The organism is Crystallibacter permensis, assembly GCF_025960875.1.
GTDB lineage: Bacteria > Actinomycetota > Actinomycetes > Actinomycetales > Micrococcaceae > Crystallibacter > Crystallibacter permensis.
The window spans coordinates 57,672-110,992 of sequence record NZ_JAODLR010000017.1 but is presented as its reverse complement, the minus strand read 5'-3'; the positions used below and the strand labels follow the sequence as shown (position 1 = coordinate 110,992).

The window sequence follows — 53,321 nt, the reverse complement described above, 5'->3', positions numbered from 1 at the left end:
TTACCGGTCAATCGGGCAAGCGCGAACACCCCCACGATCACAGCCACCAACGGCAACGCGCTGGAGAGGATTCGCTTTCTCAGGTAGACCAGCATGGTTTCGTTCCTCGTTTCCCTGCTGTCGTTTTCAGCTCGCCGGTGTCATCTCGGTCAGGCGCAACTCGTCGCCCGAGGATGAGTTCGGCGTGTAGTTGATGGCTACGGACTTGCCCAGGATGCCTGTCTGATGTGCGATGGTCGCGAACTGCACCACGTTCTCATTCTGGTAAGTGAAGATATCTTCGTAGGCCTGCTGCCGGTCAGCGCCGGAAGTCTTACCTGCTTCAAGCAGCCGCTGGTCGAACTCATCCGTTCCGAACGAGCTTTGGGCGCCGTCGCTAAGCATGTACTGCTCAACGGTGAAGGCGGCGTCACCGGCTTGGTTGCCGTGCTGGATCAGCAGCGCGATCGGACCCTGATCCTCAACGAATGGCCGGATCTGGTACTGCAGGTGCTGCGACGTTTCGGTCATCTTCAGCTCAACGTTCAGGCCTGCCTGGGCCAGCTGTTCCTGCAACACCTGCGACAGCTCGGTGACCTTGGGGAACTGCGCGTTGCGGGCTACCAAGGTGATCTTAGTATCGACCGGCACTCCGTCAGCCTTGGCTTCTGCGACAAGCGCCTTAGCCTTCTCAAGATCGAAAGGCCAGGCCTCCAACGATGCGTTATGTCCCACGACCCCTTCAGGGATAAGTTGCGCTGCAACCTTGTCCTTGTTCTGGTACAGGCTGGCGACGATGCCTTCCTTGTCGATGGCGTAGTTGATGGCCTGGCGGACACGGATATCATCGAGCGGTGCCGTATCGCCACTGAGCCGCAGACCGATCGTCTCGTTATTCGGGTAATTCACGCCGAGATCTCCGGCGCCGTCATCCGGTCCCAAGCCCATGGCAATGTCGGCTTCGCCGCTCGTTACCATGGCCGCGCGGACAGTGCCCTCGCCACGCCACTGGTACTCCGCCTTGGGGAAGGCGGGCGCCTCGCCCCAGTAACCGTCCCAGGCGCTCAGCGTGATCTTTTGGCCGGCATCCCACTGCTCGATCTTGTAGGGACCGGTGCCGACCGGTTCCCGGACTTTCTCAGTGTCGCTGGTGGAAGTCGGCACTACTTCGAGGAAGGACAACCGCAGCGGAAGAATGGGGTCCGGCTCCGGCGTCGTGACGGTCAGTGTTGTAGCGTCTACTGCCTCGACCTCGAGATCGGTGTCCCCGAAGACGTACCCTTCGACGTTGCAGCCGAGGTCGGAGTTAACAGCGCGGTCAATCGTGTACGCGGCCGCTTCCGCATTGAAGTCGGTCCCGTCCTGGAACTTCACATCATCGCGAAGCTTCAGGGTCCATTCGGTGTCCGAAGTCGCTTCCCACTCGGTTGCCAGCAGCGGCTCGAGTTCGCCGGTAGTCGGATTGCGCTCGATAAGGGGCTGGGTGACGTTGGACCGTACAACTACGCCGGTCGAGGTCAGGTTTGCTTCGCAAGCCTCCAAAGTGGGCGGCTCCTGCTGCAGGACCACGCGGAGGGTGTCCGACGCGGCGCCGGCGGTAGCACCGGCGGCGTCCTCTGAGTTGGCTACGGAGCAGCCGCTCAGAAGCAAAGCGGACCCGGCAACGACGACGGGTATCTGCAGCCTGAGCTGCCGTTTGGCGGATGGTGAAGAAGACATCATTGGATTCCTTCGGGTCTAAGCACTGCACTCGGTTCGTTGTCTACGTATGAAGCTCACGTCTGTGCTGGTGATCATCAGCTTGTGGCTCCAAGCGCCACCCGTCAAGAAGCAATTTTTCTGTGAACGGTCGTCAAAACGGCACCCAGCCTTGACACTGCCTGTGATCCAGCCCACTGTCCCGCACGATTCCGGGGATTTTTGCGTCAGTGCCCCCATCAATGCGCCCAGCGTATTGATCCATGCAATTTCCGAGTTGGACGCGCATCGATCCGCATCGTTACTGTCCAACTCATGACGACAACCAAAGCAGTGCTGCAGGTAGGTCCCTTGATGCCCGCCGTTCAGGATTCGATCACCACCGAGTACGGGGCCGTACGCCTGCCGGACAACGCAGATGAACGTGCAACGTTCCTTGCAGCAAGAGGCGCTGAATTCGGCGTCGCCGTGACATCGGGACGATTCGGTGTAGGCACTGAACTCATGCAACAACTGCCGAACCTGCGCGCCGTGGTGAACTTCGGCGTCGGCTATGACACCACCGATGTGGCCCAGGCCGCCGAGCGCGGGATCGCCGTCAGCAACACCCCGGACGTTCTCAATGACTGCGTCGCCGATACCGCCCTCGCACTTTATCTGGATGTCCTCCGCAGGATCAGCACCGCGGACCGCTATGTCCGGCGAGGCGATTGGCTAAGCAAGGGCAACTTCCCACTGGCAACCAAAGCCAGCGGGAAGCGCGTCGGCATTGTCGGCCTCGGCCGCATCGGCAAAGTCATCGCGCGCCGGCTGGAAGGCTTCGATTGCCTCGTCTCGTACCACAACCGCCGTCCCGTCGACGGCGTCCCGTACGAATACCGGGACTCGCTCATTGATCTCGCCCGGAACTCCGATGTCCTCATCGTGGCGGCCGCGGGCGGGCCCGACTCCGCCGGACTGATCAACGCAGACGTTATCGAAGCCCTGGGCCGCGATGGATACCTGATCAACATCGCCCGCGGTAGCGTGGTCGACGAGACCGCCCTCGTCGCCGCATTGGTCAAGGGAAAACTGGCCGGCGCCGGACTCGATGTCTTCGCCGAAGAGCCCAAGGTCCCCGTGGAGCTACTGGGGCTGGACAACGTTGTCGTCCTCCCGCATTTGGGCAGCGGCACCCATGAAACCCGCGCCGACATGGCACAACTGACGCTGGCTAACCTCAAGCGCTTCCTGGACGACGGCACCTTGGAAACTCCCGTCCAATAACCTCCCGCATCCACCAGCAAACAGGAGTAGACATGAGTGTTGCCGTTGGCTTCGTTCCCACCGACGAAGGACGCATTGCCCTGCAGAGTGCAATTGATGAGGCTGCCCTCCGCGGCACCAATCTGAGGATCCTCGGCCCCGCTCAAGCCGAGAATACGCCGGCCGCCCAGGCAGAACTGGCGGTAGCCCTGAAGCGAGCCGCGGACCTTGGCGTACAGGCAGCGGTCCGGGACATGGAGGGCGACGACGATCCGGGCGACCTCATCGTTGACGTCTCCTTTGAAGACGACGTCGATCTGGTCGTTATCGGTGTCCGCCGCCGTTCCCGGGTGGGCAAGCTGATCCTTGGCAGCACAGCCCAGCGAGTCATTCTCGAAGCCGGGTGCCCCGTCCACGCGGTCAAACCTCCAGTCGGCCCGCGCGGCTGACGAAGGCTCTTCCGGACCCGCCCGACAGCTTCCGTCCCTCCTGGTCCGTCCGCATATGAAGACGGATGCGCCAGACCAACCCTTTCCGCTAAAGTGTCGTCAACGGTTCATCTTCACGGGAAGGAGCCCGCATGAGCGCACCTTCGGCAGCACCAGTCCAGGCGGGCACGGCGCCCCTCAGCGGCATTCGTGAAGTGAAGTCTGCGGCACGAACCGTGGAAGTTCTTGAGTTCCTCGCTGCACGGCGCAACCAGCCAGTGACCATCCGGGAACTGTGCGAGCAGCTGTCCGCCCCGCGCAGCAGCATCTACGCGCTCCTGCGCACTCTCACTGACCTGGGTTGGGTCCGTACGGATCCGACCCGATCGATGTACAGCATCGGTATTAGGGCGCTCCTCGCCGGCACCACCTATCTGGATACGGATCCGCTGTTGCGAATCGTGCAGCCGCACCTCGAAGAGCTCGGCAAACGCCTCGGCGAGACCGTGCACTACGGCAGGCTGGACAGCTCCGACATGGTCTATCTCGCCACTCAGGAATCCCCCGCTTACGAACGGAAATCCAACCGCGTCGGCCGTCGGCTTCCCGCCTATGCGACATCGCTCGGCAAAGCCGTGCTGGCAAACATCGGCCCCGAGCTGGAAGCACACTTGCCGGAGAAGTTGCTGCCCTTGACCCCGCACACCATCACGTCGCGTCGAAGGCTCAAGGCAGATCTGGAGGCCAGCAGGAAGCGGGGCTACGCCGTCGACAACGAAGAGAACACCCTGGGCCTGCGGTGCTTCGGGGTAGCCCTCAACCTGGATGACGGTGGCGGTGACGCTTTGAGCTGTTCCGTACCGCTGGAGCGCCTGAGCCCTCGCCGGGAGCAGGAACTCGTGAATGAGCTCATTGCGACTGCGACAATCATGCGAAAAATCGTCCGCAGTCTAGACGGCCTGCTCGGCTAACTCGTCAGCTTGCCCGGCCCGACAGGACGCAGCACCGTGACCGGTTTCACAAAACCGGCCTTTCGCGACATGATTACAGCATGGCCGGAAATAATGTGGTTTCCGGCGTGCCGTTGATCAGATAGGAGCCCTGGCCGTGACAGCTACGACCAACACCGCCTCATCCACGAAGACCGCTTACCGGGTGCTGAATCCGGCCACCGGTGAGGTGGTTGAAGAATTCCCCACTGCCACCGACGCGGATATCCAGGACGCACTCGCGGCAGCCCAGGAAGCCTTCCAGTCCTGGAAGGACGTGCCGATCACCGAGCGTGCCAAGGTGGTATCCCGCATCGCGGAGCTGTTCACTGAACGCGCCGACGAGCTGGCCGCCATCATTACCGAAGAAATGGGCAAGCCCATCGGCGAGTCCAAGGACGAGGCCGAGTTCTGTACGGACATCTTCAGCTACTTCGCCACCGAGGGCCCGAGCCTCGCGGCGGACCAGGAGATCAAGGCCATCGGCGGTGGCCGCGCCATGATCCAGAAGCTCCCGGTCGGGCCGCTGCTGGGCATCATGCCGTGGAACTACCCGTACTACCAGGTGGCCCGCTTTGCCGCGCCGAACCTGATGCTCGGCAACACCATCGTCCTCAAGCACGCGGAGAACTGCCCGAAGTCCGCACTGGCCATCCAGAAGATCATGGACGACGCCGGTCTGCCCAAGGGCGCCTACGTCAACGTCTTCGCCACGCATGACCAGGTTGCGGAAATCATTGCCGACCCGCGCATCCAGGGCGTCTCCCTGACCGGTTCAGAGCGAGCGGGTTCGGCCATCGGCGAGATCGCCGGCCGCAACCTCAAGAAAGCCGTCCTCGAACTCGGCGGCTCGGACCCGTACGTGGTCCTGGACTCGGCCGACATCAAGGCGGCCGCGGCTCAGGCGTGGGATACCCGGATGGAAAACACCGGCCAGGCCTGCAACTCGAACAAGCGCATGATTGTCATGGAGGACATCTATGACGACTTCGTCGCCGAACTGACCGAGCGCGCCAAGAACATGAAGCCCGGCAACCCGGCCGAGGGCGCCGAGAACACCTTCGGCCCGCTTTCGTCCCGCGCCGCAGCGGAAGGCCTCGCTGAGCAGTTGAAGGATGCGGTGAACAAGGGCGCTACGGTCCACGCCGGCGGCAAGCTGGTGGACGGCCCGGGGTCCTACCTTGCTCCCACGGTGCTGACCGGTGTGACCAAGGAAATGCGCGCCTACAAGGAAGAGCTCTTCGGCCCGGTCGCCGTGGTCTACAAGGTCTCCAGCGACGAGGAGGCCATCGCCCTGGCCAACGACACCGACTACGGCCTCGGCGGTGCGGTCTTCTCCACCGATGAGGAACGCGCCCGCAGGATAGCCCAGCGCCTGGAGGTCGGCATGGCCAACGTCAACGGCGTCGGCGAGGGTGCGGACATTCCGTTCGGCGGCGTCAAGCGCTCCGGCTTCGGCCGCGAACTCGGCCCGCTCGGCATGGATGAATTCGTCAACAAGCGGCTCTTCTACATCGCCGACTGACACCGTCAACAGGCAAATAGTGTACGACGCCGGCACAAGGGTGGGCCGAAAAACTCACCCAAGTGCCGGCGTCGTACGTTGCTGCTTCCGGCGTTTTCTGCGTCCGATAAACTGAGTGATCATCATGAGCATCCCGACAAGCAGTCCGAAGTCAGTACGCATCGACGCCTGGCTGTGGGCCATCCGCGCCTACAAAACCCGCTCCGCCGCCACGGCTGCTTGCCGGGCCGGGCATGTGCGGCTGAACGGGAATCCGGCCAAGGCCTCGCAGGCAGTGGTGCCCGGCGATACCCTCCGCGTGCGCCAGCCGGGCTACGAGCGCATTCTCGAAGTCCGGCAGCTGATCGCCAAGCGTGTCGGGGCCGAAGCCGCTTCGCACTGCTATACCGACCACACGCCGGAGCGGCCGCCCACGCCGTCGCTCGGCATCCCGCAGCGCGACCGCGGCACCGGCCGGCCGACTAAGAAGGATCGCCGCGAGCTGGAGCGGCTCCGCGGCCCCCGCGGCTGAGCGCCGCGACACACGATCCACCTCAGAGCGTCTTGCGCCGCAGGAAATCCACACTCCGGGACAGGACGAGCTGTGCGGCCCTGCTGTCCAGCTTGAACTGGTATTCGTGGCCGAGTGCCGGCTCGTACCCGGCGGGGAAAAACAACGTCTCGATGTCGGCTCCTTGGTCGCTGAGCGCTTCGGCAAGAGCGAGGGAATGCGGCAGCAGTGGGTCCGCGTTGCCGGCGGTTACAAACGCGGGCGGGAAGTCCGCTCCCACCCGTCCGGTGATGGACGCGAGGTCCACCTGCGGCATGGCCAGGTAGTTCCTGGAACCGGTGTAGGCCCACATCACCGTCCGCAGGAAGCCGTTGCCCATGCCGCCCTTGGCGCTCTTGATGGACAGATCGAACCCGCCGCAATGCAGCAGCACCGCACGAAGTTCCGCCAGCCGGATGGGGGCGGGGATGCCCAGTTTCGCCGCGTAGTCGGCATCGGTAATCAGCAGCGCTAGCTGCGCGGCAATCTGGGCTCCGGCGGAGTCGCCGGCGAGCACCAGCCGTTCCGCGTCCACCCGCAGCCGTTCTGCATGTTGCTGCAGATAGGTCAGGGCGGCAGCTGCTTGGCGGACGGGTTCGGGGTATTTCTGCGCCTGCGCCAGAGAATAGCCGACACCCACGGTGGTGAAACCGTAGGAAGCGAGAATCCGCAGGTAGTTGGCCACGTCCTCTTTGCTCCCGGAAACCCATGCCCCGCCGTGAAGCCAGACAATGGTCGGCAGGCCCCGGGCTGTGTCGGCACGATCCGGATAGTAAACGTCCAGGTAGGCGCTGTCGCTACTGTCCAGGTACTGCTCGTGAAGGACTTCCGAAATGCTCTCCGGCACGTGCTTGGCCATCTCGCGCGAGACCCGGTGCCAGTTCCGGTCGAACATGGCCCGGATCAGCAGCACCGCGGGTTTGGGACTGACCAGGCTCCAGGAAAACAGCGATACCACCAGTGCGCCCAGGACACCGGCCACGACGGCGAGAACCCGTAAACCTGGCGGTATCCGCTGGGCTACGGCCGCCTCGAGGGAGAGTTCGTCGGCGCTCATGCTTCATTATGAACGAGGCCCGGCCCGCCGGATAGCTCTTGTAACGGGCGGATAATGCCCCGGCTACTCCAGCACAAAAAGATGCAGGCGGACGGCTTCCGGATGCCGCTCCCCCGTGCCGACGATGATCTTCGACCCAAGCCACGCCCAGCGTTCCCCGGCCGAGCTCAGCCGCGGGCTGCAGCGGAAATAGATCCGCTCCGGCGGCACCGAATCGCCCCTAACCAGAGCGGCAATGTCTTCCGCCGAGCCCGAGCGCAAGCCGAAGTTCGAGACGTAGATGCGGTCGCCGTCGTTAGTCTCGATGGCGTATTGCGCCTGCAGTTCGGTGACCGTCTCGGACTTCAGGATCTGGAAGTCGGCGCCGGCCGGAAGCACCTTGCCGTTCAGCGCCGGGCCCTGGACCGTGCCGCCGATGATGGGGATGATCCGCCGGTGCCCCTCGGCAGTTTCGCCGACTTCGATCGGATGGCCGACGGCGACGTCGATAGTGGCAAGGAAGGTCAGGCCGGGTTTCTGGGGAGTGGTCATGGAAAGAGACGATACCAAGGCCGCAAAGGGATACTCAGGCAATACACAGGTTGCTCCCGGTCAATGAACAACTTCGAGCTTTAGTGTGAAAACACCTCATAAAGGTGCGAGTGATGCGGCGTCGGCCGGTCGGAGTTTTCCCCCAACCTCCAGACCGGCCGGCGCCTTTCTCTTTAATCGCGTGCAGTGGCGGCGCCGAAGTAATGTCTGTTTGCACGTGGCCGGCACGACGTGTGCGAACTCGTAGCAGAGGACATTGTTTTGGCGGAGGGGGCTGCAGCTGCTTCTTAGCCCGGCCTGCTTAGCGAGTCGGAAGTCATTGCTTTCAGTTGCCGCGGTTGAGGGACCCTAGTTCGTCAAGCGCGTAGCCTCCCGGATACATGCGGCTACCTGCTTTGCCGGGGTTGAACCGGGACCGGGTCCGCGGCCGACGCCGACGAAGCTGAGCGGCTCGAAGCCGCAAGCCAAGGTGCACGCCTGCCCTGATCACTTGGTTCGGGATTGGAAGCCCGAGTGACTGGCTCAGGTGACGGTCATTGAACAACACCGACAAAACGGGTGCTGCCAGGGGTGCCGCTGGGCGTGGAAGGCGCTCCCGAAACAGACTCATCGTCGAGGCCATCAAATCCTTACCCGCTGACGTCGGGGCAGAAAATCGCCTTTCATAATCATCCAGAAAATCGGCAGCAGCGTCATAGGAAGTGAAAGCATGGCTGATGCGCATTCTTTCGGCCAGCTCCGTATAGAACACCGTTGCCGCTTCACGCTCGTCAGAGGTGGTACTTCGTCGGCCATACACATCGCAGTAACGCGCAAACATCGCAGAGAACTTGGGCGCCTCCTCGCTCATGACCGGAAACCTCCAGATTGTATTGAAATCTGCCAGGCCGCGGTGCTTGGCCCACCGCTTCAGCAGCCGTATGGCAATGACGACGGTGGCGGCTTGTCATACGCATGATGCTTCCCCAAGCAGGAAGATTCTTCGCGTGCTTTCTACCCGCGGTGTGTGCACGGTCACAAACTGTCATAGGCGGTTCGTAGGGTGGGTGTATGGAAGATTTCCAGTTTGATTTCATACCGGCGCCGGCGCCGGACCGGGACCGTGGCCTGCGGGCGCTCGGTTTGGCGGGGAGTTCGCTGCTGGAAATCATGCTGCATAAGGTCCTGCTGGATGCCTGGGCCGAGGAGAATCTTGCCTTCGGCGGCCGCCTCTCCGAGCCGTTCGACGAAGCGGCCGAGGAAGCAGCAGAGGAGGCCGGCCAGGTGCTGGCGAGGGCCGCGGTGCTGCCGGAGGTACCGGGCCTGCCGGAAGGCTGGGAGGACCTCGCGCCGGCGGCGCTGGCCGGGGTACTGGAACGGATTGATCCGGACGGCCTCGATGATGCCGGGACCATTGACTACCTGCAGGCGTCCGCGAAAACCACCGCGTGGCTGCAGTCCGGCCGGGTGGAAGGCGTTGAACCGGTTCACCGAACTGCGCCCGGCCGAAGGCGCCGAGACCGGCAACGCGCACGGGTTCTCCTCCTGCGCCGCGACGGAGATCGCCGCGGCCCTGGCCCAGCCCCGCGGCAGCGCGGTGAAGGACCTCACCGAGGCCGCGCAACTGTGCCAGCACTTGCCGGCCACGGTGGAGGCGATGACCGCCGGGAACCTGGACCTGCCGCGGGCCACCGCCATCGCCCGCGGCTCTGCCGACCTGCCCGAGAACCTGCTGCCCGCCTTCGAGGCCGAGATCCTGCCCAAAGCCGGCAAGATCACGGTGGAGAGTGTGCAGGCCCGTGCGCGTAAGGCCCGTGAACGGCTGCACCCGGAAACCCTCACCGTCCGCCACGAACGCGCGAACCAGACCCGCAACGTGGGCCTGGTGCCGCAGGATGACGGGATGGCCGAAGTCTGGTTCCGCTGCAGCGCGGACAAAGCGGTCATGGTGTTCAACCTGGTCCAGGCCCTCGCCAAAAAGCTGCAAGGCCCCGACGAGGCCCGGACCCTGCCCCAGCTGCGCGCCGATGTCATCACAGACCTGCTCGTCAACAACTCAGGCGTGTGTAACGGCACCGGCAACACCACCGGCACCTGCAACGGCAGTTGCAAGGGCACGGGGACGGGCACCGGTGCCGGTGCCGGCGTGACGGCCAGCGTCGCGGTCACGTTGTCGCTGGAGACCGCGGCAAGGTTGAGCGAGGAGCCCGGCGAACTCGCCGGCTACGGGCCGATCCCGCCGGAAATGGCCCGCGACCTCGCCGGACTCACGGAATCGTGGCTGCCGGTCCTCACCGATGAATACCGCAACGCGATCGCCGCCGCGAAAGACCTGCGGCACCCGCCCGAATGGCTGAAACGTCTCGTCCGGTTACGGGACGGGCACTGCAGCGGCCCCGGCTGCCGCGTGGAAGCCCGATTCTGTGAGGTGGATCATACGATCGCTTGGGAAGACGGCGGTAAAACCGTACTCGAAAATCTCAAGGCCCTCTGTAAACCCGAGCACAGTGCGAAGCACGCCGGCGGTTGGAAGGTCACCCAGTATGCCGACGGCAGCACCATTTGGAAATCGCGTACCGGCCACGAATGGACCAGCACACCCGAAAACAGCTGGTCCATCCGCCCACCAACCGAACCACCACCGCCAGATCTCTACACCCCACCGCCATTCTGACGCCCTACGTCCAACGGTGCCACGCATTAAGGCCCGGAATCTCAATGTAGCGGCGGCGCCTCAACGCGAAGGTCAGACGCCGCCGTCGTTGTTGTCAGCTGGGAGCTCAGGCCTCCTTCGCGTACTCGGCCGCGCTCAGGAATTCGTAGCCGATAAACGGCTCATTGCCCTCAACCCAGGCGTCATGGCCCGGAGGTATGGCATAGGAGTCACCGGCCTTCACTGTGGCACGCGTTCCATCGGTCAGCTCAACGGTTAGGGACCCGCCGGTACACAAGCCAACGTGGCTGATCTGGCAGGAATCGGTTTTCACCACGGGTTTGATGCACTCGGACCAGCGCCACCCTGATTCGAACCGGAACCGTGCCATGGTGTAGTCGCTGACCGTGACCACGTCTACCTGCGTCTTATCGGGACGGCGTTTCTCATCCGGATCATCAAAGGACCGTGAGGCAAGCTGGGATACAACATTTGCAGCCATTTTCTGCTCCTGCGGAATATACGAGCCGTACGACGTTCCCTCCGGGCAACCCGGCTCAAGCCACTCCGGAAGCGGTCTGCCCTAACGCCTTTGATGGATGTCTCGGCGGAAGGGGATCTTGGCACAAATTCGCACCTCCCACCTTCCTCCGATCGGCTCAGCTTGTCGAGAGTCCCGGGCGCGCCCCGGGCTAGGGAAGCGCGCGTCCCCGGGCAGCCACCCACAACGAATACCACTCATCCCGCGTCATGGATGCGGCTATCCGTTCGGCTTCCGCGCAAGCCTGAATCCGCTTCGGGTTGCTGGTACCAACCACCGGACGGATGCGGGCCGGATGCCGCATCAGCCAGCCCAGCACCACAGCCTCCGGTGAACACTCCTTTTCCTCCGCGATTTCGGTGACCAAGGCTGCGGTTGCCGCGTCCGGGCCGGTTTCCGCCGTCCCCGCCGCCCCGCTGTAGCGCCCTTGGGCCAGCGCGCCCCAGGCTTGCAGTTCGACGTCGTTCGCTTGGCAGTACTCAAGGGTGCCGTGCGGAAATCCGATCTCGGCGGCCTCGGTGTGGTTGACCAGCACGCCGGATTCGAGCCACCCGCTGCGGTGCAGGCTCATCTCCAGCTGGTTCGCCGCAAGCGGGTCCGGCAGGGCCGATTGGAGCCAGCGCATCTGGTCCGCGGACATATTGGAAACGCCCAGCCGCAGCACCTTGCCGTCGTCCTTGAGCTGCTGGAAGGCGGAGGCGATTTCCTCGGGGTGTGCGAGCGGGTCCGGACGGTGGATCAGTAGCACCTCGATCCGGTCCGTACCCAGCCGCTTCAGGCTCTCCTCAACCCGGACGATGATCGTTTCAGGGGAGGAGTCGTACTGCCCGATGCGGCCGGCGGCCGGGAGCCGGATACCGCATTTGGTCTGCAGCTGGATCCTGTCGCGCAGCTCCGGTCTGGCAGTGAGGACGCGGCCGAACACTTCCTCAGCCTTGCCATGAGCGTAAATGTCGGCATGGTCAAAAACAGTGATGCCTGCTTCCAACGCCGCATCAACGGCCGTGTTGGCGGCCGCTACATCGCCGGCTTCAAGCGGTCCGGAACCCCAGCCGCCACCCAAACCCATGCAGCCGAAAATCAGGCGGGAACCGGCGTCGTTCATTGGAAATCCTTCCCTCGTGGAGGCGATTCAGCGTACAAAGGCATGGCGCCCCGGTCCTCATGGCATCCAGTAAGGCCCGCGAACCGGCACCACCCCTAGCGGGGTGCGCGGTAAACCGGCAATAGTAGAAGCGGGACCGCTGCTGCGCAGTCTTCCACCAACAGAGGAGCGAACAATGGAAATTGCCAAAGACGACGCCGGCGATATGGTTATCGGCGACGTGAGCAGACTAGGCGGCCGGGCGCTTACCGTGGGGATCACGGGCATCTCCGGCGACGAAGTGCTCAGCATCGGCTGGGTAGAGTCCGGTGACAGTCTCAAGCTCAATCTGGAAGATGCTGTCACCCTGCGCGATGAGATCGACCGGATCATCAAGGACCGGCACACCGGCGAAGACATCTAGCCCTGGACTGCGGGCGGCGCCACGATCACCCGGTGCTGCCCCTCACACAAGTAGACGGCCAGAGTCCCGTCGGGGACCGGCCCCTCAGCCGGCCACTGGCTCTCGTCGAGCCCGCGCAGTCCCGCGCCGCAGAAGGGACAGCTCTGCCGCCCGTTGCCCGGAACACTTTCCCGCTGTTCGTCTGCCACAGTTACGTCCCTCCGAGTGCCGCCGAACCGTTTCTTCAACCTACGTCGATTTCCCTCCCAGCGGAACCTCTGCCCCGATCCTGAGCTCAGACCTGGGTTTCGGGAAGGCGGACGGTGATGTCCTCCGAAACCTGCAGCTGGCAGGAAAGCCGGCTGTTGGCGCAGCGCTCGGAGGCGGTGCAGTCCAGCATCTCGTCTTCCACGTCGCTGACGGCAGGCAGTCCTTCCGTATCCTCGGTTTCGACGTACACATGGCAGGTGGCGCACATGGCACTGCCGCCGCATTCGGCGACGATGCCCGGCACCCCGTTGGAAACCGCGGTGCGCATCACGCTGGTGCCCGGTTCGGCATCCAGCACTGTTTCCAGTCCGTCGGGCAGGATGTAGGTAATCTTCGGCATGGCGTTCCTCCTCGTTCTAGTTTTTCAGGCCGCCGTCAGGCGCAGCGGCAGACTGTCCAGCCCGCGCAGGGTGTTGTTCAGCTGCTGGACGGGTTCGCCGGCGGGCTCGAGCTTTTCAACGTGGCGTGCGAGGGCCGTCAGGAAGCACTCGCCTTCCAAACGGGCCAGCATCTGGCCAAGACAGGCGTGGACGCCGAATCCGAAGCCCACGTGCCCGGCTGCCTTGCGCCGGATGTCGAAGCGTGCAGGATTCTCCCACTGGCGCGGATCACGGTTTGCCGCGGCGAGGAACATCAGGACCTTGGATCCCTCCGGAATCCTCATGCCGGAGAGCTCGGCATCCTTGTTGGTGGTGCGGAAGAAGGTCTGGACCGGCGACGAGTAGCGCACCGTTTCCTCAAAGGCCGCACGGGCGAGGGACGGGTCCTCGCGCAGGTAGCCGAACTGCTCCGGGTTTTCGGCCAGGCACTGCAGGGCGTTGCCGATCCCGTGCACCGTGGTGTCAACGCCGGCGGAGAGGAAGGAGCGCAGCAACTTGGCTTGGTCCACTTCGTCGTAGCCCGCTTCGGCAGCCGCCGCATGGATTTTCGCTCCGAGCCCGTCCGGCGCGGGGGCACCCGGCTGGCACTGTTCCATAATCCAAGCCTGGGCCGTGGCGCCGCGTTCCATGGCTCGCTCGAAGTGGCTGTTCCGGGGACCGAACGTATTGAAGACCATCGAGCCGTAGGGCAGCAGGTTCTCGCGGCCGTCCTTCGGCAACCCGATGAAGTCCGGAAAAATCTCAAGCGGGTAGGCCTCGGCAAGGTCAGCGACGCCATCAACAGTGCCTTTGCCCGCGGCCACTCGCGCCACCAGTTCGTCGGCGCGCTCCTGGAACCCCTCCTTGAGCCCCCGCAGCACCTTCGGTGTCATGATGTGGGAGACCACATGTCGGGCCTTGGTGTGGTGGGGCGGATCGGCCTCGAGCAGCAGGCTCGGCGGACGCCACGGCTTCTCCTTGGCGAAGTCCGAGATGCCTACGCCCCGGGACGACACGTACGTTTCATGGTCGGCCAGGACCTGGGAGACTTCCGCGTGCCGCGCGACGCCATACAGCTGATAGCGCTCCAGCCAGAACACCGGTCCGGCCTCGCGCATCTGCTCGTGGGCCTCGTATGGATCGTTCAGGAACTCATCGCTAAATGGGTCCAGCTCCAGGACCGGTACTTCCTGCGCTGTGGATTGGATAGTCAAGGTTCTCCCCTACTCCGCGACGAGGGACGCGATGTCCAGTTCGCTGTCGATGATCTTGTACTCAAACATCAGGTCTGCCGTTTTCTGCAGTTGCTGGGTATCCAATTCGCCCTGGAACCGGGGCATCTCGATGGCTTCGACGACGTCGGCCGTTACCTTGGTGAATGTCGGCACCAGCTCGACCAGCCGCTCGCGGTTGCCCTGCAGCTCCTCGGCAGAGGCGGAAATGGACTCCTGGAATGCAGCGATTGCTTCGGGATTCTCCTGCGCAAACTTTTCGGTGGTGATCCAGCCGCCCACCGGCATGTCCGCCACGGGACCGGTGAACAGATCGCCGATCTTCACCAAGCCTGCTGCCGTAGCGCTGGCCTGGAACGGTTCCACCTGCCAGATGGCGTCCACGGCGCCACGCTCGAGGGCCGCCTGCATGTCCGGATAGGGCATCTCCACGAGCTTCACATCGGAGATCTGCATACCGGCATCCTCGAGCAGCGAGTTGATGGCGACGGTGCCGATGTTCTGCAGGTTATTAACCGCGAAGGTCTTCCCCTTCAGATCCGCCACCGTTTCAATACCTGAATCCTTCGCGACGAAGATGCCGTGGTCGGCTTTGCCCACGTCGTTACCGGCGACAAGCCGGATAGGCAGGCCCTGTTCGACCGCCAGCAGCGCCGAGGTGTAATTCGTATACATCAGATCCACGCTGCCGGAGACGAGTGCCGGAATGGCAGCCGCCCCACCCTGCGTGGGAACGAGTTCCACATCGAGGCCGTTGTCGGCGAAGATTCCGGATTCATCCGCGTTGACGGCAGTGGACGTATGCACAAGCGGGAAATAACCCAGCTGAAGTTCCTCCGCGGCCTCATCCCCCGAGCCGGCGGAAGCACCGCCGCCGCACGCACTCAAGGCGAGCGCCGCCGTCGTCAGTACGGCGCCTACCGTTGCCATTTTGATGCTTCTCCGTTGAACCATGGCACTCCCTCTCGTCACTGGGCAATGTCAGCCCGCGTTCCCCAAACCCGGTTCGCTACGTTGCGACCGGCAGTACTGGAACTATGACCCGTGACACAATTGCCCGAACAGTCCAGTTTCATTTGAAAGGAAAAAACTTGTGGCCAAATCATCCGGCGGCCGCTCGGCGTTGAGCCGCATAATGCAGGTCTTTACAGCGTTCGACGTCGATGCGGTCTTCCTGAACATCTCGCAGCTGTCGGTGCGCAGCGGCTTGCCGCTGGCCACAACACACCGGATCGTGGCCGAGATGGAGGACTTCGGCCTGCTGGAGCGGCAGCCCGACAGGACATACCGGCTGGGGGTGCGGCTCTGGGAAATCGCTTGCCGGACCCCGGGCGCGCTCGGCCTGCGCGAAATTGCGATGCCGCACCTTCAGTCGGTCCAAGCCAGGGTTCGGCAGCACACCCAGCTGGGCATATTGGAGGGTCAGGAGGTGCTGTTCCTCGAGCGCCTCTCCGCGCGAGATGCGGTAGTCAACGTGACGCTGGTGGGCGGGCGGCTCCCGCTTCACGCCTCCAGCAGCGGCCTCGTCCTGCTGGCGCATGCCGATGGCGAGTTCCAACATGAGGTGTTCTCCGGCGAGCTATTCCGCTACACCGAGCAGACAGTTCAGTCGCCGGACGCCCTGCGCCGGCTCCTGCAGAAAATCCGCCACGACGGCTTTGCCATTGGCAATGGCTTCATCCATCCGGATGCCCGTGGCATTGCGGTACCGGTGCGCGGAGTTAACGACACAATTGTGGCAGGCCTCAGCGTGGTTGTTCCTAACGACGACGCGCCGACGGTACCCCTGGTGCGTCTGCTCCAGGGGGCTTCAGCCGCCATCACCCAAGATCTGCTGGCCGCCTACACTCCCCCGAATGATCCGCAGTCAGCGCCGGGAGGGCGCTTCCGCCAACTTGTGAGTTCTTCGGCAGATTCCATGGAGTACCTGCCGACGGCGCCGCGACCAACGCGCGCGGGCAGGTAAATCCGTTCGGATCAGCCCGGTCTCCGACGGCAGGCCAGATGCCTGGCTCATTTCACAGTACGACGTCGGCGCTTTCGTAAGTGCCGACATCGTCCTCTATTTGTTGGTTGGCTATCCGTGATTTCGTTCAGGCAAGAACTGCCACTTTCGATTCCTTCCGGCCGAAGATGTAGCGGTCAACGGAGTACGGGCCGGGGCCGATCAGCGCAATGGCGAGGGCCGCGGTTCCCAGAATCAGTACCTGTGAATAGCCTCCCTGCTCCACGTAGAAACCTGAGGGCAGGTGGGCGAAAATGAGCGCTCCGGCCATGTCGGCCACGAACAAGAGGGCGATCGGCCGTGTCAAAACGCCCAGGATCAGGGCCATGCCGCCGAGGAGTTCCAGATAGGAGATAAACGGACCGAACAGTTCGGGCAGCGGCACGCCCAACTGGGTGAAGTAGCCCGTGACGCCGGCTACGGTATTCTGGCTGACTTTCTGCCACCCGTAGGCGACAAATATCAGCCCGGCGATGACGCGTAAGGCAGTAATTCCAATATGCTGCAGCTGTATGCGGGTGGAATCGGACATCGGGTTCTCCTTCGGACGGGACGGTCCTTGGACTGCGATTAGTTGACATGTCCAGCATCTATCCGTGCTCTTGAAAAATCCTTGGGTCCCGCAAAACAGGCTTGCGGCGGCTACATGGTCAGCCGAGAAGCCAACCGGCCCGCTAGGCTGGAAAGTGTCCCGAAACCCTGTCCTCATCCACCGGATCGCCCGCGTCATCACCGAGATTTTCGCGCCCGCCGTCCTGGTGACACTGGTGCTGGTGACCTCCCCGTTCACCCTGCCGGAGGTGACCGCAGCGCAGGCTGCCGTGGCCGCGTTCTTTGTCACGCTCTTGCCCTTCAGTGTTGTGGTCCTGATGGCCCGGCGGGGCAAGCTCAGCGACATCCACATCGGGACGCGGACGCAACGCGCGCCCATCCTGGCGGGCACCGCCGTCTCGATCGGAGTTGGCCTCTGGCTGCTCACGCTGATGCAGGCACCGCGGGCGCTGCACTCGCTGGTCTACGCAGTGCTGCTGGGTTTGGTGGCTTCCCTGCTCATAAATCTGGTCTGGAAAGTGTCCGTACATGCCGCGGTGGCCGGGATCCTCGGAGCGATGCTGGCCTCGGCTACCCTGCCGCTGGGACTCCTTTGGGCAGCCATTCCCCTGGCGGTCGGGTGGTCCCGGGTCCAGTTGCTGGCCCACACCTGGCCGCAGGTGGTTGTGGGCTGGCTGCTTGGTCTGGCCATCTTCGCCGTGTACATCGTTTTCCTGCGGTGACGGTGACGGTACCGTACGGTGGAACGGTGATTCACGATGAGTTTCCGGCCGGGAGCAGGGCAGCCTGATGGTGAGGCCAACGGACAATGGCAGCACCGGTGAACAGGCACAGTTCCGCTCCGGCGTTGCTTCGATAGCGCTGGGACTTTTTGTCAGCCAGGGTTATGAGGCAACCAGCGTCGATGAGATTGCGCAGGCTGCGGGTATCTCGCGGAGCAAGTTCTTCCGGCAATTCCGTTCAAAGGAAGATGTCATCTTCGCCGACCACGAGACCTTGCTGGAGCAGGCGGAGGTGCTGCTGGCACGGAAACATGACGACCCCTGGGAAGCGGTCTGCCGGGCCGCCGCGATGGTTTTCGAGCATTTCGCGAAACAGGTCGAAACGTCCCGGCAGCGCTATCAGGTGGTCAACGCCGTCCCAGCGCTGCGGGACCGCGAGCTCGTCACGGTCTTCCGCTATGAACGCCTGTTCGGCCAATACCTTCGCGACGCCGTCCCGGGACTTCCCCCACTGGATGCCGTGCGGTTTGCCGCAACAGTGATCAGCACGCACAACTTCCTGCTCCGTGAACTGATGCGCAATGAACGGGAACTCAACGTCGGGGAACTGCAGTCAGCGCTCGATGATGTACGGCGCCTTCACGGCGTGCTCGCACCCACAGACGCAGGCCCGCCGGCCGAAGAGGAAATGGTCGTGGCCGTGTTCCCCAAGTCCCTCCCGCCAGCTGAACTCGCGCGCCGGCTCCAGCAGAAACTGCAGCGGAACCAGTTCTGAAACTCAGTTTCCCTTGACCTGATACTGAGTTTCACTGCATACTTCTACGGTGACTACCCCCGAGACAGTTTCCGACGTCGTTACCTCCTACCTTGAGCGCAACGGTTTCCGGTTTGCCCTGCTCACCTTGTCCGGCCCCGGTGGCCGGCCGGCCACGCTCGGTCCGGCCTCGTTGGAGCAGCTGGATGGAGCCCTCGACGCGGTGGAGACCTCTGACGTCGACGCAGTGGCCGTGACGGGGACAGGCACCGTATTCTGTGCCGGCGCCGACTTGGACAACATGTTGGAGGCCGAAACCCCTGAGGAGTCGGAAGGCATCGCCCGGCAGGGCCTGAACGTTTTCGGCAAGCTGGCAGCGATGCCGGTACCGGCCTTCGCCTTCCTCAACGGTGCGGCCCTGGGCGGTGGCCTCGAGCTGGCCCTCCACACGGATCACCGCATCGCAGCAGCCTCGGTACGCGCCATCGGTTTCCCTGAAGTCCGGCTCGGGTTAATTCCCGGCTGGGCAGGGATTCCGTTGTCCGTAGCGCTGGTGGGACCCGAGGCTACGGCCCAGCTGGTAGTGCGCGATTCACTGGCCGGACGCAATCTCGCTGCACGGGAGGCGCAGGCCGCTGGCCTGGTCGACGCAGTAGTACCGGGGCCCGAGTTCCTGACGGCCGCGCTGGAGGTGGCCTCCGCCATCCTCGCGGACGGGAGGACCGCCCACCGGCCACGGCCGAGCCAAGCCGGTTGGGCGGACGCGCTGAAAGCTGCCCGGCGCGAGCTGGACATCCGGCTCCACGGCGCGGCGCCTGCGCCCTATCGTGCGCTGGAGCTCATCGACCGGACAGTTCAAGACGCAGCGTCCCCCGAGGCCGAGGTCCGCGCATTCGGCGAGCTCGTCCTCTCCCCCGAGGCCCGCGCCAGCATCTACGCCTTCCGCCTCACCCAGTCACTGGCCAGGAACCCAGCGGGGCGACCGGCCGTCGATGCCCGCCCAGTAACATGCGTCGGAGTCATCGGCGCCGGCCTGATGGCCAGCCAGCTGGCGCTGGTCTTTGCCCGGCAACTTCGCGCCCCGGTGCTGATGACGGACCTTTCAGCCGAGAAGCTGGACAAAGCACTGGACTGGATCGACGCCCAGCTAACCAAGCAGGTGCACCGCGGCACACTGGCCGAAGACGCGGCCACCCAGATCCGCGGGCTGATCAGCGTCACCACAGACAAACAGGATTTCGCGACGTGCGACGCGGTGATCGAGGCAGTCTTTGAAGATCTCGCGGTGAAGCAGCACGTCTTTGCCGAGCTGGAGCCCATCCTGCGGCCCGACGCCCTGCTGCTGACCAACACCTCATCGCTGTCCATCGAAGCCATGGGCACCGATCTGGCGCATCCGGAGCGCCTGCTCGGTTTCCACTTCTTCAACCCGGTGGCGGTCCTGCCGCTGCTGGAGCTGGTGCGGACGCCGCAGACGGACCCGACGAGCCTTGCCACGGCCTTCGAGCTCGCCGCCCGGCTGCGCAAGACTGCTGTCCTGGTCGCCGATGCTCCAGGCTTTGTGGTCAACCGCCTGCTAACAAGACTTTTCAGCGAGGTGCTGGCGCTGATTGACGACGGCGGTGACCCCGCCGCCGTCGACCGGGTCCTGGATCCGCTGGGGCTGCCGATGCGGCCGCTGGCGCTGCTGCGCTTTATCGGTCCTGTGGTGCAGCAGCACATCTGCGAAACCATGCACAGCGCGTTTCCGGACCGGTTCCGGCTCAGCGCCACCCTGCACAAGATTGTCGACGCCGGCTTGCCCGGCTACCACGACGACGACGGCGAAGTCCCGCCCGAGGTCCGTGCCCTCCTGCCCGTAGCACACAGGGTGGACCCAGCCAAGGCGCGGAGCCGGATCATTACGGCGCTGGCCGACGAGGTGGAACACATGCTCGCCGAGGGCGTGGTGGCCGGGCCGGAGCAAATCGACCTGTGCATGATCCTCGGCGCCAACTACCCCTTCCACACCGGCGGACTGACTCCGCTGCTGGACCGGCTTGCCGGCACCAGCCATCACCCGAGGCCCGCCAGCGCGGGCAGCCCGAGAACAAAGGACAGCATCAGTGCCTGACTACGACGTTTCCGCTCCGCTCGACACCGACTATTACGGCGTCTTCCGCGACATACCCGCGGCGGACAGGGCGGTCTGGGTGCGCGCCCGGGCATTCACTGACGAAGCCGTGCCGCAGATGAACGATTACTGGGACCGCGCGGAATACCCCCTCCACCTGGTCAAGCGCATGGGCGATCTGGACCTGCTCTCCGACGGCCTGGCCATCCCGGGGCAGGAGCCGATGTCGCCCTTGGCCGCCGGCCTGGTCAACATGGAGGTCTCCCGCGGCGACGGCTCGCTGGGCACCGTGATTGCGGTGCAGGGCGGGCTGGCCATGCGTTCAATCGCGTACTTCGGCTCGCAGGAACAGAAGGAGCGCTGGCTCGGGCCGCTCGCCCGGGGTGAAGAGTTCGGCGCGTTTGCCCTGACGGAACCGGACCATGGCTCGGACTCCGTCTCGCTGGAGACCACCGCCGTGCGCGACGGCGATGCGTTTGTGCTGAACGGCGAGAAGAAATGGATCGGCAACGGTTCGGTCGGCGGTATCACCGTCGTCTGGGCGCGGGACGAGGAGGGCCATGTCCGCGGTTTCCTGGTCAGGCAGGACACTCCGGGTTATGAGGCCGAGACGATTACCGGCAAAGCGTCCCTGCGGGCCATTTACCAGGCCCGGATCCGGCTGGAAAATGTCCGTATTCCGGTAGGCGACGTACTGCCCGGCACCCGTACCTTCAAGGATGCTTCAGCGGTCCTGGTCGCTACGCGGCTGGGCGTGGCATGGTCCGCGCTCGGCCACGCCACCGCCGTCTACGAGGCCGCGCTGAACTACGCCAAGCAGCGGACTCAGTTCGGCAAACCGCTAGCCAAATTCCAGCTGGTCCAGGAACGGCTCAGCCACATGCTCGCCGAGCTGACCAGCATGCAGCTGCACTGCGTCCACATGGCCTCCTTGGACGCGGCCGGTGCCCTGCGGCCCACGCAGGCCTCGATGGCGAAATACCACAACACCCGCAAGGCACGCGAGCTGGCTTCCATCGCCCGCGACATGCTTGGAGGCAACGGCATCTTGCTGGAGAATCATGTAGTCCGCCATCTGCTCGACATCGAATCCATCCATACCTACGAGGGCACCGAAAGCGTGCAGGCTCTGCTGATCGGCCGCGAGGTCACCGGACACAGCGCCTTCGCCTAAACCCCGCCAAACCAGGAGCATGACAGTGACGTCAGTAATTCCCGCCGACATTCAGGCTGCCAACGACACTCCCCTGAGCCCGCTGCGTTTCCTGCAGCGATCCGCCGAAGTGTTCGGCCGCAAGACCGCCATCATCCACGGCGACCGCAGCTACAGCTACCAGGATTTCGCCAACGAAGCCCAGCGGCTGGCCAAGGCGATCAGGAACCGGATCGAGCCGGGCGACCGTGTGGCGTTCCTTTGCCCGAATGTCCCTGAACTGCTGATCGCGCACTTCGCTGTGCCGCTGGCCGGCGGCGTGCTGGTGGCGCTCAACACCCGTCTTTCGCCGCGGGAAATCCATTACATTCTGGAACATTCGGAGTCCAAACTCGTGTTCGTGGACTCCGAATTCCTGGGGTCGCTGGCAGGGCTGCAGGCGCAGCTGCCCGAACTCGCCGAAATCGTGGAAGTCTCCGACAGCACCGTCGCACCGGCCCAACCCGTGGCTGCGACCAGCGATGCCAGAACCGCCGCGACAACCGGCTACGAACAGTTCCTGGCCTCGGCACCGGAGGCGCCGGATCTGCCGTGGGGCGTGGTTGATGAGCGCACCCCGATCACGCTGAACTACACCTCGGGAACCACTGGACGGCCCAAAGGCGTGCTCTACTCGCACCGCGGCGCCTACCTGAATGCCCTCGGCGAGACCTTCCACAACGGTTTCACCGGCGACACCCGCTACCTATGGACGCTGCCGATGTTCCATTGCAACGGCTGGTGCACCCCGTGGGCCGTCACCGCCGCTGCCGGCACGCATGTGTGCCTGCGCGGCGTCCGCGCCGATGCCGTCTGGGACGCCGTCGACAACCAGGGCATCACCAACCTGTGCGGAGCGCCGACTGTCTGCAACATCATCGCCGAAGCCGAACAGGCGCACCCGTTGGAGTCGCCGCTGCGGCTCACGACGGCGGGAGCACCGCCGTCGCCAACCATCATCGGCAAGCTCGAAGCCCTTGGAATCACGGTTGTCCACGTGTACGGATTGACCGAGGTGTACGGGCCGAACACCATCTGCGAGCACCAGCCGGAGTGGGACTCGCTCCCGGCCGCGGAACGGGCCGAGAAGGTCTCGCGCCAGGGCGTGGGCATGCTGCAGGCGGACAGTGCCCGGGTGGTGGATCCGGACATGAACGACGTGCCCGCGGATGGGAACAGCATCGGCGAGATCGTCCTGCGCGGCAACAATGTCATGCTCGGGTACTACAAGGATGAGGAAGCCACCGCGGAGGCGTTCCACGGCGGCTGGTTCCATACCGGCGACCTGGGTGTCATGCATCCCGACGGCTACATCCAGCTCAAGGACCGGGCCAAGGACATCATCATCTCCGGCGGCGAAAACATCTCGACGATCGAAGTCGAGCAAGCCATTGTCTCCCACCCCGACGTGCTGGATGCCGCCGTCGTCGGTGTTCCGCACGAAAAGTGGGGCGAGCGGCCGATGGCCTTCGTGATCCGCAGCAGCACCGCCTCCGTCAATGATGCGCGCCTGCGCGATCACCTGCGGGAACGGCTGGCCGGCTTCAAGCTGCCCGACCGGATCCTGTTCACCGACGAGCTGCCGCGCACCTCCACCGGCAAGGTGATGAAAGCGGATCTCCGCGCCTCCGCCCTTCAGGCTGCAGCAGTCCAGGACGCTCAAGAGCCTGTGTCATGAGCTAGCCGGCTGGGAGGACTGCAGCCGGTAACAGTGCGCTGACTGTCCGACGGCGGCGATACGCTGGATAAAACCTTTCAGCACTACCTCCGGGGGTCAGCATGTCCAATCCGTACCAGCCGTCGAATCTGCCCGCGCCGCAGCATCCGGCGCCGGTCTACCAACAGTTCTACGTCCAGCCCCAGCCGAAGGGCGCCAGCGTCACGGCCATGGTGCTGGGGCTGGTCTCGCTGTTTCTCGGGTTCACTTTCGTGGTGCCCATTGTGGGATTCATTTTCGGCCTGGTCGGCCTGAGCAAGGAACCCGCGGGCAGGGGAATGGCGGTCGCCGGACTGGTGCTCAACGGCCTCATGCTGCTGGGCTGGGTGCTGCTGTTCATCTTCGTCTTCGGCATTTTCGGCGCGGTAGCCACCTCCGGCACTATGACCTGACTCCCTAGTGCGCTTGCCCATACCCGGACTTAAGATAGTGGCGTGACCTGTCGGCGTCCTTGCGGGCGGGCACTGCCAGCCATAGGAGAAACACCATGGGTATAGGTAACAGGATCAAGCGGGCCGCCGAGCGGTTGGGCGGCAAGGGCAGGATGGGCACCGGGCATACTCCCGGCAGCACTCGGGGCAGAACGCGCGGTACTTATGGATCGCCCGGAGCAGCAAGCACGGAACACGGTGGCATCGGCGGGAAAATCATGGGCGCCCTGAGGAGAAAGCACTGAGCGAACAGATCCACGGGATTCTTGACCGGGCGCAGGAAGAAATGCTCTGGGTTGGCCCCGACCACCCCTCGTACCGGCTGCTGTCGGAGCTGACCCATGCTGTCCGGGATGCCTGGCAAGAAGGCTTCGAGCACGCCCGCCACGGCACCGCCGAAGACAACCCGTACCGCTATTGAGTACGACGGCGGTGCCTCCTTCTCCCCGCCCGGCACGTTGCCGGGGTGGGGACGAAAGGCAGGCACCGCCGTCGTTGGTCTTGCGGTCAGTGCAGCATGTGCTGGTCAGCGCGAGTAAGTGTTCCTCATCAGCGCGAGCGGACCCGCTCCAACACGTGCTCTTCGGCCAGCGGTCCGGCCTTAATGCCGGCGGGCACACGGAAGAAGTAGACCAGCCCGATGACCCACCACAGGCCGAAGAGGATCCACGGCTCGATGCCCAGCTGAGCCGGCATCCCCGGCATGTACAGACTGAACAGGGCCACACCCAGCACGGCCGCGGCGATGCCGATCCCGATGCCGCCCTTTCCCTTGCCGCCGATCCGCAGCGGCCGGTCCATCTCCGGTTCGCGGCGGCGCAGGATCAGGAAGGAAATCGCCACCATGGTATAGGCCAGCACGATGCTCGGAGCGCCGGAGTCCACCAACCAGACCAGCATCTCCACGCCGAAGAACGGCGCCAGGAAGCTCAGCGCGCCGATGAACAGCAGGGCATTATGAGGGGTGCCGTACTTGGGGTGCAGCTTGCCGAACCAGGCCGGCAGCATTCCGGAGCGCGCCAACGAGAACAGCAGCCGGGACGCGCCCAGCAGCAGCGAGTTCCACGAGGTGAGGATGCCTGCGATACCGCCGGCGATGAGTACCTTGGCCATGATGTCCGATCCGAACATCGCGCCCATGGCGTCCGCGGTCGCAATGTCCGTCCCCGCCAGCTCGCTGGCCGGCATGGCCGACGACGTGGTCAGCACCACCATGACATACCAAATGGTGGCCAGGATGACCGAGACCACCACGAGCCGGCCGATCTGGCGGGCCGGGATATTCACTTCCTCCGCGGACTGTGGAATCACGTCGAACCCAATGAAGAGGAACGGCACCACCACCAGTACGGCGAAGAAGCCCGTCATGCCGCCGTTGAAGAACGGCTCCATGTTGGAGACCTCGCCGCCGGTGAAAGCACCGGCGATCATGACCAAGCCGATGGCCAGCAGGAACAGCACCACGAAGGTCTGCACAATGCCGGCTTCCTTCACGCCGCGGATGTTGATCCAGGTAATAACGACGGCGGCAACGGCACCCACCAGTGCCCAGGTCAGATGGACGTCGAAACCGGCGACGTTCCAGAGCTTGATCTGGCTGAGGTTGGGAAAGATGTACTGAACGGTCCGCGGGAGCGCCACCGCTTCGAAGGCCACGATGGTCACGTAGCCGCCGATGATGGCCCAGGAACCGATGAACGACGGGCGCGGGCCCATCGCCCGCATGATGTAGTTGTGCTCGCCGCCGGCCTTGGGCATCGCCGCACACAATTCGGCGTAGGTCAGTCCGACCACACCCATGATGATGCCGCCCGCAAGCATGGCCGTCACCGAACCCATGGTTCCGGCGGACTCCAGCCAGCCACCGGTCAGGACCACCCAGCCGAAGCCGATCATGGCCCCGAAGCCGAGGGCGAGGACGTCGAAGCGGCCCAGTACTTTCTTCAATGAGGGTTCGGTTTCGTGTTGTGATACTGCCACGCCGATGCCCCTTTCTCGTTCATATGCCGTTCGGGCATGGGAAATTGCCGGCGACGCGAGGGTGGCGCCGATCACGGCAAGAGTAACTGCACGACATTACTACGATGTTTCGCCCTGAACGGTCATGTTGCGTTGGCTGGGTCTTCTTGCCCAGCGCGCCACAGGCGCTGGGCAGCGCTGAGGGCGGCAGCACCATCATGCTGCCGCCCTCAGATCAGCTCTCGGCCGGTGAACGGGCTGCGGCCCGTGGCTAGGGGTTGTGCTGGACTACGAAATCCCCACCCGGGAAGACCACCGACTCGTGGCCGTCGTCGAACCGCACAAAGTACGGCGGAGCGCCGTCATCTCCCCTGACTTCGACGATTTCCCCGTGCCGGTCGGACGATTCAACGGTCCTGCCGCGGACAATGATCCTGTTTCCTGGCGATGCCTTCATCGTGTATTACCTCCTGGCCCTAGCGTACGATCGACCGCGCAGAAGGGGAATAGCCGCTACCTCGTGAAGACTTCCACGCTGACCGGCGTGGGGTTGGCGAAGAGGTCCAGCACCGGGCAGTGGGCGTCCACCGTGCGGCGCAGTTCCTCGTAGCGTTCCTGCGATTCCGGACCGCTGATGTTCACGCTGAGCCGCACGGAGCTGAATCCGGGGCGCACGTTATCGTCCGCCCCGAACAGGCCCTGCACATCCAGATCGCCCTCGGCATCGATGCTGATCTCGTCGAACCGGATGCCCAGCTGGTGTGCGTAGAGCCGGTAGACCACCACCTGGCAGGAGGCCAGGGCGCCCAAGGCATACTCCACCGGGCTGGCGGCGGTGTCCTCACCGGCCAGTCCCACCGGTTCGTCAACGGAGAACTCGTGCTTGCCGGCGGTGACGCGGGTGGCCACCGGGCCGGTTCCCTCGCCTGCGACCTTGAAGGTCAGCTTGGCGTTCGCGGTGTCTTCGGCAATCTTGCCGGACCAGAAGGCGCCGGCCTCGTTGAGGCGGGCGGCACGGTCTTCGGCCAGATCACGGAGAGCTGTTTCAGTCATGGTGGAATCCTTCCTGTCGGCGCATGCCGGAGCAGGGCGCCATACTTACGCCTCCCCTTTGGGCGGGCGTCGAATCTTCACCTGGGGCACCCCGCTACAGCTACGAGGGTTGCCGTCCAACCGGCCAGGGCCGAAGGTTGGAACTCTTGATTCTGCGTCCGATTCTGCCCGCCGCACCCCGGAGCACTCAACCGCGCCGTAACACGAGGACTTCTCTATCGCTTAGCGGCCCAGCTCGCCCTCGGGCCGGCCCACCTGGCCTTCGGGCTGGTGTTTGTCGCCGGGAATTCGGGCTTGGTCATACTCCGGGCTGCCTGGTACAGGCTCCGCCTTGGGCTCGTCCTCGGCGGGCTTCTTGGGCGGTTCGCGGAAGTAGTCCGCGTTGGCCAAATTCCAGTCTTCGCTCCAGCCGCGGGGAGGATCCTTGAGCAGTTCGCCCGGCTCCATCCAGTTGTAGATGCTCTCGTAGGAGCGCGTGGTCAGATGGTCCACGCGGCGCCGAAGCATCCGCGGCGAGACCTCGTCCGGGGATTTGCAGCCCATCGACGCCATGATCTGCACGCTCTCGTCCACGGTGAGCTTCTGGTAGTTGAAGACGCGTTGGCCCTTATCCTCGACGTTGAGCGCCCGCACCAGCCGCGGGTTCTGCGTGGCCACGCCCACCGGGCATTCGTTGGTGTGGCATTTCTGCGCCTGGATGCAGCCGGTGGCCATCATCATGGTCCGCGCGCTCATGGTGAAATCCGCGCCTTCGATCAACCGCTTGACGATGTCCGAGCCGGACGCCACTTTCCCCGCCGCGGCAATGCGGACCCGCTCCCGCAGCCCCACGCCGACCAGGGCGTTATGCACCAGCATCAGTCCCTCGGTCAGCGGCGTGCCCACGTTGTCCTGGTACTCCAGGGGTGCCGCGCCGGTACCGCCTTCGGAGCCGTCAATCACGATGAAATCCGGCGTCACCTTCTCCTCGAGCATCGCCTTGCAAATAGCGAGCACGTCCACCCGCGAACCCACGCACAGCTTGAAGCCGATGGGCTTTCCATCGGAGAGTTCGCGCAGCTGCTTGACGAAGCGGATCAGTTCCCGCGGCGTGCCGAAGGCGCTGTGGCTGGCCGGAGATATGCAGTCAACGCCCATCTCCACGCCGCGTGCTTCCGCGATCTCCGCGGTGACTTTGGAACCCGGCAGGACCCCGCCCAGACCCGGCTTGGCCCCTTGAGAAAGCTTGATGCTGATGCCCTTGACCTCCGGCCGCGCCGCCTTCGGTATGAAGGTCTCGGGGCTGAAGTGGCCGTCTTTGTCCCGCGCGCCGAAGTAGCCGGAACCTATCTCCCAGATCAGGTCGGCACCGTACTCGAGGTGGTACTTGGTCAGGCCGCCTTCACCCGTTTCCTGCACAAACCCGCCCAGCGCCGCACCCTTGTTCATCGCGAGTACGGCATTCTTGGACAGCGAACCGAAGCTCATGGACGAGACATTAAACAGCGAAATATCGTAGGGCTGCCTGCAGTCGGGGCCGCCGAGCGGTATCCGTGGATGCTGCTTGGGCGGCGCGACCGGAGCGGTGGAATGGATCAGGTACTCGTAGCCGATCTGGTTCACTTCGCGTTCCGTGCCGAAGGCCTTATGGCTGTTCTCGCCCTTGGCCCGCGCATACACCAGCGACCTCACGTCGCGGTTAAACGGCTTCCCGTCCACGTTCCGCTCGACAAAGTACTGCTGGATTTCGGGCCGGATGGATTCCAGCACGTAGCGCATATGCCCCAAGATGGGGTAGTTCCGCAAAATCGAGTGCCGGGTCTGGACCACATCCCAGATCCCGATCACCAAGAGCGCAACAACGACGGCGGCCAACACCCACCAGCCAACGGAACCGAACGAGGCGGCGACGATGGTGATAAAGCCCAGCACGGCCAGAACAACAAAAACCAAAAAGCGTGCCATGGCTCGAGTCTACGACCGGATGCCGGAGGAACCGGACGGATCAAGGAGATTCATCCGGTTCCTGAACACGCTGAGAGGAGCCTGAGGTCAGGCGGGGCAGTCGGCTGGCTCCCGCCCAGCAGATGCCGACGCCGGGGCCGATAGCGCTCCCCGCCTCAGCCGCGACATTAAGCTGCGGAACCAAGCCAGCGCCCGATTGTCATTCGGCTTGGCCGGAAAGACGGGCTGGGTTGGAGCCACAGTCCTGATCCGGCTCGCGGGCGACCGTAACGCCGCTCCCCGCCCTTGGTACTGCGAGCGCTGGCGGGTCCGCTCTGCCTGCGCCATCAGCTGCTGTAGTTCGATGTTGTGGATCTTCAGCCAGTATTCCGGAGGTTGGAGGCTCATGGCTGGTCCTGCTTTCTGCACGGGTTCCGATAGGTCTTAGCGTCAACGCCGTGCACACCGGATTCAATGGCCGGGAAAACTGCCAGTTTCCGTCGATTTCCTGCCATGGCTCCCCTGCCGCCGCTAGATAACGACGTCGAACTCCGCTGCCGCTGATAGCTGGCCATTCACCTGTACTTGAAGCAGGTGGCGGCCGGCGTAATGCACTCGGGTGGTCATCGGCCGGAGGGCATGGGTCTTCCTGAACCGGCGGGTCTCGCCCGGTTCCAATTCCGCGACGGCGAGCTTGAAGACCTTCGGGGCCAGCGACCCGTTGGCTTTCACGTAGTGGACCACATAGTCGACGGCCAGGCGTGCCGGGTGCAGCGAGTCGTTGGTGACCGTCACCGTGAACGCGATTTCGCCCGGCAACTGCACCTCGGTCCTGTCCAGTTCCGGCCCGGATATACTCACCGCACTCGGAGTGAAGCCCAGCAAAGCAAGCGCGCCGGGGTGCGCCTTCTTGACCAGCGTCCGCAGCCCATGCCGCACCACCCACGGCGTTCCGTCGCGAGTGTCCTCCTGCCACTTCCCCGCGAGGGCGACTACGGTTTCCGGGTCGTGGCGGGCGATGTCGTTGAGGTGGTTGGCCACGGACCGGCGGACCAGTTGGCTTGAGTCGGCGTGCAGGGCATCGAGCAGCGGCAGCGTTGCTTCCGGCCGGGCGATGATTTCCGGCACGCGGACCGCCCAAGGCAGGTACGGCCGCGGTCCCTCGCTTGCGAGCCGGCGGACCTGTTCGTCTCTGTGGAGGGTCCAGTCCTGCATCTGTGCCAGTGCCCGGTCAAGGTCTTGAAGGAGCAGGCGGCGGATCGCGAACTCTCCTGTGAGCCGGGGAGTCAGCTCGAAGAGCAAAGCCAAGGCATCGTCAAAGGCATGCGTGGTCCCGTCCTGCAACGCGAGCGTAACCGCGGCCTCCGAGACCGGCCAGATCATCCAGCCGGTGAAGGACTCATCATTCAGCGCAGTCCGGATGATGCCGGCGGCATGCTCATAGCCAACGTCGAGATCGGACAGCAGCGCTGCTGCCAGTAGGTCGCAGCGTGCCCGGAGCGAGAGCGGATCCAGCTTCGCCTCGGCAGCGGCGAGGGCGGCCCAGCCCGAACCGGGTAAGCCTTGGCCGAGCGTTGTCCTCAGTCCTTCCACGGCCTCCGGGCCCAGCAGGTCGTTCATTGCACCCATGCGGTCCTCCCGGTATCCGACGGCTCCTGCCAACATCCCCTCTTCGGCATCTTATGGTGCGCAAGGACTTCAGTGCTGCACACACCTCAGTTGGCGGAACCGACCGAACGATGCTCCTCGTCGCACGATAAGGCAATTCGCTTTTTCTCGGCCGCTTTCTATTCACTATTCAAGTGTTGCCATTATCACCAATTCTTTTTTGCTTTATTGGGCCTTTTGGCTATCATTGTTATAGAGGCTTGAGGATAAAGATAAAGAAACGTCAAAGGGCACTAGATGCCGACTGGTTGATTTATCCGAAACAAATTCACATTCAAGGGAATAGTGAATAACAAGAACGTGGGGAGAACCTGTTCCGGACGCCGTTCGAAGCCTCGCTACTGGCTCGGGTGTCGGCAAGCAAATTGGCGCCGACATACCAAAGTCCTATGGGCCGGTGCGTCCAGGAACTGAATCACTGAGAGGAGTTTGCTTGATGTACGGAAAGGAAATGTCTTTGTCTTACAACGAACGAATGCAGCTGGAGAAGTTGGAAAGGCAGATCGATTCGGAAGATCCGGCATTTGCCCAAAAGCTTCGGACCGGGATGCCGGGGCAGCCGGCGCTAGTTGCGAGCTGGCCCGGACTGTTCGTGCTGTTGACCGGAGTGCTGGTGCTCCTGTTCGGCGTCGCCACACAATTGCCCCTCATCGGGATTATTGGCTTCCTGCTATTGGTTATCGGTGGTTATAAGCAGGTTCGCGAGCCGTTCCCTCAGGAGGATTCGGGCAGGCAATCCAGGTAATTAAACCCCATGCCAACTATCAGCGGTGAAAGGAGGTAGAAACCCCATGTTGGACACGATCAATTTCACTATGGCAGCCGAATGCCGCCAGGGGGATGAGCAGGCCTTCCGCGACGTTATCGACTGGATATTAGCTAACGGTGTGGGAGGGGCGTCCTTCGAAGCTGCTGAGGTAACCGGCAGCGTAGCGTACCTGCAGGGATCCATCGTCGGCGACCGCCGGTTGGTCGCACAAGCCGGACTTGCCGAGTATCTCGCCGACGTTCTCGCCCGCAAGGAAGGCATCCACTTGAATATCAGCATCCACCTTGCCTCGCCTAGCAGGCAACTGCCGGCTGAGCACGCGGCGGTTGCCGCATAACGAGGTTCGGCATGCGTAACGAAGAACCCAGAACCGCGGCAGGACCGAGGCCTGCCGCGGGGCAGTTCAATTCAGCCCGCTGGGCAGCAGCAGCCTGATTGCGTTCCATTCGGCACCGGCGGCAAACCATTGACCCCGGCTGCACCCGGGGGTACGAATGAGGGACGCGAACTAGTTGGAGGTATGGCCATGTCGTCTGAGTCGACCAACACATCAGAGATTCCCGGTTACAACTACGGAACCGCCGAGCATTCGCCCGTGACGCTGACCGAGTTGGAGGAACTCAAGGCCAGTGTGATGCTCGATGAACGCGACGCGGCGCTGCTGCAACGGGCGGGTGAACTGCTCGATGACCAGGTCGATGACATTCTCGATGTCTGGTACGGCTTCGTCGCCAGCCAACCGCAACTGGTTGCCCACTTTTCCCAGCCCGGCGGGCCACCCATCGATGAATACCTCGCGGCGGTCCGTCCGCGCTTCGGGCAATGGATCCGCGACACCTGTTCCCGCTCCTATGATCAGGAGTGGCTGGATTACCAGAACGAAATCGCGCTCCGGCACACGCCCGCCCACAAGAACGAGACGGACCATGTCGGCTCCACGTCGGTAGTGCCGCTGCGGCATCTGATCGCGCTGACCGGGCCCGTGGCGATCACAGTCCGTCCCTTCCTGGCACGGAAAGAGAGTGACGGCGAACAGGTTGATGCGATGATGCAGGCCTGGCTCAAAGCGGTGCTGCTGCAAATTGCCTTGTGGTCGCGACCCTACACGCGGGAAGGGCAGTGGTAGAAATGGTCAACGAAGCCAAAGATGTGAACAGTGACCAGCAGGCCATCGCCGCCGTCGAACACCATCACGGACAGATGCTGACCCGGCTGACCCATTTGACCCGCGCGTTGGTTGACGCAGTGGAAAGCGGGAAGAAGCCGGCCGAACATGACGCTCACGCGCTGCTGGTGGAGTGGTGCGAAAACGACCTCATTCCGCACGCCCTGGCAGAAGAATCAGCCATCTACGAACGCGCTCGCTCCCGGCCAGAGGCACAGCTTCTTGTCGAGGGCATGCTCGCCGAACACCGGGTGATCACCAATACGCTGGAGGAACTGCGCGGTGCACAGGGAATCCAGGCCGCGGCCCTGGCCACCGCGATCGAGCGCCTCTTCGCACAGCATCTGGACAAGGAAAACACGCTGCTGCTGCCCTTCATTGTTTCGCAGCCGGATCTGTCCCTCGTCGAGGCGGTCGAGGGCTTGCATGAGATTGTCGGCGCGGCCCACCACCACGGCGGCGAACACCAGCACACGACGACGGAAACCCGTTTGGACTGAGAGGACGTCAACATGGCAGCATCCTTCAAGACCGGCGACCACGTGCGGTGGAACTCAGAGGCTGGCGAAGTTTCCGGCAAGATTACCAAGATCCACACCAAGGACTTCGAGTTCAAAGGCCGCACCCGGCACTGCTCGCCGGAGGAACCGCAGTTCGAGATCAAAAGCGATAAAACGGATCACGTTGCGGTCCACAAAGGATCGGCGCTGCACAAGATCGGCTGAGCGGCCGTTACTCCCCAGACTGCGGCATCCATGACATGCAGTAGTTGAGATTCGCGTTGACGGTAGCCACGGCCGCGTCCTCGTCGCCGGCGGCAATGGCCGCCACGAGCGCCTCATGACCGGCTTCCAAACAGCCATCGAAACCATTGCGCAGCCGCTGGGCCATTTTCGTGCCGTGAAAGACGTCTCCGAAGCTGCCGTAGAGCTCATGCAGCAGCCGGTTACCCGAGGATTCTGCCACCTTCAGGTGGAAGTCCCAGTCGGCCGTAATCCACTGTTCCAGGTCCTCCGCCGCCCAAGCCTCGCGGCGCTTGGCGAGCATCGTACGCATAGCCGCGATGTCGCCGTCGTTAGCTAATCGGGCTGCCAGACGCGCGGCCTTCGTGTCCAGAGCGAAGCGGACCTGCAGCACATCCTGGTCTTCGTGCTCCCGGTAGGCCTTGCGGGCGGCACCATGGATTTCGCTGGCCGCACGGACGTAGGTGCCGTCCCCGCGCCGTACCTCCAGCATCCCGGCGTGGGCCAGCGCCTTGATTCCTTCGCGCAGGGTCCCGCGGGAAACGCCGAGCTGCGCCATGAGCTCGGGCTCGGGCGGGATCCGTTCCTGCAGCGGCCACTGGCCGGAGACGATCGCCTCGCGCAGCCGCTCGGTGACTTCGTCGGCAAGCTGCGGGCGGTGGATTGAACCGAGTGTCATGCCTGGCTCCCCTCGCCGCGACGCCCAAGCAATCGCCCACGGCCACCCGAGCGAGCCCGGCCCCGGCCACGCCCACGCCCACCTCCACCAGCAGCGCCGCCACCCGCGCTGAGCCAGTACGCCAGGAACAGCTGCAGCACTGCCACGGCCACCATCAGCTCCAGCGACAGCGTCCACCCACCGGTGGCCGCGTGCAGCAGCCCCAAGCCGAACGGTCCCGCGGTTGCCACGAGATAGCCCACCGACTGGGCAAGAGTCGACATCGCCGTGGTTTCCGCCGCGTTGCTTCCGCTGCGGCTGATCACCACCATGACGATCGGGAACACTGAGAACCCGATGCCGATCAGCAGCACCGGCACAAGGACCAGCTGGTTGGGCATAACCAGCAGGCTCACGTAGCCCAGGAAGCTGGAGCCTGTGGACACCATGAACGCCGGGCGCAGCAGCCGCGGCTTGCTGGCCATCGCCAGCACCAGGACGACGGCGGGAATGCTGATCAATTGCACGGCCCCGAGCATCAGTCCCGCGGATGCCGGGTCCAGGCCGCGGGCGATAAGGATGGAGGGCAGCCAGCTGATGATCGTATAGACCAGCAGCGCCTGCACGGTGAAGAGACCGGTGATCAGCAGGCCTTTTGGGGTGAGCAGCAACGGCCACGGCGAAACGCCCGCACAGGTTTCGGCTACCGGGCGCGGCTTGCCTGCCACAGCCAGCGGAAGGAACGCGAGCAGGGCCACGACGGCCAGGAGCGACCACGACGCAAGGCCCATAACCGGCGAGTTCAGCTGCATCGCCACCGGCACACTCAGCGCTGCGGCAGTGGTCGCGCCGATCGACATGGTGATGGTGTAGACGCCCGTCATGGTGGAGGTCCGGTGCGCAAAGTGCTTGCGGATGAAGGAGGGCATCGCCACGTTGCAGATGGCCAGCCCGGACATACTGACCACCGTGCCCAGCAGCAGCATGCCGACCGAATCGACCGCCCGCAGCGCCAGTCCCGCGGTGAGCAGCGTCAATGCAACAGCAATCGCCCGCTCCAGCCCGACAAGTCTGGTCAGCCAGGACGTGGCGGCGCCGGCAACCGCGAAGCAAACAACGGGAATCGACGGCAACGTGGCAGCCACCAGCGGCCCGTAACCGAGCAGCTGCTGTAGATCGTGGAACAGGGCGGCTGCGCTGGCCACCCCAACCCGCAGGTTCAGACCGATGAGTACGACGGCGGCAATCGCCAAGAAGGCCGCAAGCCTTTTCGTCGGGGCCGGCTTCGGCGCCATCTGCTGTTCGTCCAACTCCGGAGCAAGAGTTTCGTCCAAAACCTCGCCCAAGCTTTCATTCGTAGGTGCATGAGGAGCTTGAGTAATCCGGGACGACATACGTAAACATTAGACGTCTGATGTCTCCAGGGCAAACCTCCTGGACACAACTCGGGACGCACGGCTGCCAAAGCTCTGAGGAAAAGCGGATAAAGATACTGCGGAACGGTCGTCGCCGTTTGGTAGCTGAACTGTCAGAAGTATCCGATAGGTTCGCGTCAGGAACTTTCTCATGAGGGGAAAACACAGACCATGGAATCGAAGGGCACTGAAGAATCCACGGCTCGTTCGAAGACGACCTTCGAAAAACCGCCTGGACGATCCGCTATGCCTACGTGGTACCCGGATCTATTAGACTCCGTTGCCTCGAGGGTGGCTGCGGGACGCGTCAGAGCAATCAATGCCGCAAACCAGGAACTTGTGCGTACCTATTGGGCCATCGGAAACGACATACTCAATCGTCAGGAACAAGAGGGTTGGGGCGCCAAGGTCATCGACCGACTTTCAGCCGACCTCCGAGACCGCTTTCCCGAGGCAAAGGGGTTTTCTTCCCGCAACCTCAAGTACATGCGGTCGCTGGCTGAGGCCTGGCCGCAGACGGCAATTGTGCAAGCGCCACTTGCACAATTGCCCTGGTATCACCATCTGGCTCTCTTGGACAAAGTTCGGGAACCTGCAACGCGCCTCTGGTATGCCGAGAAGGCGGTCGAGGGCGGCTGGTCCCGCAACGTCCTTACCCACCAGATCGACTCCCGTCTCCATGAGCGGGCGGGGAAGGCTACGTCGAATTTCAAGACGACCCTGCCGCCGTCGGACTCCGACTTGGTGCAGCAGGCGACCAAGGATCCGTACGTCTTCGATTTCGTAGCGATGACCGGTCAACGGAATGAACGCGAACTGGAGTCCCAACTGATCGACCATGTACAGAAGTTCTTACTGGAATTGGGCCAAGGCTTCGCCTTCGTCGGACGGCAGATCCAACTGCACGTTGCTGGCGACGAGTTCTTCGCCGATTTGCTGTTTTACAATTTCAAGCTGCGGCGCTTCGTGGTTATCGAACTCAAGGCCGGGAAGTTCGATCCGGGCTACCTCGGCCAACTCGGCGTATACATGAGCGCGGTGGACGACCTACTGGCGCAGGATGGCGACAAGCCCACAATTGGTCTATTGCTCTGCAAATCAAAAAATGAACTAGTTGCTGAATATGCGTTACGCGGCTATAACTCACCCATCGGCGTCGCGAACTGGGCCGCAGAACTGGAGGAGTCTATGCCCGAAGAATTCGCCGGCGCTTTGCCCACCGTCGATGAGCTTGAGGCCGAGCTAACTGCGGCTACGGACGATAGACCGGTTAGGGACGAAACGAAATGATTTAAACTACAGCCAAAGGCCCGACAACTACTGTTGACTTTCAGAGACCCGCATTCTTCAGCGATTGAATATCGCGGCGGCGTTCGCTCTCGATAATCTTCATCATCTGCCGTTGGATCTTGTCCACGGTATGTCTATCGAGCTCCTTGCGCAGCACGGCCAGTTCGTCGGCAGCAATCTGCCGACGGATACCATCGCGCTCAGCAACAGAAGAAGCCTGTTCCAGCGCCTTTAGATAGCGCTCTTCCACAACAGGATTTTAGGTCCCGCGGGTCCGCGTAGGCCAGAGCCCAGGCTGTAGCCAATTAGGACAGCACGTCCTTGGTGGCGAACCTGCTGTAGGCGAGCGCGCAGAAGACGACGATGTAGCCGCCTTGCAGCAGACCGTTGGCGGCGAAGGAGTCCCAGGAGATCGGCTGGCGCAGCAGGTCCGCGAAGCCGAGCCAGTGGTGGCTGAACAGCCAGGGGTGCAGCCATTCGAGCTGCGGAAGGTTGTCCAGGATCTGGGACACGACGGCGAGGACCGCGGTTGCTGCCATGGCGCCGACAGGAACCTCGGTAAGGGTGGAAATGAACAGGCCGATGGCCGCGAGTCCGAGCAGGGACAGTCCGACGTAGCAGGCCACCAGGAACAGCCGCAGCAGCGACTCCCCTACGCTGATGGTGTCGCCGGAGAGCAGCGTGATCGGCCCTACGTCGAAGAGCGCTGAACCGATCAGCACTCCCGCCGTCGCCACGGAGAGCGCGGCGGCAAGGCAGAAGACGACGGCGGCAGCATACTTCACCGCCAGCAGACGGATCCGACCAGCCGGCGCCGCGAGCAGATATCTGAGGGTTCCGTGGCCTGCCTCGCCCGCGATGGTGTCCCCCGCGGCCACACTGACAGTCAGCGGCAGGAAGAGCGGGATGGAGACGACCATCCCGGTCAGCGCGATGAACAGTCCGTTCTGGGATACGCGGTCCAGGAACGGCGGACCTTGGCCGGGACCTGGATCACGCGAGGAAAGCCGGACGGCGAGCGCTATCAGGACCGGGACGGCAGCGAGCGCCGCCAGCATGGCCCAGGTCCGCCAGCGACGGAAGAGAACCTTCAGCTCGGACCCCAGGAGTGCCCAGCCCGCGGACGGCCGGGATGCGGCTGCTCGTGGCCGGGCATTGCCAGAGGACGGACCGGTTGGTGCAGAAGCGGGAAGTTTATTGGACAACGTCGAACCCCTCCCCCGTCAAAGCCACGAACCGCTCCTCGAGGCTGCTGTTTTCCACCGCGAAGCCTCGGACGCGGACGCCTTCGGCTACGAGGGCGGCGACGATCGATTCCGGTTCCACCGCATGGTCGGCGAGCGGAGCGCGGACGGTACTGCCGCCGTCGTTGTTTGAATTCGGCGGTTCAGGTGCGAGACCCAGCCGTTGGAGAACGCGGCGGGCGCCCTCGGTGTCGGGGGTCTGGACTTTGACGTGGGCGAGGCCGACCCGCCGGAGTTCGTCGACGGTCCCCTGCGCCACCAGTTTGCCGGCGCTCATGACGGCGGCGTGCGTGCAGATCTGCTCGACCTCCGCGAGCAGATGGCTGGACACGAAAACCGTGGTGCCTTCAGCAGCCAGCGAGCGCACCAGGCTGCGGACTTCCCGCGTTCCCTGCGGGTCCAGTCCATTTGTCGGCTCGTCCAGCACCAGCAGTTCACGCGGCATCAGCAAGGCGTTGGCGATGCCCAGCCGCTGCTTCATGCCCAGGGAGTAGGCTCGGACTTTTTTGCCGGCAGCGTGGGACAGCCCCACACGGTCAAGCGCCCGGTTCACGCGTGCGCGCCGGGTGGCCGAGGACGCGTGGCGGTCCGCGGTATCGAAGCGCTGCAGGTTGGCGGCGCCGGAGAGGAAGGGGTAAAAGGCTGGGCCTTCGATCAAGGCTCCGACGCGGGGAAGCACGTCGCGCAGACTCGCCGGCATGTCCTGCCCGAGCACACGGACGTGCCCGCTGGTGGCGGCTGCGAGGCCGAGCATGACCCGGATTGTGGTGGTCTTGCCCGACCCGTTCGGGCCGAGGAAGCCGAAGACGGATCCGTGCGGAACTGCCAAGTCGATGCCGTCGACGGCCGTCTGGTGGCCGAAGCGCTTGGTCAGCCCGGTGGTTTCAATCGCGAGTTCGGTAGACGGGAGGGCGCCGCTCACCGGCCCTCCGCTGCCGCCTGCAGTTGCTCCAACGGCACCGATCCGGCGAACACCCTGCCGTCGTCGGTCACGAGGACGTTCACCAGCGCCGAGGAAAGCAACCGGCCGCCGTCGACCTCTTGAGCGGTTTCGGCGATAAGCGGCGAGTCCATCAATTCCGGAGGCACTTCATCCGCCGGCAGGCCGATCACCGTTTCCCAGCCGGATCCGTACTTCACGTAGTCCTTGCTGTGCTCGCCTCGGTCACCCTTGGCATGCTTGGCATGCTTGGCGTGATGATCCTCGACAACGCGCTCTGTGACGGTGGCGCCGGGCGGCGGCGTGAAGTTGAAGAGATCGTCCGACGGCGTTTCCAGGCTCAGCTCGGTGAAGCCGACCTCGAAAGCCGGGGCGTCCTGGCCGCGGGCCTCGACATCCACGCTGAGCGGCAACCCTGTTTCCGAATCCACCGCAATTGAGACGGACCCGACCAGAGTCTCCGAACTGTCGGGAGTCAGCACCAGTTCATAGGCGGCACGGCCGGCGACTTCCGAATCCGACCCCACCGTCACTTCCGTGCTGGGCTCAACCGAGGACAGGAAGTGCTCGGCCAGATCCTCCGGGGTCCACGCTTTATCGCCGTGATACCCCTCGGACTCCGAGCCTTCCGGAAGAATCAGATGGGTGGCAGCATTCTGCTTGGAGCTGTACAGCCACACGTCCCGGCCGTTGCGGATGACATCCCGTTCGGCCAGCCGGTCCATAACCTGCACCCGTGCCTGTGAATGGCCATCCAGGTAAACCCGTGCCGTGTGGGATCCGCCGAGGAGCTCAAGGGCGGAGGCTACACCGGAAGGAACGCCGGACGAAGCATCAGACTCTCCGGCCGGCGAGTCCGTGGGCAACTGTGGCAAACCCAGTTCGGACGTCTGCTCCACGGTTCCGGACAGCGAGCGGACGGAACTGTCCGCCACCATCTCAAGGACCTCCTGCGGCGTCTTATCCGGCAAGTCCGTAGCCGCGCCCGCTTGGACAGTGCCCAGTACCGCGCCGCCTGCGACTACCGCAGGAACGACGGCGGCGGGGAGCCAGCGCTTCCAAACTCGTGTCATGACAACCTCCGACGTCGCAGTCTTCTATCCAGACTACGCCCAATCGATCAGGTGTTCACGGGGCAGGTTCTTCTGCTCCGAGGTCAGGCTGCGGTCTTGAGAACCGTGGACTTCGTATCGAGTTCAAGCAGCCGGCGCGCCTCTTCGAGTGCTGACTTTGAATCCTTCTTGTCCATCTGGGCCAGCGTCAGCAGATTCGCGATCCGCTGCTCGCGCCGCATGCCTGAGACTTCGTCGGCGAATTCGATCATGGCGATGACACGCGCATGGGCGCGGCGTCCGCGGGCATCGTTGCTCGCGTCGTCGGCCTCGACGTCGCCCAGAATGGCGATAGCTTCCGCCAGTCGCTCGTTCATGTATTTCTCCCCTATTTACGTGTTTGTACAACAGAAAGTCGTTTCCCCTCGACAATTCCGTTTGATTGCTTTATCGAACCATAGGCGGTTCACGCCGAAGCTGGAATAGCAAATTGTAATTTACGTCATAGTGACCTTAATTACAAAACGGAATGTCCTTACAGGTCACAAAGCTGGTGCCATGTCCGGCGGCTTGGTATCAGGCGAAGCCACACCCCTTGGCAGAAGCATTGATCTGTGCCACGTTGGAAATTGGATCTACCAACAATTCAAGGAGGGTGGTCCTGATGCCCAAGACAGACAACAGCGGGAAGCCGAAGAAGAGCGAGCTGCCCAGCACTCTCAAGCGTTCCGGCAAGAAGGCACAGGAAACCTTTGCTGAGGCGCACGACTCCGCCGCCGAGAGCTACGGCGACGAGGAGCGCGCACATCGGGTGGCCTACAGTGCCCTGAAGCACACCCATGAAAAGGTCGGCGACCATTGGGAACCCAAGGAGAAAGCCGGCCCCTCGGACAAGCAGGCCAAAGGCGGCAAGGACACTTCCCGAAAGACTGCCGGTGGCGTGGATGCTAACGCTTCCAAGGAGCATCTGTACGACCTGGCCAAGAAGCTCGATGTCCCGGGACGCTCCAAGATGAACAAGTCCGAGCTGGTCGACGCCGTGCAAAAGGCCAACGACAAGGCGACCCGGAAGTCACGGTAGCTACCTGCAGCTGGACGTCACCTGACGCCGTGCGTCCCCTTGTCGGTTGCGACGTGATCATCGATTCCGCTTCCCCAACGGTAGAGGCGCATCGCCCAGTATCCCGCCGCGCCCATCGCCAGGAAGCCACCGACACCTACGACGGTCAACTGTGTGGCTACGCCAATGATCAACAAGACCAAACCGACAATCCAGGCAAGCACCGCTAGAACAAGCTGCCCATGGTCAGGCCCCAAAAGACCAGACCGCATTACCTGGGCCAGTTCCGGGTCCTCGGCGGCCAACTGCAACTCCAGCGCATGAAGCTGCTCCCGCTCCTCATCCGACAGCGGCATAACGCACCCCCTTCATCAGAAGTCCGGAGAAACAAAAGCGCCGACCATGAAGGCCGGGCTTTCGCCGGTATAGCTATCATCCGCTTCTAAATCGGAATTTGCTAGTTTTAGAGCGCGCTTTCCCTACTAGCTGATTTCAGACAGACATAGGGCCAAAAAGCCAGTGCTTTCAGGATTGGAAAGTCCTCACGACCGGCAAGCGGTCAGGCCGCTGCCGTTGGTGCCGTTCCGGTATCCGCTAAAGCTGCCATCCCCTCCATCATCGCCAGTGTGAGGACATCCTCGAGGTCCTTGAATTTCGCCTCTCCGGCAACGTTGTTGAGCTCTTCGGGGTCCAATAGGTGGTCGTACAGTTCGGTGATGTCGGTCCCGAAGTACCTCGTCAGACGTCCTGCTTTGGTCAGCACCGAGCGAGTACGAACGGGACCAGGCAGCCCGGGAAGTCCGAACGGCTGGTCCTCCTCAATAATGAGGGCATCCCGAACCGAGACAGCCCGCCGCTCAAGCAACGGCACCAGGGATGCGCCTTGGATTCCCCTGTACAGGTGTGTCCCGGTGAGCTCCATCAGTGTGGGTGCCAGATCCGCCGTGGAGACCAAGGCATCGGTGCGGCCCGGATCTATGCCGGGGACTTTGACCGTCAAGGGCACGTTGGTGACGGCCCGGTAGTGACTGAAGTGCTTCAGCATCAAACCGTGATCCCCGAAAAGATCACCATGGTCGCTGGTAAAGACAACAATCGTGTCCTCGGCCAGTCCGTTGTCATCGAGTGCCGCGAGGATCCGGCCTATCTGCTCATCCATGAGCGTGATCAAACCGTACTGGGCAGCCGCAGCCTGACGGTACTGCGCCTCATCGGCGGCGAAAGTCATCGTGGGGTCTTCATTCGGTTCGCCGCGGCGGTCAAACATCCGGCGGATGTGCGACGGGGACCTGGCATGGTCCTGGTAGAACCCGATGGGCAGCTCCACCTCATCCGGCGAGTACATCTCCGCGTACCCTTCCGGGGGTGAAAACGGATGGTGTGGATCTGGGAAGGAGACGAACATGAAGAAAGGTTCCGCAGATTCGGCGAACCCAGCCAGGTGCGCCTCGGCGCGTTCACCCACATAGGAGCTCGGATGCAGCTCTGCCGGGATGCCGGTTTGGTACACCTGATCCCAGATATCCAGTCGCTTGGGAGCGTTCTCGGCACCGCCGACCGCCACAGGGTCGATGCCACGTTCACGTGCCCAGTGCACATAGTGCCCACCCGGGCGGTCGCCATGCCCGATCACCAAGTCCACGTGCTGGTAGCCGTAGTACCCCTCGGGGAGCGGAATGAAGCCCTCCGCATGCGCCGCCGCATTTTCCCACTGGTCCCAGCCTACCGGGCGCGACCTGGGTCGGGCGTCGGAGGACCGCGGATCCAGCAGCAGCGGGTCCGTGGCCTCGATCTCGGCACGCTGAATGGGCTCAAAGTCCCAACCCATGTTCTGGTGGTGAAGTTTGCCTACGGCACGGGTCAAGTACCCGCCGCAGGACAACTGCTTAACTAAATTATTTGCGTCCGGGTCCATCGTGATCCCGTTGCAGCGTGTTCCATGCGTCGACGGCCACCGGCCGGTCAGCAGGCTGGCGCGGTTGGGCATGCATGTGGGATTGGTGACGGTTGCCTCCGTGAAGACCATGCTTTGGGCGGCAAGCCTGTCCAGGTGCGGAGTCCGGACCACTTGGTTGCCGGCGAAACCCAGATGGTCGGTTCGCAACTGATCGGCGATGATGACCAGGACGTTGGGCCGCCGCGCCTCCCCGCCGTTCATGCGGGTTTCCGGATCATCGACAGAACGTTGGTGCGCTGGTCCGCGAATTCCTTCAGTGCACGCGAGGAAATCTGGTCCCGCGGCGCCGGCAGGTCGATGTCGACCACGTCCAGCACCCGGGCAGGCTTGGCCCCAAGCACCACCACACGGTCGGAGAGGTACACGGCCTCGTCGATGTCGTGCGTGACCACCAGGATCGTCATACCGAAGTCGTCGCGGATCTTCAGGCACAGGTCTTCCAACTCGAAGCGGGTCTGCGCATCCACCGACGCGAATGGCTCGTCCATGATCAGGATTTCGGGCCGGTACGCCAGGGCCCGGGCGATGGCCACGCGCTGCTGCATACCGCCGGAAAGCTGCCACGGATACTGGTTCGCGGCATGCGTCAGCCCCACAGCTTCAAGCGCCGTGTCGATGCGCTGGTTCAGCTCGGCTGCCTGCAGTCGCAGGTGGCGCAGCGGCAGTCGGATGTTCTTGCGGACGGTCAGCCAGGGCATCAGGGAACGGTTGTAATCCTGAAAGACCAAGGCCATCTCGGCTGGCGGACCGTCGATTTTCCGCCCATCGATCGCGGCGGCTCCGGAGGTGACCGGCTGCAGCCCAGCCAGGCATTTCAGCAGCGTGGTTTTGCCGACGCCGGACGGGCCTACGATGCACACCACTTCTCCAGTGTTCACGGTGAAGGTCAGGTCCTCGATCACACATTTGGCGGACCCGCCGCTGCCGTAGGTCTTGGACAGTGCTGTAACTTCGAGACGGGGCAGCGCGGCAGCTGCGTCGCGGACGGTCATCGGGTCCTCCTGGACGGTGTGCCGGCCTGCGGCGCGCCGGAAGCTGTTAGGGGCAGTCGCGGTCATGAGTTAGCCAATCGTCGGGAGCCTGCATGCCAGGCCAGAATGCGGTTCTTGAGCAGTTCGAAGACCAGGTTCGCGCCGAACCCGATCACGCCGAGCAGCAGGATGCCGGCCCACATGTCCGGAATCATGAAGCTTTGCTGCGCCAGCAGAGTCATCGCGCCGATGCCCTCGGAAGAGCCCAGCATCTCGGAGGCAATCATGACGATGAACGCCACCTGCAGGCTGACCTGCATACCGGAGGCGATCTGCGGTCCGGCCGCCGGCAGATAGACCTGCGCGAGCTTTTCGCCGCGGGACAGCCGATAGACCGAGCTGACGTCCTTCAGTGTGGTGTCCACGCTGCGGATGCCGTCCACCGTGGCGATCAGGGTCGGGAACAGAGCCGCCAGCGCGATGCTGGCCACCCGCATCTCGATACCAAAACCGATCAGTGAGATGAAGATCGGCACCAGTGCCACCGGCGGTATTCCGCGCAGGAAATGGATCACAGGATCCAGCGCCCACCGGGCAACCGGCACCAGCGCGGTGACAAAGCCAATAACGACGCCGGCGACGGTCGCCACAGCGTAACCCAGCAGCAGGTTGCGCAGGCTGAGCAGGATGTCCGAGCCGAAGTGGTCGAACAACCAGAGCTCGCGGAAACGGACCATGATCGCACTCAATGGCGGGAAGAAGGTGTTCATCGAGTTGGCCGAGGCCGCCCACCACGCGGCCACCAGCAACACTGGGGTCGCGACGCCCAGGGACCAATTCAAAGCCTTGCGTTTCATCACAGGACCACCTCCCGGTAGGACTCGTGCCAATGGAGAAGCCGGCGTTCGGCCAGCCGGGTGGCGCCTTGGAACACCAGACCCAACAGGCCCAGGACCAATACCAGCGCGTACAGCACCGGGAAATCGCCGGCGGCCTGCGCCTGGTAGATGCTTTGGCCGAGCCCCGGCCCGCCGCCCAGCAGACCGGCGACGACAGCCACGACCAGTGCAGCCGGGGCCGCCACGCGCATGGCGGTACCGATGAAGGGCATGGCACCGGGCAGCGTGACGCGCAGCAGGATCTCGGCGTGGCCCATGCCGTAGGAACGGGCTGTGTCCCGGGCTACCGGATCGGTGTCGTGCACCCCGGCGACGGTCTGCATCACGATCGGCAGCGCGCAGCCGATGACCACCAGGACCCAGGACATCTGCGCCGTCGGCCCCAGCACCAGCACCACCAGGGGCAGCACCACAATCGGCGGAATGGGCTTCAGGAATTCCAGCACGGCCATGGTCGCGTAGCGCACCGGCGCGAAACTGCCGATCAGCAGCCCGGCGGCAATACCGGCGACGGCGGAAATTGCCAGTCCGCCGAGGGCAATCAGGATCGTGTCGGCCAGATCCGCCCAAAAAGTCCCGGTGGCCAGCAGTGCGGCCAGTTCGGCGATGGCGTGACCCGGGGCGGGCAGAGCGCTGCCGTTCATCGGCCCGGTGGCCAGGTACTGCCACAGGAGCAGCGCCCCGGCAATCCCTAGCGCACCTACCGCGGCAGGTTTGATTTGTGTTTTCACGGTTACTCCAGGATTTCCGCCAGGTCTACTCGGACAGGAACAGGCTTTGGTCCAGCTTCGGTTCCTCGGCCAGGAATCCGAGTGCCGTCATTCGGGCAGCGGTCCGCTGGACGTCCTCCAGCCGCACTTCCACGGGCCAGAACGGGGTGGCGCCGGCCTTGACGGCATCGAGTTCCAGCCCGGTGATTTCGGCCGCCTGCTTCTGGGACTCGTCCAGGTTCTCGTTGGCGTACGCGTTGGCCTTATAGATGGCGCGCTGGAAGCCCAGCAGCTGGTCATGCTTGGACTCTGCCTGCGCGGATCCCGCTACCCAAAGGCCAATGGCACCTTTTTCAAAGAACTCGACGCCGGGCGAGGCCAGGAGAGTGTTGCCGGCAGAGGCGGCCTGGCCGGTGAACGGCGTGACCAGCGAGGCTGCTTCGATCCGGTCGTCTTTGAGAGACTGCAGAGCTGACGCCGGGTCCAGCACCATCCAGTTCACCTTGGCGGGGTCGCCGCCGTCGTCCTTCACCAGTTGGCTGACCGTGACTTCGAGCTGTGCCTTGCGGGCCGGAACGGATACCCGCTTGCCCTCCAGATCCTTGGGCGAATCGATCCCACTGTCCGCTGCGACGTAGAGCCCGGTGTCATCCACTTGGCTCAGGTCTTCCTGCTCAAGCGCATCGTCAGGGTAACCATCCGCGGCGGCCACCACAGTCAGCGGCACGCCTTGGCTCTTGGCATTGAGCATGGGAATCGACGGGGTATAGGTCAGGTCCAGCTGGCCGCTTTGGGCTGCGGCAATGCCTGCCGGAGGATTGGCGACGACGGAGACTTCGACGTCGATGCCTTCCTCGGCGAAATAGCCCTTGTCAATGGCGGACTGAAGGGCCGCATCGGCGGCGATGCCGATGGTGCCGACTTTCAGCGTGCTTTCGTTGGCGCCGTCGGCCGCCGGTGGCGATGACTCGGAGCCGCAGGCAGTCAGGCCGAGTGCCACCGTAGCGGCGAGGGCGAGGGGAAGCTTAATACGCATGAGTTCTCCTTGGTTGAGGATGGTTCTTCGAAGTTGCAGTTGGAGTTGCCGTGGCTAGCCCGGCTACAGGGTGGGTCCGGCCGCCGACGCCATGGCGGGTTCGTGCACAATCTGTCCGCCGCTGATCGTCCAGGCCACGTGGCGTTCGAGTAGGGCATCAGGTTCGGCATCGGCAGGCCAAGGCGCGTCGAGGATACAGAGGTCCGCTGCCAGCCCGGGGCGCACGGCCCCCTTGAACTGTTCCGCGTGGTCCTGCCAGGCAGGCTGCGAGGTCATCGCCGCCAGCGCCTGACCCAGACCGAGGCCTTCGCCGTCGTCAACGGGTTCCGGGTGGTCGACGGTTGAGCGAGTGACCGCTGCCAATATGGTCCGTCGCCAGTCCGTTGTGGTCACCGGCGAATCCGAGGCAATGTTGAACCGGACTCCTTGGCGTGCGGCTGAGCTCAACGGCTGATGCCGGCGGAAACATTCCGGCCCCAGGATGCCCTCGAGCAAACTGCCTCCGCCGGACCGGATCATCGGATTGGTGCTGTAGCCGATCCCGTGTTCCGCCAGATCGGCCAACGACTGGTTGGACGGAAAGGAACCGTGGATGATGTAATGCCGGTTATCTCCAGGCTGGGTTGCCTGTGCCCGGATGGCGGCGTTCATGGCTGCCTCCGTGGCGGCGTCGCCGGTGGCATGGATCCCGGCCTGCAGGCCTGCGGAGTGAATAAGCCGGACAATCTCGTCCAGCTCGGCGGAACGCTCGGCGTCGGTGTTACCGGCCACCACCATCGAGCCATGGGTGCAGGCGTGGCCGTAGGGTTCCGTCATCCAGGCCGTTCCGCTGCGTGGGGTGCCGTCCGCGAAGACCTTGACGCCGGCGATCCGCAGTTGCCTGCCGTCGATGCCGCGGTCCATGTAGGCCCGGTGCAGTCCGGATTCCAGGCCCTCGCGGACCATGCCTGCGCTGATCCCGCCGGTGCCTGCGAAGAGGAGCAGCGTGTTGATCCGCAGCGTGAGCTCCCCGGAGAGCGCCAGATCCCCCAGCAGGTCCAGTGCCGCCGTGGTGCAGGAGCCGTCCAACAGTCCGCCCGCGCCGGGTCCCAGGCCCGGCTCTGTCAGCGAAGTGATGCCCTGGGCATGCAGGACCTGCTGGAACCTCAGGGCGGCATCGCGCATGACCTGAACCGGCAGGGCCGGCAGCGCTCGGGTCATTAGTTCCATGGCGGCGTCGACCAGGCGGCCGGTCGGCGAACCGTCCGCTGCTCGTTCGATGACACCTCCTGTGGGAGCTGGCGTGGAGACCGTGATGCCGGCAAATTCCAGGGCGATGCGGTTCGCCAGGAGCTGGTGCCCGGTCTGGTCGAAAACCACCACCGGTGTACCGGGCTTGCAATCGAGGACCCGTTCCGGGCCGCCGGGGCCCAACACCAGCTCATCCCAGCCATGCGCCCTGATCCAGCCGTCGGCCTCCGGCGGGGCCTGCTCGATGATGCGGCAGACCTCCTCCCATCGGGCGGCAGCATCGCTGCCGACACGTACATACCCGAAGCGCACCATGGAGGAGGCGATGAAGTGCAGGTGCGCATCGTTGATCCCCGGGAGTACTGCACCGCCGTCGGCGTCAATTATCCGTGTACCCGGGCCGACCATCTCCAGCACGTCCTGCCCACCGATCGCTTGGATCCGGCCGCCGGAAACGGCCACGTTGGCAGCATCGGAGGAACCCTTGGGAAGTGCTCCTTCCGGCACAGTTGCGTTGATGACCATCAGGTCTGCGGCTGTCGCCCGCTGCTCCATTCGACGCTCCTTATGTGATGTGCGTTACCGATTGGAATAGTATGTCGTATGACTTGGTCACTTGACCACCTTTTTACTAAAATCAGTCTAAATTCGTTTCGGAAGCCTGTCCGAACACCGCGAATCCAGGGCCAGCCCGGTTCCCGCCTAGGATGGTTCTACCTAACTGGAGGTGAATGCATTGGCCCGAGTACCCACTGCTGAGCGGCGGTTGCAGTTTGTCCGGTCAGCGGCGAGAGTGATCGCCCATGACGGATTGGCCGCAGCGACAACCCGCCGGATTGCGGCGGAAGCGGAGGCTCCGCTGGCCTCGCTGCACTACTGCTTCAGGAGCAAGGACGAACTGCTGCAGGAGGTCTACTATTACCTCAGCCGCGACTACGCCCAGTCACTTCCGCCGGTGGCGGTTGGAGGTGCGGGGCTGAAAGCTGTGGTGCGGGCTCATGCCCGGCGCGTGTGGGAACGCATGCTCGCCGAACCGCACGAGCAGGTGACGACGTTCGAACTCCTGCTGCGCCGCTTCCGGGTCGACGCTGAGGAAGAACCCCGGGCGCTGGCCATGAATCGGTCTATGTATGAGGGCTGGATTAAATCCACCTGCGAGCTGTTCGAAAACGCGGCAGTCGACGCGGGCGAGGAGGTTCCGGCCAATCTGGAACTGTCGGCCCGGTTGTTCATCTCCGGCATCGATGGCATCAGCATGCAGCATCTGGCGGACCCGGACACCGAACGCTCCGCAGCGCTGGTAGAAATGCTTGCAGAGGGCGTGGCCGGATCTTTCGCCTACTCCGAGGACGTCGGGAAAGAGTAGGTCCGGCCCGAGGCCACTGGCTATCCTGACGCCGCGACCTGAGTTCTGCCTCTTTGAGTCGCGGGTCAGGCTGCCGTCCGGAAACCGCAGTTGCTGCTGGCTGATTCGGGGCTGTTGGAACTGCGGGCGGCCACCCGATAGCGGTTGCAGTACGAGTCGTGGCAGAGGAAGGACCCGCCGCGCATCACGCGGCCGCGCCCGATGGTCGGGCCCTGCGGATTCGCCGTCGGTGCATTGCGGTAATACTTCGGGAGGAACCAGTCGCTGCACCACTCCCAGACGTTGCCGCTGACCTCGTACAAGCCGAAACCGTTAGGCGGGAAACTTTGCACCGGCGCCGCACCTAGGTGGCCGTCTTCAAGCGAATTGACGCGCGGGAACTCGCCCTGCCAGATATTGCAGAAGTGTTCTCCGGCCGGCCCAACCAGCTCATCCCCCCAGGCGTAGCGCTTCCCCTCCAGTCCGCCGCGGGCGGCGTACTCCCACTCGGCTTCGGTGGGCAGCCGCCGGCCGGCCCACTTGCAGTAGGCCTCGGTGTCGTTCCACGACACCTGCACCACGGGATGGTCCGGCAAGTCCTCCCACCTGGAGAGCGGACCGGTGGGATGTGCCCAGTCCGCCCCGCGGACGTTCAGCCACCACTGTGCCCCTGCCACGTCGCCCAGTACGTCCTCCGGCTTGGCTTGGACCTGGAGATGGAAGACAGCGGAGGTGCCGAAGCGCTCCGACTCCGTTCGGTAGCCTGTGGCCTGGACAAACGTGGCGAACTCTGCGTTGGTCACCGCAGTCGCATCGATCCTGAAGGCGTCCAGCACGACGTCGTGAACTGGAGTTTCCCCGTCGGCGGTGTACCCCTCGCCAAAGTGGTCCCCCATCCGGAAGCTGCCCGCCGGCAGCAGCACATCGCCGCGTTCCGCGTTCTCTGGCCGTCTGGCACTCTCGATGCCTGCCTCGGCCGAGGCGGACCCGGCGTCGTGCACGGGGTTACTGAGGGCTGGCCGCGATGGGCTGCCGCAACAAGACACAGGAGCTCCTTCCCCATTGCCGGATTTGTATTAAAAGGTACCGTGCCGGTGCCCTAGCGGGCAGGGTCCTTGGCCGGCTCGGGAGTTTCGGCCGGCTTCGCGACGTCCTCGATGTACCGCGGGCGGTTGATCATCACGGCTCCGGTCATCATGACCAGCAGGCAGAGGCCGAGCATGGCGAAGGAGGCGTTCCAGCTGCCGGTGGCCTCCTGGACAACGCCGAACAGCAGCGGGGCGATGCCGGCGCCAGCGTAGCCGATGCCCTGGCTGAAGCCGGCGAGCACGGAGGCGCCGTGGGTGGTCCGTGAGCGCAGGTTCATCATCAGCAGCGCGGTGGCGAAGGTGCCCTGGCCCAAGCCGGCGAGGGTGATCCACCACCAGGTGCCGTCCATCGGCGCGAGGAACAGGCCCAGGTGTCCCCCGGCCCAGCACGCCGCGAAGATGCTGATGGCGATGATCGGGTTGCGCATGCGGGGCACGATCAGCGGCACCAGCAGGCTGACCGGCAGGCCGAGGATCGCGAAGTACGCCAGGGCCGAGCCGGCTACCGCGGCGTCTACGTTCTGCCCGGTCAGGTACGGCGGCAGCCAGGTGAAGTAGACGTAGGTCTGGGCAGAGTTGCCGGCGAGGAAGATCGCCAGGCCCCAGGCCACCGGCGAGCGCCACGGATTCAGATGCTCCGGGGTGGGCTTGGCCGGCGGCATCTTGACCGAGCTCGATGGGGACGGCGAGGCAGACAGCGAATCCGACGTCGCCGGCGATGCAAGAGTTATGCGGACGGCCGCGGCGGCGTCGTCGTTCTTCTCGCGTTTTGCCCGCCGGTCATGCAGCAACTGGGCTGCCCATGGCACCAGGACCAGCGCGCTGATCGAAGCCCAGACGCCGATCGACACGCGCCAGCCTGCCAGCTCGGCCACCGGCACGGCCAGCTGCGGACTGGCGGCCGTTCCGACCGCGAGCAGCGTGACGTAGCCAGCCGTGACCACGCTCATTCTGTCCGGGAAGTACTTCTTCACCAGCGGCGGAAGCACCACGTTGCCGATGCCGTAGCCGGCCATGACGACGGCGGAGAGGCCCAGGAACGGCCACACTTCGCCCATGAACGCGCGCCCGACCTGCCCGGCGACGGCCAGCAGCACCGCGAGGGTCAGGACCTTTTCCAGCCCCAGCCAGCGGATGAGGCGGGGCGTGCCCAAACCGCCGGCGGCGAAGATCAGCGGTGGCAGCATCGCCAGCAGGCCGATGGTGGCGGCATCGAAACCGAGTTCCGGGCTGACCGAACCGAGCAGCGGCGGCACCACGGAAACGGCGGCGCGCAGGCTCAGGGCCATGATCAGGATGCCCAGCAGGGCGCCGATCCGGCCACGCCAGGGCTTGCGCAGGAAGTAATTAGTCACCAGCTAACACTAGCCAACGACGGAGCCCGGGCGAGTCATCAAACTCACCCGGGCCCCGCCGTTGTTGTTTGAGGTTAGCGGGATTTGGCGCCGGCTTGCAGCGGCAGAACCGGTTCGGGTTGAACCATACTCTCGCGGAAGTTGAACCGGCTTTCGCCGTTCTGCCGGTAGGCGGCGATGATGTACAGCGCCACAATCCAGTCGAAGCTCGCGCAGGCGATTGCCCAGCTCTCGGGCGCGAACTCGTGCCCGCCGCCGAAGTAGTGGAGCGGGACGTCCCAGATGGGATGCAGCGCCCAGCCCGCGGCGAGCCAGTAGGGCGAGCGGCGCAGGCCGATGATGCCCAGCGCGCCGAGCCCGAGTGCCTGCAGGAGTTCCGCGAGGGCCCAGGGTCCGCTGGCCTCGCCCGCGATGGCGAATCCGAGGTAGGCCCCGCCCGCGATGATCAGGAAGATGGCGAGCAGGGACCGCCCGGCGGCGTCCTTCACGAACCGCGACAGCAGGAACGCGATGGCCACCAGGAGCACGGCGTTGATGGCGCCGCCCAACAGATAATTGCCGATGAGTATTGAAGTAGTCATGGCAGGAAAATTACCGGGGGCGCGGGGTTGCTCGAACCGGTGAAATTACCGGGTTTGGCACCGGTAGCGACGACTAACCGGTAACTGCTAGCTACTAACGACGACGGCGGGGGCGCGGCCGAGGTGCTGGCGCATCAGCTCGGCGCGCGTACTGATGCCGAGCTTGGCGTACACGTTGCGGAGGTGGAAATCGATGGTGCGCGGGCTCAGGAAGAGCCGGGCGGCGACATCGCGGTTGGTCATGCCCTGCTGGACCAGGCCGGCGACCTGGAGTTCCTGCGGGGTCAGCGTTGCCACGGTGGATGGATCGCGTTTGCGGGCCGTCTTGCCGGAGGCGCGCAGTTCCTGGCCGGCGAGCTCCTCCCAGCCGGCGGCGCCGAGGTCCGCGAAGGTGTCCAGCGCGGCCTGCAGCTGGACGCGGGCGTCGACCCTGTGGCGCGCGCGGCGCAGGAACCGGCCGTAGGCCAGCTGGGTCCGGGCATGGTCGAACACCCGGGGCGACGAGGCGTGGTGCTCCAGGGCCAGCTGGTAGAACTTTTCGGCGTCGGCCGGGTTGTCGGCCAGCAGCGCGCTGCCGTGCGCGGTGCTGGCTGCCGCCCAACCGTTGCCCGTGGCCGCGGCGAATTCCTCCAGATCCGCCAGCCGGTTGGCGGCCTCATCGTGATGCCCGGCTGCGACGGCGGCCTCGAAGAAGTCGATGGCGGCCAGTCGGCGTGTCAGCGGCAGCTCCAGCTGCACCAGATGATGGTAGGCGGCTTCGGGCTGGCCGCTGTGGACGGCCTTGGCCCACAACCGGAAATCGTGGGTCAGGCCGGCGACGATGCCCAACGGATGGTTCGCCGCGACGTCGTCGGCCGCAGCCAGATGGCGCGCATAGCCGTCGTCGTTCTGGAAAGCATCGAGCAGGGCCAGCAGCGTCAGCGGGGAGGCGGTCAGGCCCGGCTGCCCGGTGCCGTTGGCCAGTTGCAACGCTTCGGCCGCGCCGGCCCTGGCCTCGTCCCAGTTGCCGGTGGCCACATCGGTGATGCTGCGGCGGGTCAGCGAGTAGAGCACCATGATCAGCGCGCCGGTGCCGCGCGCCCGGGCCAGCAGCAGGTTGTGGTACTTCAGCGAGGCCTCGTCATCGCCCAGATGCAGGGCCGCGATGCCGAGGTTGGGCAGGAGGTCCTGGTCCGCGTTCTCCAGTGACGCGCCGTCGGCGAAGGCCGCCCTGAGTACCGGC

At 64.0% G+C, this 53,321-nt stretch carries 58 protein-coding genes and 1 riboswitch (1 of these 59 only partly in view); of the genes, 23 read left to right on the top strand and 35 right to left on the bottom strand.

The window, feature by feature from the left end; translation table 11 throughout:
* Positions 1-126 precede the first annotated feature (126 nt).
* A complete protein-coding gene (locus tag B0G38_RS17470) occupies positions 127-1,698 on the bottom strand; it encodes an ABC transporter substrate-binding protein (RefSeq protein ID WP_264670591.1) in 1,572 nt (523 codons plus the stop codon).
* A gap of 294 nt (positions 1,699-1,992) precedes the next feature.
* Between B0G38_RS17470 and B0G38_RS17465 the strand changes: the two genes are divergently transcribed.
* From B0G38_RS17465 to B0G38_RS17445, 5 genes are all read left to right on the top strand, one after another.
* Positions 1,993-2,943 carry a 2-hydroxyacid dehydrogenase gene (locus tag B0G38_RS17465; protein ID WP_264670590.1) on the top strand — a complete coding sequence of 317 codons (951 nt, stop codon included), beginning with the start codon at positions 1,993-1,995 and terminating at the stop codon, positions 2,941-2,943.
* A 32-nt stretch (positions 2,944-2,975) separates the two neighbouring features.
* Entirely contained in the window at positions 2,976-3,371 is a 396-nt protein-coding gene (locus B0G38_RS17460) for a universal stress protein (protein WP_264670589.1), read from the top strand.
* Positions 3,372-3,502: 131 nt separating this feature from the next.
* Positions 3,503-4,321: an IclR family transcriptional regulator gene (locus B0G38_RS17455; protein ID WP_264670588.1), complete on the top strand. Its 819-nt coding sequence runs from the start codon at positions 3,503-3,505 to the stop codon at positions 4,319-4,321.
* Positions 4,322-4,457: 136 nt separating this feature from the next.
* A complete protein-coding gene (locus B0G38_RS17450) occupies positions 4,458-5,864 on the top strand; it encodes an NAD-dependent succinate-semialdehyde dehydrogenase (protein ID WP_264670587.1) in 1,407 nt (468 codons plus the stop codon).
* A gap of 124 nt (positions 5,865-5,988) precedes the next feature.
* Positions 5,989-6,375 (top strand): RNA-binding S4 domain-containing protein, encoded by a 387-nt coding sequence (locus tag B0G38_RS17445; protein WP_264670586.1) that lies wholly within the window; start codon positions 5,989-5,991, stop codon positions 6,373-6,375.
* Between the two features lie 22 nt (positions 6,376-6,397).
* On the opposite strand, the gene B0G38_RS17440 is transcribed toward B0G38_RS17445, so the two are convergent.
* From B0G38_RS17440 to B0G38_RS17425, 4 genes are all read right to left on the bottom strand, one after another.
* Positions 6,398-7,450 carry an alpha/beta hydrolase gene (locus B0G38_RS17440; RefSeq protein ID WP_264670585.1) on the bottom strand — a complete coding sequence of 351 codons (1,053 nt, stop codon included), beginning with the start codon at positions 7,448-7,450 and terminating at the stop codon, positions 6,398-6,400.
* Between the two features lie 63 nt (positions 7,451-7,513).
* Positions 7,514-7,981: a DUF3237 domain-containing protein gene (locus B0G38_RS17435; protein WP_264670584.1), complete on the bottom strand. Its 468-nt coding sequence runs from the start codon at positions 7,979-7,981 to the stop codon at positions 7,514-7,516.
* 325 nt (positions 7,982-8,306) lie between these two features.
* Positions 8,307-8,831, bottom strand: coding sequence for an oxygenase MpaB family protein (locus B0G38_RS17430; protein ID WP_264670583.1), 525 nt, complete (start codon positions 8,829-8,831; stop codon positions 8,307-8,309).
* Between the two features lie 164 nt (positions 8,832-8,995).
* Complete coding sequence (locus tag B0G38_RS17425; protein WP_264670582.1) at positions 8,996-9,451, bottom strand: hypothetical protein; 456 nt, start codon at positions 9,449-9,451, stop codon at positions 8,996-8,998.
* On the opposite strand from B0G38_RS17425, the gene B0G38_RS17420 reads away from it, so the two are divergent.
* Positions 9,438-10,634 carry an HNH endonuclease signature motif containing protein gene (locus tag B0G38_RS17420; RefSeq protein ID WP_264670581.1) on the top strand — a complete coding sequence of 399 codons (1,197 nt, stop codon included), beginning with the start codon at positions 9,438-9,440 and terminating at the stop codon, positions 10,632-10,634. The genes B0G38_RS17425 and B0G38_RS17420 overlap by 14 nt on opposite strands.
* Before the next feature lie 106 nt (positions 10,635-10,740).
* Here B0G38_RS17420 and B0G38_RS17415 read toward each other — a convergent pair whose 3' ends face one another.
* A complete protein-coding gene (locus tag B0G38_RS17415) occupies positions 10,741-11,115 on the bottom strand; it encodes a cupin domain-containing protein (protein WP_264670580.1) in 375 nt (124 codons plus the stop codon).
* Between the two features lie 190 nt (positions 11,116-11,305).
* The gene (locus tag B0G38_RS17410) at positions 11,306-12,259 is read right to left on the bottom strand and encodes an aldo/keto reductase (protein WP_264670579.1); all 954 of its coding nucleotides are present in this window, start codon (positions 12,257-12,259) and stop codon (positions 11,306-11,308) included.
* Positions 12,260-12,434: 175 nt separating this feature from the next.
* On the opposite strand from B0G38_RS17410, the gene B0G38_RS17405 reads away from it, so the two are divergent.
* Positions 12,435-12,662 carry a hypothetical protein gene (locus B0G38_RS17405; protein ID WP_264670578.1) on the top strand — a complete coding sequence of 76 codons (228 nt, stop codon included), beginning with the start codon at positions 12,435-12,437 and terminating at the stop codon, positions 12,660-12,662.
* On the opposite strand, the gene B0G38_RS17400 is transcribed toward B0G38_RS17405, so the two are convergent.
* The 4 genes from B0G38_RS17400 to B0G38_RS17385 all read right to left on the bottom strand — a co-directional run bounded on the left by B0G38_RS17400 (position 12,659) and on the right by B0G38_RS17385 (position 15,432).
* A complete protein-coding gene (locus B0G38_RS17400; RefSeq protein ID WP_264670577.1) occupies positions 12,659-12,850 on the bottom strand; it encodes a hypothetical protein in 192 nt (63 codons plus the stop codon). The genes B0G38_RS17405 and B0G38_RS17400 overlap by 4 nt on opposite strands.
* An 86-nt stretch (positions 12,851-12,936) precedes the next feature.
* Positions 12,937-13,251, bottom strand: coding sequence for a 2Fe-2S iron-sulfur cluster-binding protein (locus B0G38_RS17395; protein ID WP_264670576.1), 315 nt, complete (start codon positions 13,249-13,251; stop codon positions 12,937-12,939).
* A 24-nt stretch (positions 13,252-13,275) separates the two neighbouring features.
* A complete protein-coding gene (locus tag B0G38_RS17390) occupies positions 13,276-14,484 on the bottom strand; it encodes a cytochrome P450 (RefSeq protein WP_264670575.1) in 1,209 nt (402 codons plus the stop codon).
* 9 nt (positions 14,485-14,493) lie between these two features.
* A complete protein-coding gene (locus tag B0G38_RS17385) occupies positions 14,494-15,432 on the bottom strand; it encodes an ABC transporter substrate-binding protein (RefSeq protein WP_264670574.1) in 939 nt (312 codons plus the stop codon).
* Between the two features lie 163 nt (positions 15,433-15,595).
* Here B0G38_RS17385 and B0G38_RS17380 point away from each other — a divergent pair, with 163 nt between their 5' ends.
* Positions 15,596-16,468, top strand: coding sequence for an IclR family transcriptional regulator (locus B0G38_RS17380; protein ID WP_264670573.1), 873 nt, complete (start codon positions 15,596-15,598; stop codon positions 16,466-16,468).
* Positions 16,469-16,595: 127 nt separating this feature from the next.
* Here B0G38_RS17380 and B0G38_RS17375 read toward each other — a convergent pair whose 3' ends face one another.
* The gene (locus tag B0G38_RS17375; protein WP_264670572.1) at positions 16,596-17,039 is read right to left on the bottom strand and encodes a DoxX family protein; all 444 of its coding nucleotides are present in this window, start codon (positions 17,037-17,039) and stop codon (positions 16,596-16,598) included.
* A 154-nt stretch (positions 17,040-17,193) separates the two neighbouring features.
* Between B0G38_RS17375 and B0G38_RS17370 the strand changes: the two genes are divergently transcribed.
* The 7 genes from B0G38_RS17370 to B0G38_RS17340 all read left to right on the top strand — a co-directional run bounded on the left by B0G38_RS17370 (position 17,194) and on the right by B0G38_RS17340 (position 24,409).
* The gene (locus B0G38_RS17370) at positions 17,194-17,781 is read left to right on the top strand and encodes a phosphatase PAP2 family protein (protein ID WP_264670571.1); all 588 of its coding nucleotides are present in this window, start codon (positions 17,194-17,196) and stop codon (positions 17,779-17,781) included.
* 67 nt (positions 17,782-17,848) lie between these two features.
* Positions 17,849-18,556, top strand: a complete 708-nt coding sequence (locus B0G38_RS17365) for a TetR/AcrR family transcriptional regulator (protein ID WP_264670570.1) — start codon at positions 17,849-17,851, stop codon at positions 18,554-18,556.
* 49 nt (positions 18,557-18,605) lie between these two features.
* The gene (locus B0G38_RS17360) at positions 18,606-20,648 is read left to right on the top strand and encodes a 3-hydroxyacyl-CoA dehydrogenase NAD-binding domain-containing protein (RefSeq protein WP_264670569.1); all 2,043 of its coding nucleotides are present in this window, start codon (positions 18,606-18,608) and stop codon (positions 20,646-20,648) included.
* Entirely contained in the window at positions 20,641-21,822 is a 1,182-nt protein-coding gene (locus tag B0G38_RS17355) for an acyl-CoA dehydrogenase family protein (RefSeq protein ID WP_264670568.1), read from the top strand. The genes B0G38_RS17360 and B0G38_RS17355 overlap by 8 nt, the downstream gene beginning before the upstream one ends.
* Positions 21,823-21,841: 19 nt before the next feature.
* Positions 21,842-23,518, top strand: a complete 1,677-nt coding sequence (locus B0G38_RS17350; protein WP_413542085.1) for a long-chain-fatty-acid--CoA ligase — start codon at positions 21,842-21,844, stop codon at positions 23,516-23,518.
* A 101-nt stretch (positions 23,519-23,619) separates the two neighbouring features.
* Positions 23,620-23,949 (top strand): DUF4190 domain-containing protein, encoded by a 330-nt coding sequence (locus tag B0G38_RS17345; RefSeq protein ID WP_264670566.1) that lies wholly within the window; start codon positions 23,620-23,622, stop codon positions 23,947-23,949.
* Between the two features lie 325 nt (positions 23,950-24,274).
* Positions 24,275-24,409 carry a hypothetical protein gene (locus B0G38_RS17340; protein WP_264670565.1) on the top strand — a complete coding sequence of 45 codons (135 nt, stop codon included), beginning with the start codon at positions 24,275-24,277 and terminating at the stop codon, positions 24,407-24,409.
* A 128-nt stretch (positions 24,410-24,537) separates the two neighbouring features.
* Here B0G38_RS17340 and B0G38_RS17335 read toward each other — a convergent pair whose 3' ends face one another.
* The 5 genes from B0G38_RS17335 to B0G38_RS17315 all read right to left on the bottom strand — a co-directional run bounded on the left by B0G38_RS17335 (position 24,538) and on the right by B0G38_RS17315 (position 30,552).
* A complete protein-coding gene (locus tag B0G38_RS17335; protein WP_264670564.1) occupies positions 24,538-25,968 on the bottom strand; it encodes an APC family permease in 1,431 nt (476 codons plus the stop codon).
* A 250-nt stretch (positions 25,969-26,218) separates the two neighbouring features.
* The gene (locus tag B0G38_RS17330; protein WP_074700899.1) at positions 26,219-26,404 is read right to left on the bottom strand and encodes a DUF1918 domain-containing protein; all 186 of its coding nucleotides are present in this window, start codon (positions 26,402-26,404) and stop codon (positions 26,219-26,221) included.
* A 56-nt stretch (positions 26,405-26,460) separates the two neighbouring features.
* On the bottom strand, positions 26,461-27,000 hold the full coding sequence (locus tag B0G38_RS17325) for an OsmC family protein (RefSeq protein WP_264670563.1): 540 nt from the start codon (positions 26,998-27,000) through the stop codon (positions 26,461-26,463).
* A gap of 36 nt (positions 27,001-27,036) precedes the next feature.
* A riboswitch (SAM riboswitch) is annotated at positions 27,037-27,152 on the bottom strand.
* A 70-nt stretch (positions 27,153-27,222) separates the two neighbouring features.
* The gene (locus B0G38_RS17320) at positions 27,223-28,944 is read right to left on the bottom strand and encodes an FMN-binding glutamate synthase family protein (protein ID WP_264670562.1); all 1,722 of its coding nucleotides are present in this window, start codon (positions 28,942-28,944) and stop codon (positions 27,223-27,225) included.
* 510 nt (positions 28,945-29,454) lie between these two features.
* Positions 29,455-30,552, bottom strand: a complete 1,098-nt coding sequence (locus B0G38_RS17315) for a DNA alkylation repair protein (RefSeq protein WP_264670561.1) — start codon at positions 30,550-30,552, stop codon at positions 29,455-29,457.
* A gap of 496 nt (positions 30,553-31,048) precedes the next feature.
* Here B0G38_RS17315 and B0G38_RS17310 point away from each other — a divergent pair, with 496 nt between their 5' ends.
* From B0G38_RS17310 to B0G38_RS17290, 5 genes are all read left to right on the top strand, one after another.
* The gene (locus B0G38_RS17310) at positions 31,049-31,336 is read left to right on the top strand and encodes a DUF3040 domain-containing protein (protein WP_264670560.1); all 288 of its coding nucleotides are present in this window, start codon (positions 31,049-31,051) and stop codon (positions 31,334-31,336) included.
* 46 nt (positions 31,337-31,382) lie between these two features.
* Positions 31,383-31,697: a hypothetical protein gene (locus B0G38_RS17305; RefSeq protein WP_264670559.1), complete on the top strand. Its 315-nt coding sequence runs from the start codon at positions 31,383-31,385 to the stop codon at positions 31,695-31,697.
* A 183-nt stretch (positions 31,698-31,880) separates the two neighbouring features.
* Positions 31,881-32,486, top strand: coding sequence for a protoglobin domain-containing protein (locus tag B0G38_RS17300; protein ID WP_264670558.1), 606 nt, complete (start codon positions 31,881-31,883; stop codon positions 32,484-32,486).
* Between the two features lie 2 nt (positions 32,487-32,488).
* A complete protein-coding gene (locus B0G38_RS17295) occupies positions 32,489-33,025 on the top strand; it encodes a hemerythrin domain-containing protein (RefSeq protein ID WP_264670557.1) in 537 nt (178 codons plus the stop codon).
* Between the two features lie 12 nt (positions 33,026-33,037).
* Positions 33,038-33,250, top strand: a complete 213-nt coding sequence (locus B0G38_RS17290) for a hypervirulence associated TUDOR domain-containing protein (RefSeq protein ID WP_264670556.1) — start codon at positions 33,038-33,040, stop codon at positions 33,248-33,250.
* Between the two features lie 7 nt (positions 33,251-33,257).
* Here B0G38_RS17290 and B0G38_RS17285 read toward each other — a convergent pair whose 3' ends face one another.
* Entirely contained in the window at positions 33,258-33,947 is a 690-nt protein-coding gene (locus B0G38_RS17285; protein WP_264670555.1) for a FadR/GntR family transcriptional regulator, read from the bottom strand.
* Positions 33,944-35,272, bottom strand: coding sequence for an MFS transporter (locus B0G38_RS17280; protein WP_264670554.1), 1,329 nt, complete (start codon positions 35,270-35,272; stop codon positions 33,944-33,946). Before B0G38_RS17280 ends, B0G38_RS17285 begins: the two co-directional genes overlap by 4 nt.
* Positions 35,273-35,512: 240 nt before the next feature.
* On the opposite strand from B0G38_RS17280, the gene B0G38_RS17275 reads away from it, so the two are divergent.
* Entirely contained in the window at positions 35,513-36,631 is a 1,119-nt protein-coding gene (locus tag B0G38_RS17275) for a PDDEXK nuclease domain-containing protein (RefSeq protein ID WP_413542084.1), read from the top strand.
* A 40-nt stretch (positions 36,632-36,671) separates the two neighbouring features.
* On the opposite strand, the gene B0G38_RS17270 is transcribed toward B0G38_RS17275, so the two are convergent.
* The 5 genes from B0G38_RS17270 to B0G38_RS17250 all read right to left on the bottom strand — a co-directional run bounded on the left by B0G38_RS17270 (position 36,672) and on the right by B0G38_RS17250 (position 40,244).
* Positions 36,672-36,881 (bottom strand): hypothetical protein, encoded by a 210-nt coding sequence (locus tag B0G38_RS17270; protein ID WP_264670553.1) that lies wholly within the window; start codon positions 36,879-36,881, stop codon positions 36,672-36,674.
* Positions 36,882-36,936: 55 nt separating this feature from the next.
* A complete protein-coding gene (locus B0G38_RS17265) occupies positions 36,937-37,836 on the bottom strand; it encodes an ABC transporter permease (protein ID WP_413542083.1) in 900 nt (299 codons plus the stop codon).
* A complete protein-coding gene (locus B0G38_RS17260; protein WP_264670552.1) occupies positions 37,826-38,797 on the bottom strand; it encodes an ABC transporter ATP-binding protein in 972 nt (323 codons plus the stop codon). The genes B0G38_RS17265 and B0G38_RS17260 overlap by 11 nt, the downstream gene beginning before the upstream one ends.
* Positions 38,794-39,888, bottom strand: coding sequence for a LolA family protein (locus tag B0G38_RS17255; protein ID WP_264670551.1), 1,095 nt, complete (start codon positions 39,886-39,888; stop codon positions 38,794-38,796). The genes B0G38_RS17260 and B0G38_RS17255 overlap by 4 nt, the downstream gene beginning before the upstream one ends.
* A gap of 83 nt (positions 39,889-39,971) precedes the next feature.
* Positions 39,972-40,244 (bottom strand): hypothetical protein, encoded by a 273-nt coding sequence (locus B0G38_RS17250; RefSeq protein ID WP_264670550.1) that lies wholly within the window; start codon positions 40,242-40,244, stop codon positions 39,972-39,974.
* A gap of 287 nt (positions 40,245-40,531) precedes the next feature.
* Here B0G38_RS17250 and B0G38_RS17245 point away from each other — a divergent pair, with 287 nt between their 5' ends.
* Positions 40,532-40,948 carry a ChaB family protein gene (locus B0G38_RS17245; RefSeq protein WP_264670549.1) on the top strand — a complete coding sequence of 139 codons (417 nt, stop codon included), beginning with the start codon at positions 40,532-40,534 and terminating at the stop codon, positions 40,946-40,948.
* 17 nt (positions 40,949-40,965) lie between these two features.
* Here B0G38_RS17245 and B0G38_RS17240 read toward each other — a convergent pair whose 3' ends face one another.
* The 7 genes from B0G38_RS17240 to B0G38_RS17210 form a co-directional block, all read right to left on the bottom strand.
* On the bottom strand, positions 40,966-41,283 hold the full coding sequence (locus B0G38_RS17240) for a DUF3040 domain-containing protein (RefSeq protein WP_264670548.1): 318 nt from the start codon (positions 41,281-41,283) through the stop codon (positions 40,966-40,968).
* Between the two features lie 203 nt (positions 41,284-41,486).
* Positions 41,487-43,085 (bottom strand): sulfatase family protein, encoded by a 1,599-nt coding sequence (locus B0G38_RS17235; protein WP_264670547.1) that lies wholly within the window; start codon positions 43,083-43,085, stop codon positions 41,487-41,489.
* Complete coding sequence (locus B0G38_RS17230) at positions 43,082-43,876, bottom strand: ABC transporter ATP-binding protein (RefSeq protein WP_264670596.1); 795 nt, start codon at positions 43,874-43,876, stop codon at positions 43,082-43,084. The genes B0G38_RS17235 and B0G38_RS17230 overlap by 4 nt, the downstream gene beginning before the upstream one ends.
* A 62-nt stretch (positions 43,877-43,938) precedes the next feature.
* The gene (locus B0G38_RS17225) at positions 43,939-44,712 is read right to left on the bottom strand and encodes an ABC transporter permease (protein ID WP_264670595.1); all 774 of its coding nucleotides are present in this window, start codon (positions 44,710-44,712) and stop codon (positions 43,939-43,941) included.
* Positions 44,712-45,485 (bottom strand): ABC transporter permease, encoded by a 774-nt coding sequence (locus B0G38_RS17220; protein WP_264670546.1) that lies wholly within the window; start codon positions 45,483-45,485, stop codon positions 44,712-44,714. Before B0G38_RS17220 ends, B0G38_RS17225 begins: the two co-directional genes overlap by 1 nt.
* 25 nt (positions 45,486-45,510) lie before the next feature.
* The gene (locus tag B0G38_RS17215) at positions 45,511-46,500 is read right to left on the bottom strand and encodes an ABC transporter substrate-binding protein (RefSeq protein WP_264670545.1); all 990 of its coding nucleotides are present in this window, start codon (positions 46,498-46,500) and stop codon (positions 45,511-45,513) included.
* Between the two features lie 63 nt (positions 46,501-46,563).
* A complete protein-coding gene (locus tag B0G38_RS17210) occupies positions 46,564-48,285 on the bottom strand; it encodes an amidohydrolase (RefSeq protein ID WP_264670544.1) in 1,722 nt (573 codons plus the stop codon).
* A gap of 181 nt (positions 48,286-48,466) precedes the next feature.
* Here B0G38_RS17210 and B0G38_RS17205 point away from each other — a divergent pair, with 181 nt between their 5' ends.
* A complete protein-coding gene (locus tag B0G38_RS17205) occupies positions 48,467-49,096 on the top strand; it encodes a TetR/AcrR family transcriptional regulator (protein ID WP_264670543.1) in 630 nt (209 codons plus the stop codon).
* Between the two features lie 65 nt (positions 49,097-49,161).
* Here B0G38_RS17205 and B0G38_RS17200 read toward each other — a convergent pair whose 3' ends face one another.
* The 4 genes from B0G38_RS17200 to B0G38_RS17185 all read right to left on the bottom strand — a co-directional run.
* The gene (locus B0G38_RS17200; protein ID WP_461610109.1) at positions 49,162-50,121 is read right to left on the bottom strand and encodes a formylglycine-generating enzyme family protein; all 960 of its coding nucleotides are present in this window, start codon (positions 50,119-50,121) and stop codon (positions 49,162-49,164) included.
* A gap of 53 nt (positions 50,122-50,174) precedes the next feature.
* Positions 50,175-51,518: an MFS transporter gene (locus B0G38_RS17195; RefSeq protein ID WP_264670542.1), complete on the bottom strand. Its 1,344-nt coding sequence runs from the start codon at positions 51,516-51,518 to the stop codon at positions 50,175-50,177.
* 74 nt (positions 51,519-51,592) lie between these two features.
* Positions 51,593-52,099: a DUF6010 family protein gene (locus B0G38_RS17190; protein WP_264670541.1), complete on the bottom strand. Its 507-nt coding sequence runs from the start codon at positions 52,097-52,099 to the stop codon at positions 51,593-51,595.
* Between the two features lie 87 nt (positions 52,100-52,186).
* Positions 52,187-53,321: the 3' end of a helix-turn-helix transcriptional regulator gene (locus B0G38_RS17185; RefSeq protein ID WP_264670540.1), read on the bottom strand. The gene runs 1,613 nt beyond the window's last position; 1,135 of the gene's 2,748 nt are visible here — the last part of the coding sequence; its start codon lies beyond the right edge, outside the window; its stop codon occupies positions 52,187-52,189.

What these genes read in the sequence shown, in the direction of transcription:
- B0G38_RS17470 (WP_264670591.1), bottom strand. Translation starts at nt 1,698, where the DNA reads ATGTCTTCTTCACCATCCGCCAAACGGCAGCTCAGGCTGCAGATACCC.
- B0G38_RS17465 (WP_264670590.1), top strand. Translation starts at nt 1,993, where the DNA reads ATGACGACAACCAAAGCAGTGCTGCAGGTAGGTCCCTTGATGCCCGCC.
- B0G38_RS17460 (WP_264670589.1), top strand. Translation starts at nt 2,976, where the DNA reads ATGAGTGTTGCCGTTGGCTTCGTTCCCACCGACGAAGGACGCATTGCC.
- B0G38_RS17455 (WP_264670588.1), top strand. Translation starts at nt 3,503, where the DNA reads ATGAGCGCACCTTCGGCAGCACCAGTCCAGGCGGGCACGGCGCCCCTC.
- B0G38_RS17445 (WP_264670586.1), top strand. Translation starts at nt 5,989, where the DNA reads ATGAGCATCCCGACAAGCAGTCCGAAGTCAGTACGCATCGACGCCTGG.
- B0G38_RS17440 (WP_264670585.1), bottom strand. Translation starts at nt 7,450, where the DNA reads ATGAGCGCCGACGAACTCTCCCTCGAGGCGGCCGTAGCCCAGCGGATA.
- B0G38_RS17435 (WP_264670584.1), bottom strand. Translation starts at nt 7,981, where the DNA reads ATGACCACTCCCCAGAAACCCGGCCTGACCTTCCTTGCCACTATCGAC.
- B0G38_RS17430 (WP_264670583.1), bottom strand. Translation starts at nt 8,831, where the DNA reads ATGAGCGAGGAGGCGCCCAAGTTCTCTGCGATGTTTGCGCGTTACTGC.
- B0G38_RS17415 (WP_264670580.1), bottom strand. Translation starts at nt 11,115, where the DNA reads ATGGCTGCAAATGTTGTATCCCAGCTTGCCTCACGGTCCTTTGATGAT.
- B0G38_RS17410 (WP_264670579.1), bottom strand. Translation starts at nt 12,259, where the DNA reads ATGAACGACGCCGGTTCCCGCCTGATTTTCGGCTGCATGGGTTTGGGT.
- B0G38_RS17405 (WP_264670578.1), top strand. Translation starts at nt 12,435, where the DNA reads ATGGAAATTGCCAAAGACGACGCCGGCGATATGGTTATCGGCGACGTG.
- B0G38_RS17395 (WP_264670576.1), bottom strand. Translation starts at nt 13,251, where the DNA reads ATGCCGAAGATTACCTACATCCTGCCCGACGGACTGGAAACAGTGCTG.
- B0G38_RS17385 (WP_264670574.1), bottom strand. Translation starts at nt 15,432, where the DNA reads ATGGCAACGGTAGGCGCCGTACTGACGACGGCGGCGCTCGCCTTGAGT.
- B0G38_RS17375 (WP_264670572.1), bottom strand. Translation starts at nt 17,039, where the DNA reads ATGTCCGATTCCACCCGCATACAGCTGCAGCATATTGGAATTACTGCC.
- B0G38_RS17365 (WP_264670570.1), top strand. Translation starts at nt 17,849, where the DNA reads ATGGTGAGGCCAACGGACAATGGCAGCACCGGTGAACAGGCACAGTTC.
- B0G38_RS17350 (WP_413542085.1), top strand. Translation starts at nt 21,842, where the DNA reads ATGACAGTGACGTCAGTAATTCCCGCCGACATTCAGGCTGCCAACGAC.
- B0G38_RS17345 (WP_264670566.1), top strand. Translation starts at nt 23,620, where the DNA reads ATGTCCAATCCGTACCAGCCGTCGAATCTGCCCGCGCCGCAGCATCCG.
- B0G38_RS17340 (WP_264670565.1), top strand. Translation starts at nt 24,275, where the DNA reads ATGCTCTGGGTTGGCCCCGACCACCCCTCGTACCGGCTGCTGTCGGAG.
- B0G38_RS17330 (WP_074700899.1), bottom strand. Translation starts at nt 26,404, where the DNA reads ATGAAGGCATCGCCAGGAAACAGGATCATTGTCCGCGGCAGGACCGTT.
- B0G38_RS17325 (WP_264670563.1), bottom strand. Translation starts at nt 27,000, where the DNA reads ATGACTGAAACAGCTCTCCGTGATCTGGCCGAAGACCGTGCCGCCCGC.
- B0G38_RS17320 (WP_264670562.1), bottom strand. Translation starts at nt 28,944, where the DNA reads ATGGCACGCTTTTTGGTTTTTGTTGTTCTGGCCGTGCTGGGCTTTATC.
- B0G38_RS17315 (WP_264670561.1), bottom strand. Translation starts at nt 30,552, where the DNA reads ATGGGTGCAATGAACGACCTGCTGGGCCCGGAGGCCGTGGAAGGACTG.
- B0G38_RS17305 (WP_264670559.1), top strand. Translation starts at nt 31,383, where the DNA reads ATGTTGGACACGATCAATTTCACTATGGCAGCCGAATGCCGCCAGGGG.
- B0G38_RS17300 (WP_264670558.1), top strand. Translation starts at nt 31,881, where the DNA reads ATGGCCATGTCGTCTGAGTCGACCAACACATCAGAGATTCCCGGTTAC.
- B0G38_RS17295 (WP_264670557.1), top strand. Translation starts at nt 32,489, where the DNA reads ATGGTCAACGAAGCCAAAGATGTGAACAGTGACCAGCAGGCCATCGCC.
- B0G38_RS17290 (WP_264670556.1), top strand. Translation starts at nt 33,038, where the DNA reads ATGGCAGCATCCTTCAAGACCGGCGACCACGTGCGGTGGAACTCAGAG.
- B0G38_RS17285 (WP_264670555.1), bottom strand. Translation starts at nt 33,947, where the DNA reads ATGACACTCGGTTCAATCCACCGCCCGCAGCTTGCCGACGAAGTCACC.
- B0G38_RS17275 (WP_413542084.1), top strand. Translation starts at nt 35,513, where the DNA reads ATGGAATCGAAGGGCACTGAAGAATCCACGGCTCGTTCGAAGACGACC.
- B0G38_RS17255 (WP_264670551.1), bottom strand. Translation starts at nt 39,888, where the DNA reads ATGACACGAGTTTGGAAGCGCTGGCTCCCCGCCGCCGTCGTTCCTGCG.
- B0G38_RS17250 (WP_264670550.1), bottom strand. Translation starts at nt 40,244, where the DNA reads ATGAACGAGCGACTGGCGGAAGCTATCGCCATTCTGGGCGACGTCGAG.
- B0G38_RS17245 (WP_264670549.1), top strand. Translation starts at nt 40,532, where the DNA reads ATGCCCAAGACAGACAACAGCGGGAAGCCGAAGAAGAGCGAGCTGCCC.
- B0G38_RS17240 (WP_264670548.1), bottom strand. Translation starts at nt 41,283, where the DNA reads ATGCCGCTGTCGGATGAGGAGCGGGAGCAGCTTCATGCGCTGGAGTTG.
- B0G38_RS17235 (WP_264670547.1), bottom strand. Translation starts at nt 43,085, where the DNA reads ATGAACGGCGGGGAGGCGCGGCGGCCCAACGTCCTGGTCATCATCGCC.
- B0G38_RS17230 (WP_264670596.1), bottom strand. Translation starts at nt 43,876, where the DNA reads ATGACCGTCCGCGACGCAGCTGCCGCGCTGCCCCGTCTCGAAGTTACA.
- B0G38_RS17225 (WP_264670595.1), bottom strand. Translation starts at nt 44,712, where the DNA reads ATGAAACGCAAGGCTTTGAATTGGTCCCTGGGCGTCGCGACCCCAGTG.
- B0G38_RS17215 (WP_264670545.1), bottom strand. Translation starts at nt 46,500, where the DNA reads ATGCGTATTAAGCTTCCCCTCGCCCTCGCCGCTACGGTGGCACTCGGC.
- B0G38_RS17210 (WP_264670544.1), bottom strand. Translation starts at nt 48,285, where the DNA reads ATGGAGCAGCGGGCGACAGCCGCAGACCTGATGGTCATCAACGCAACT.
- B0G38_RS17190 (WP_264670541.1), bottom strand. Translation starts at nt 52,099, where the DNA reads ATGACTACTTCAATACTCATCGGCAATTATCTGTTGGGCGGCGCCATC.